Raw genomic sequence first — 49,421 nt, forward strand, 5'->3', positions numbered from 1 at the left:
GTGTGGGGTTTTGTGACAAAATCGCCAAAAAACATGCCACACCGACCCCACCCCCCCCCCCCCCCCCCCCCCCTCCCCCCCCCCCCCAAAAACACCCCCCCCCCCCCCCCCCCCCCCCCCCCCCCCCCCCCGGGGCGGCCGTGCCTGCTGCGCGTCGCGCGTCACTCGGCCGGTTCGACTCCTGCGTGCAGGAGGCCGTACGTGATGGCGTCCTCCAGGGCCTGCCAGGAGGCCGCGATCACGTTCGGGGCGACCCCGACGGTCGACCACTCGCGGGTGCCGTCCGTGGTGGAGATCAGGACGCGGGTCGTGGACTCCGTGCCGTGGGTGCCCTCCAGGATGCGGACCTTGTAGTCGGTCAGCTCGAACTTGGCCAGCTGCGGGTAGAAGCGTTCGAGGGCCACCCGAAGGGCCCGGTCCAGTGCGTTGACCGGGCCGTTCCCCTCCGCCGTGGCGACGATCCGCTCGCCCTTGGCCCACAGCTTGACCGTGGCCTCGTTGGCGTGGGTGCCGTCGGGCCGGTCCTCGACGATCGCCCGCCAGGACTCGGTGCGGAAGTACTTGCGGGCGCGGCCCTCGGCCTCGGCGCGCAGCAGCAGCTCGAAGGAGGCGTCCGCGGCCTCGTACGTGTAGCCCGAGAGCTCCCGCTCCTTGACCCGCTCGACGACCCGGGCGATCAGGGCGCGGTCCCCGCCGAGGTCGACGCCGAGCTCCCGGCCCTTGAGCTCGATCGAGGCGCGGCCGGCCATGTCGGAGACCAGCATCCGCATGGTGTTGCCGACGAGTTCGGGGTCGATGTGCTGGTACAGGTCCGGGTCGACCTTGATGGCCGAGGCGTGCAGGCCCGCCTTGTGCGCGAAGGCGGAGACGCCGACGTAGGGCTGGTGGGTGGACGGGGTCAGGTTCACGACCTCGGCGATGGCGTGCGAGATGCGGGTCATCTCGGCGAGCGCCCCCGCGGGCAGCACCCGGCGGCCGTACTTGATCTCCAGCGCGGCGACGACCGGGAAGAGGTTGGCGTTGCCGACGCGCTCGCCGTAGCCGTTCGCGGTGCACTGCACGTGCGTGGCGCCCGCGTCGACGGCGGCGAGGGTGTTGGCCACGGCGCAGCCGGTGTCGTCCTGGGCGTGGATGCCGAGGCGGGCCCCGGTGTCGGCGAGCACGGTGGAGACGGTGGCGCTGATCTGCGCGGGCAGCATGCCGCCGTTGGTGTCGCAGAGGATGACCACGTCGGCGCCGGCCTCGTGCGCGGTGCGGACGACGGACTTGGCGTACTCGGGGTTGGCCCGGTAGCCGTCGAAGAAGTGCTCGCAGTCGACGAAGACCCGCCGCCCTTGGGCGACCAGGTGGGAGACGGTGTCGCGGACCATCTCCAGGTTCTCGTCGAGGGTGGTGCGCAGGGCGAGCTCGACGTGGCGGTCGTGGGACTTGGCGACCAGGGTGATCACCGGGGCGCCGGACTCCAGCAGGGCCCGCACCTGCGGGTCGGCGGCGGCCGAGCCGCCCGCCCGGCGGGTCGCGCCGAAGGCGACGAGCTTGGCGTTCTTGAAGTCGATCTCGGCGCGGGCGCGGGCGAAGAACTCGGTGTCACGGGGGTTGGCGCCCGGCCAGCCGCCCTCGATGAAGCCCACTCCGAACTCGTCCAGGTGCCGGGCGATCGTCAGCTTGTCCGCGACAGTGAGGTTGATGCCCTCACGCTGGGCGCCGTCGCGCAGGGTCGTGTCGAAGACGTGGAAGTCGTCGTCGGGTCCCCGGGCCGCGTCCGGCGCCGTCGCCTCTGTCGTCGTCATGCTGGTCTGACTCCTGTCGGATGAGTGGTTCCGGATGCCCGGGATCCACTGCCCCCATCATCGCGCGCATCGCCGTCCCGGCAGGATGGGCGCCGGTAAACGAAAAGACCCCTCGCGGGTGCGAGAGGTCTGCGCGCGGGTCTGGGGCACGGTGGCCGCCGCCGCGAAGGTTTTCCACGGTTCAGCGGCCACTGCGGACCGGCGCGCTGCTGCCGATAATCACAAGCTGAGCAAGCACGTTCGCAGTGTGTCACACGGCGCCGCCGGACGACGGGGGCGTCTCACGATACGAGAGACTGGTCCAGGAACTCCGAGACGTGGGTCAGGATGTCCTCCCGCCCGATCCCGGGCAGCCCGACGGCGACCTGGATGCTGAAGCCGTCCAGCAGGGCCCGCAGCCGGGCCCCGAAGCGGTCGGGGTCCACCGCCCGGAACTCGCCGCGCGAGATGCCCTCGGCGAGCAGCGCCACCAGGTCGCGGTGCCAGGCGCCCTCGATGGCGGCCTGCCGGTCGCGTTCGCCGGGGCCGGCGTTCTGCGAGCGGTTCCAGACCTCCAGCCAGAGCGTCCAGTGCGGGTCCCGCGCCTCCTTGGGGACGTACAGGTCCACGTACGCGCGCAGGCGCTCGCCCGCCGGTCCGCGGCGGGCGAGCAGGGCCCGCCGCTCGGCGCCGAGCGCGGCCTCGCTCCACTCCAGGGTCTGCAGCAACAGCTCGTCCTTGCTGCCGAAGTAGTAGAGGAGGTGGCCGCTGCTCATGCCGACCTCGCGGCCCAGGCCCGCCATGGTGAGGCCCTCCAGGCCGCGCGCGGCGATGGTGGCCATGGCGGCGGCGAGGACGGCCTCGCGCGGCGGTGCGTTCTTCCGTGCCGCGCGTGCTCCACCCGTCGCCATGGGCTGCTCCTCGTCGTCGTGCCGTCGGTCCGCCTCCGGTCAGACCTTCGGCTGCTGCTGGGTGATGCAGTGGATACCGCTGGAACACTCCCCCGCACCTCTGTGGCCTGCACGGCCTGGCCTCATTGTGCCCTTGATGGGAGGCGAATGGGAGTTAGCGGCTGGCCTTGGCTCGCCGCTCCTCCGTCTTCTCCCAGCGCGCCTGCAGAACCTTGACGATGTGCCGCTCCATCGCCGGCGACACGTCGGCGTACACGCCCCTGACGCCCTGAACGACGTGGCCTAGCCTCTCCTCGATCGCGATGGCGGCCACGCCGTCTTCCTCCAGCATGGGCGAGTGCGCGTGCCGCACAAGATGGATGCGCCTCTCCTTGAAGGACGGCACAGCCGGCAGCTTGGGCCGCTTGTAGCGCCCTGTCCTGGCATTGGCGCCGTCGCGGATGGGCTTCCAGTAGTAGGTGTTGAAGTCTGTGGTGAGCAACGGACCGCCGCTCATCGCGGGAAACAGCCACTCCGAATCATGCGACTCGAGGAGCTGCTGGTGAAGTGCTGCGAGAAAGGGTGGAATCACCACAGTCCTCTCGCTGCCGTACTTCGGGAGCGCCAGAATCGGCACCCCTTCCTCCTCGGGCCGGAGCGGGTCCTTGCGGTACTTGTGCTGCCACTGAACGCGGATCACCGGCATGGGCTTCTTTCCGCAGTACCTGTAGAGGGCCTTCTCTCGGCGCTTGCGGTCCGGGTCACACTCGGGCCAGGCCGGCCCGACGAACTCGCGCCGGAGCCCATACATCTCCCCAAGCCTCATTCCCGTGTAGGCCTTGGTCAGCATGAAGACGTAGCCCGTGAGCCCCCAGACGTGCCGCGCGTTGTCGGCGAGCTGGTGCAGGTCCTCCGTGGGAACTGATTCCTTCTCTTCCCGCACGGGGCGCACGTACCGCCCGCGCCGCTTGTTCGTCTTCGGGATGGGCGACTCGGAGATCAGCGGGGGGCGATGAGCCACGGCATCATCCATGAGCATGCCGAACAGCGTCCTGAGATCGCGCACGTAGTTGGCGGAGAGCTCACGCTCCAGTCGGCGCATCCACTTCTGATACCCGATGGTCGTGATCTTGTTGACGGGCACTTCCCCCCACTCGGGGAGGATCTGCGCGCGAAGCCGCTTCCGGTAGGAGTGCACGGAAGACGGGTCCAGGTCGGCTGACTTGAGCCACTGATCGGACCACTCGCGTAGGAGGATCCGACCGTCGGCACGGGCCACGCTCCGCCCGTTGCGGACGTCTGACTCGCGGTCGAGGCCGTAATTGTAGGCCTCTTCCTCGGTCCACTCGGTGCTCGACTTGTAGTCGTACACCTTGCGACCGGTCTCGGGGTGGATCTTCCCCGTGTCCCACTTCACGCGGAGGCTGTTGCCTCGCCATTCAGTCCACGGCATGAGGATCCCCTAGGAACAGCATTGCGGGTCCCCCGGCTGGTACCCCTACCACCGGGTTTTCCGCACCCTACTGGTCAGGTGCCGTCCTGCCCCAACAGGCAGCCGCGGCATCCCTCGCAGTCTCCTCCGCTGCGCCTCACGGTCTCGCGCATGGACTGCCGGGCTGCGGCGTCCTGCGTGATCTCGGGAGGCGCCACGCAGACCATCTTCCCATTGGCCGATCCGGACCAGCCTGCGAACTGCGGCCCGTGATCCATGAGTAGCAGGTGTCTGCGCACACCGATTCCCCCCTTCCGGGACTGGGAATCCCCCAAGGTGATGCCTTGACTGTGCCACGCGTGGGGCCGGTTCGAACCTCTGTGGACCAGATTGACTGTCACATTTTCAACGTCCCAGAAGGTTGTACGCCGAAGGGATGAGTTTTAAAGAACCCCGCGCTCGCGGAGCTCCTCCATGACGCGTCGGTTCAGCTCAAGGATCTCCGCCCCAGTCAGGTCCCCCTTGGTGGCGAGAGCCGCGCTCTGCACGGCGTCCCCCACGACCCGCTCAAGCTCGCGCTTCGGGATCTGGGACACCTTGGCACCCCCTCCTACGTCGAGGGGCTCCGTGGGGATTGCGTCACCACCGGCGAGCACAGCCTCGCAACCGCCTGGCGCCCACCGGAGGGCGCGGTCCATCGCGCCGTAGGTGGTGTCGCGGACCTTCTGGGCGGGTGTCCCGTCTCGTGGCTCGACCCGCTTCCAGGTGTCCTTGCTGATGCCTGCAAGCTTCGCGGCCGGCTCGATGCCGAGCCGGAGCTCTGTTCGGCGCTTGCGAACGGCCGTCGCGAGGCGCTCAAGGTCGCGGTCCATAGGCACATAGTGGCAGGACCCGCTAGGACCAGCCAGGACCGGGGGGTAAAGCGGCTAGAACGCGCCGGTCCCCTGCCCCAACGCTCCGCTCGTGCGCCCACACGTCCGGTTACCAACCGGTACCAAGTTCCGCGACATTCCGCTAACTTCCGCTAGACAGATGCCGCTAGATCCCGCTAGTTTTGAGGCATGGAAAGACCCCCCACCTACCAGGTGAACGGGGCAGTAATCCGCACGGTCCGCATGCAAGCGGGGCGCGGCACGAGCGAAGTGGCACAGGCGGCCGGCATAAGCCAGCGCTACCTGAACCACCTCGAAAACGGCTACCGCAAACACATGCGACCGGCGCCTTACGTCCGGCTCCGCACGGCCCTCGGCCTTACGCCAGACGACACGAGCCTCCTCGACGAGGCCCCCGACCAAAGAAGGTGACATGACCACCCGCAGGATCGACACGCAGAAGTTCCAGCAGCTCTACACCGTGGAAGAGGCCGCCAACCTCCTGCTGCACCTCAAGGGCGAAGAGCGCAAGGAACAGAGCATGGCCGGCCAGCGCTGGCTTCGCGACGGCGTGAACCACAAGGGCTTCCCCCACTACCGCGTGGGTCGGCGTCTGATGTTCACCGAGGCGGACCTGGTCGCCATCCTCGAGGACTTCTGCCGCGTCCCCGGCACCTACCGCCGACCGCGCCGCAAGCCGGCAACCTCTGCTGCTTAGCCGGCTCTACGGCCGCGCCGCCGGGCTCTGACCTCCGGCGACGGGCCTACCGCAATCCCATCCCTCACCCGCACCTACATGCGGAGAGAGCGAGATCCCGATGTCCCACATCATCGCACCCAACCCGCCGGACGCCGACTTGCTGTTCGCGGCTCTGCTGGTGGCTCTGAAGCCGCAGCCCGCCCCGGACGTCCCGATCGCCTACGCGGTCCGCACGCCCTTCACCGACTGGGACGGCCCGTCGTGGCTGGACGTGGCCGACAGCGTCTCGGAGTCCCGCGAGCAGGCCGAGCAGTGGCTCCTGGACGGTGACGTCCTCGTGTCCGGCCCGGCCGGCACGGACCTGCACACCTGGACGGAGGTGGCCCGATGAGCGCCACCCCCTCCTCCGAGCTGCTGGTTGCTCTGGAAGACCACGCCCTGTGGGTGATCCTGCACCACGACGAGTGCGAGGCCGACGCGTGCACCGGCTGCATCGACGGGCCGGCGCCCACGGCGGGTGAGTCCCGTGGCTGACACCCTCCCGATCGACACCGGTTCCCCGGCCGTGGCCGCCCTGCCTCCGGTCTCGCAGCTGGACAACTGGAACCTGACCAACCCTGTCGGCTCGTGGGTCGTCGCCTACCCGGGGGCTCGCGGCCACCGGTCGCTGATCACCCAGACCCGTGGCGCGGCGTTCCTCTCCAGCAGCGGAAAGGCCGTCGTCTTCCTCAGGGGCTACGGCAGCTACATCGCTCTCAGCCACGTCGATGTGGTCTCCGCCGAAACGGCTGGCCAGCTCCTGGAGCAGCGGCACCAGTTCCTGGACCTGGACGCCGACAGCAGCTGCCTGATCGGCGGCACCCCGTACCCGTACCTGCCCGCTGGAGGCGCGTCGTGAGCACGACGGTCGGCACGCTGAGCGTGCACCTCACCGACACCCCGGCCGAGATCAAGTCCGAGGAGTTCGGCGTCCACTCGTGGATCCGGCTCGGCCCGGTGACCCTCCACACGGACAGCTCGTCCCCGGAAGCTCTGCGGGCGATGGCGGCGATCCTGCTGGCGCACGCCGACCGGCGGGAGTCCGCGGATCTGGAGCGTGCGGCGTGAACACGATCTGGGATTCGGCTTGGGCCACGACTGCGGGCCTGTCGCCGGCGGAGGAGTCGGACCTGATCTGGGCGCTGGCCGGCATGCGGTCGGCGGCGGCTCGGAAGCACCGCGGGGGCTGCCCGTGTGTGGCGTGCCAGGTACGGCGTACCGAGGTGAGCCTGCGGGCCGTCCGGCGGCTGGCCGGGAAGCAGGTGGCCGCATGACCCTCCGCCGTGCCGCCGTCCTGGATGCCCTCGCGGGCGCCGCATTCACCGGCCTCCTGCTGTGGGGGCGACGCACCTGGAGGACCACGTGACCACGGAGCTGGACCGCTTCAGGCGGACCCTTGAGGACGAGGTCGAGGCCGAGCTCAGTGTCGTCGCCGACCGCGTGGCTGACGGCATCGTCTCCCGCCTCTGGAACGCCTGCGACGACGAGCGGGGACGGCTGCTGGAGGAGAACCGCAGGCTGACCGAGATGCTCGCCAAGCGGGACGAGCAGATCGCCTACCTGATCGCCGCCGAGCCGACCCTGGACGACGACCAGCCGGGGGTACCGCAGTGAGCGACATCCCCGCCATCTACCTCGGCATAGACGTGCCGCCCGAGATCCACGCGGCCTGGCACCGGTGGGAGGGAGCCACCTGGCGCACCTTCCGCCACCTGGCCCAGAACCGGCCGTTCCCGCCGGACATGCGGTTCAGCGTTCGACCGCCTGCCGGTATCTGCCCCACCCACCGGCAGCACTGGATGGACTACCGGAACATGCTCTTCGACTACGAGACAGGGAACCGGTGGCCCGGCTACCACGGCTCCCCGTTCGAGTACGTCGGCACCGACATGGACCGGCTCCGCGAGGAGCGTCGGGTCCAGTGGGACCGGAAGGCGTCGGAGCAGATGCAGCTCATCGAGCGGATCTGCCTCAGCGGGAAGTCACCGCAGTGCACGCCGGCCGTGGAGCTTCCGGCGCCGCGACGGGTCGTGGATGTGCAACTGCCGGAGGTGGCCGCGTGAGCCTCCCCGGCATACCCCGCGGGGAAGGCAGCCGGCAGGCCACCGCCACCCCGCCCGCCCGACCGATCCGCGTCTGGCCGCTCTGGCTGGCGCCGCTCCCCGGCCGTCAGGCCGCCTGATACCCGCCGGGCCGGCGCATCCCACGGACCGCCTGCCCGGCGCCCAAACCACCCGACCGGCCGTCGAGCACCCGCTCCGGCCACGGCCCAGCCCCCACCTCCCCCCGCCAGGGGCTGGGCCGACCCATCCCTGAAACAGGAGACGACATGGCCATCCACATCGGACGACTGAGGGTCGAGGTGTACCAGAACGCCCTCTACCTCCAGCGCGAGCCCAAGCCCAACTGCAAGGACTGCCACGGCGTCGGTCGTACCGACCCCGAGAGCCAGGGCGTCGAAACCGCTGTGGTCCCCAGCATCGAGATCTGCGACTGCTGGAACCCGTGGGGCGGCATCCGCATCCCGCTGATCCGCCGGGCGCCGATCACCGAGAGGTGCCCGTTCTGATGGCCGTCACGACCGAGGCGCGCGTCGTCACGGAGCCGGGCGTCTACCGGATGACCGCCGAGGAGTACCACGCCGACCCGGTCCCCGGCGGGAGCCTCTCCTCCTCCGGCGCCCGCAAGCTCCTCGACCGCAGCCCCGCCGTCTACCGGTACGAGCGCGACCACGGCCAGCCCCCGAAGCGAGTCTTCGACCTCGGCCATGCCGCCCACCGCCTCGTCCTCGGTGAAGGCGCCGACATCCGCGAGATCAAGCACCTCGACTACAAGACCAAGGCCGCCCAGGCCGAGCGTGACGCCGCCCGCTTCGACGGCGAGACTCCGCTCCTCACCAAGGAGTTCGAGCAGGTCAAGGCGATGGCCGCAGCCATCCGCCAGCACCCCATCGCCGGACCGCTCTTCGCCCCCGGCGAGGGCGTCGCCGAGCAGGCCCTGTTCTGGACCGACGGCCCGTCCGGCATCACCCGCCGCGCCCTCCTCGACTGGACCAAGCACCGCCGCGAGGGCAGCCGGCTCATCCTCACCGACTACAAGACCACCACCGACGCCAGCCTCGGCGCGATAGCCCGCACGGTCGCCGCCTACGGCTACCACCAACAAGCCGCCTGGTACATCGACGGCGCCATCGCCCTCGACCTCGGCGACGAGGACACCGAGATGGTCTTCGTCTTCCAGGAGAAGACCCCTCCGTACCTGGTCACCGTCCTGCAGTTGCCCCGCGATGACGTCCGCCGCGGCCGGCAGAAGAACCGCCGGGCCATCGAACGGTACGCCGAGTGCACCGAGTCGGGCGTCTGGCCCGGCCACCACGACGGCGTCGCCATCGTCTCCCTCCCGCCCTGGGAGCAGATCCGCCACGACGAGGAGTACTCGTGAACTACCCCGCCAACCTGCAGTCAGCCCCCATGCCGGAGCGCGTGGGCCAGGGCACTGCGGTCGAGCAGTCCCGGGCCGTCGCCGAGGTCCAGGCCGCTGTCCTCGTGGCCCGCCAGTTCCCCCGCAACGAGGCCCAGGCCATCGCCAAGATGCGCACCGCCTGCTCGCAGAAGGAGCTCGCACAGCGGGCGTTCTACCGGTTCCCCCGCGGCAGCTCGACCGTGTCCGGGGAGACCATCCAGCTCGCCAAGGAACTCGCCCGCTGCTGGGGCAACATCCAGTTCGGTGTCGCCGAGCTCCGTCGCGACGACGAGTACCGGCAGTCGGAGATGCAGGCATGGGCGTGGGACATGGAGTCCAACGAACGCGCATCGACGACGTTCATCGTCCCTCACGCCCGCTGGGCCAACAACCAGGCCCAAAACCTGGCGGACTTCAGGGACGTGTACGAAAACAACGCCAACAACGGTGCCCGCCGACTCCGCGAGATGATTTTCACGGTGCTGCCCGTCTGGTTCATCGAGCAGGCCAAGACGATCTGCAACAGCACGATCAGCGGCGCCGGCGGTGACAAACCCCGCGCTCAACGAGCAGCCGAAGCGATCACCGCGTTCGAAGGCATCGGCATCACAGCCGAACAGATCGAGGCCAAGCTCGGCCGTGTCACGGCCAAGTGGACCGACCACGACCTCGGCCAGCTGCAGGTCATCTTCCAGTCCATTCAGCGCGGCGAGATCACCCGCGACGAGGAGTTCCCGCCGAAGCCGGTCACGCCCGACGAGCTCACTGGGGGCGCATCATGACCGCCCATCGGCCGGCTGACTGGACTGGCCCCTGGGGGCCCGGCGTCACCGCCTACGAGGCAACTACCAGCGTCGTGGCCCTCCACATCGCGCACGCCCTGGTGAACAGCCCGTCCACCGAAGTCCGCACCTGGGCCCGGGAGCTGGCTGCCGAGCTAAAGCGCGAAGGAATCGACCTCCGCGCCGAGATCGGCCACAACCTGCTCCGGATTGCTCTCGACACGCCGAGCGACGAGCCGCCGTTTTAGCCCCGCATCTGGGGGTCGGCCGCGGGCCATGCGGCCGACCCCACCCCAGCAGTACAGCACGCGAGAGGACACCGCCATGGACCAGCCGCTCGAATCCCGCTGCGACCACTGCAAGCAGCAGCGGCCCCTCTTCCTCTACGAACCCGACCACAACTGCCACCTCCTCCCCGTCGCCTGCCGCTGGTGCGACCGCGACAAGCAGCCCCTCCTCTGTACCCGCTGCTGGGACACGGAGAAGCGGCTCGAGGACCGTACCCCGGCCACGCCGGAGGAGCAGTCCATCGGCAGCTTCCTGAACGCGGTCGCCGCCCGCAGCAGGGACCACGACACCCAGGTTGCCGCCGACCGCGCCATCTGCGAGGGCATCGCCGCCGTCAGTGAGGAGTCCGCGTCATGACCTCCATCCAGCCCCACCTCGACGGAACCATCCCCACCCCCACCGTCCCCGCCGCCCGCCGCCGGGCCGAGGACTACGAGACCTGGGTCGAGGAAGTCCGACCCGCCTTCATAGCCGTCGCCGCCACCGGGCGGACCTTCACCACCTACGAGGTCGTCCAGGAACGCAACCTCCCCGACCCGCCGGACCCCGCCCACCACTGGGGCCGGTTCATGACCCTCCTCAAGGACGACGGCTACATCCGCACCGCCGGCTGGGCCTGCTCCCCGCGGCCCACCGCCCACCACTCCGGGGTTCGCACCTGGAAGGGCACCGCGGCCGCACGACGGGAGCAGGCGGCATGAACGCCTCCGAGACCGTCTGGGCGTGCATCGCCGTCGCGGTCGGCGTCCTCGTGATCGCCACCCACGGCTGGGACCGATGGCACAAGCCCCGTACCGACCGCCGCTTCCAGCGCACCGCCCAGGAGGCCGCCCGCACCAGGGCCGACGTCCTCCGCGACATCGCCGCCGCCAAGACCGCCCGTGACCGACTCCAGGCAGCAGCCGACCTCGAGACCTGCCTCGGCATCTGGCACGCCACCCCGCACGACATCCCCCACCCGCGCAGCAAGGAGGACCCGCAGTGAACAGCAACCCCGCCAAGGGACCCATGGTGCCCTCCGAGCCCGTAGGCCAGCACATTCGCACCCTCATGGCAGCCGGGATCTCCATCGACCGAATCGCCCGCCACAGCGGGATCTCCAGCGCAACCATCAGCAGGACGATCTACCGCCAGAACAAGAAGCGCCGAGGCGCCATCCGACAGGCCAACGCGGAAGCGCTGCTCGCAGTCAACGCCGAGGACGTCGTACCCGGCCGCGTCGACTCCACCGGAACGCGGCGCCGAATCCAGGCCCTGTGCTCCAACGGATGGCCCCTGCTGACCATCGGACGCCAGGCCGGCATGCACCCGCAGTACATGCACTTCCTGCTCCACCGCGACGGCGTCTACGGGGCAACCGCCCAGCGCATCGCACAGACCTACAACAGGCTGTGGAACGTCCGCCCCGAAGCCGCCGGCGTCACCCCCCTCGCCGCTGCCCAGACCAGGGCCTGGGCCGCCCGCCACGGTTGGGCGCCCCCGGCCGCCTGGGACGACGACACGATCGACGACCCGTCGGCCAGCGCGGAGCAGCCGGCCGAAATGGACCGACGCGAGCTGGCTGCCTACCGGCGGCAGGAGATCGCGCACCTCGCGTCCTTCGGCATCCCCGAGCACGAGATCGCCGCCCGCCTCGGCATGAGCCCCGACTACGTGACGACGAAGCTCCGCGAACTCCGCACCGCCGCCTAGCCACCCGCACCAGCCAGCCAGAGAGAAGACGTCGGATGACCGAGAAGGACAAGCGCACCTACGTCAGGGTGCACGACGGTCTGCCGGACCACCCGAAGATCATCGAAGCCGGTGGAGAGGCAGCCTGGCTCTACATCTGCGGGCTGGCCTACTCCTCCCGTCAGCTGACCGACGGCGTGATTCCGAAGCGCCTCATCGGCCGCCTCACGGACTCAAGCAAACCCGAAGCACTTGCTTCGGCACTGCTACGCGTTGGCTTGTGGCACGAAGGTGAACACGACTGCCCGAAGTGCCCGCCGGCGGCCGCCGACACCTACGTCGTACACGACTACACATGGCACCAGCGTTCCGCTTCCGAGGTGGCCGAGCTCAGCGCCAAGCGAGCAGCCGCAGGTCGGCGGGGCGGAAGGCGGTCCGGAGAGTCCCGCCGAGCCGCCTCCGCCGCCGAAGCAAACCGCGAAGCAAGTGCTTCAGCAAAACCGAAGCAACCGCGAAGCAAAACCGAAGCAGAGACAGAGACAGAGACAGAAGTAAAAGAAAAGACTTCTCGAACTCCTTCGGAGTCCGCGGAAGCTCCCCCTCGCCACGACGTCGAGCGCGTCTGCAAGCACCTCGCCACCGTGATCGAGAAGGGCGGCGACAAGCGCCCCCGCATCACCGACAAGTGGCGAACCGACATGCGCCGCCTGATCGACCTCGACGAGGTCTCGCCGGACCAGGCCATCGCGGCCATCGACTGGGCCCACGCCAACAGCTTCTGGCAAGCGCACATCCTCAGCCCGGCCAAGCTCCGCGAGAAGTACCCCACCCTCCGCCGGCAGGCCACCGCCGAGCAGCGCGCCGGCGCGCCGACTGGCCCCACCACCGCACCCCGACACATGACCGACGAGGAGATCGAAGATGGTTCACAGTTCGGATAACGACCCCATGGCCTCCTGGAGGAACGAGCGACGCGACAACGCCGTCGCCGCCTTCGCCGCCCGCATTCCGGCCCTGTACCGCGACGAAATCGACCTGGCCCCCCGCATCACCGACTGGGCGGCGTGCGGGTCCGACGCACCCGTCAGCCTCTTCCTGTGGGGCGCCCTCGGAGTCGGCAAGACCCATTCCGCCTGGCAGGCCATCCGCCTCTGGGTAGGCGCCCAGTTCGACGGAACCTACCGCGGCACCCCTGTCGTCCAGACCTGGCGTTCCACCAGCCTGTTCGATGCGCTTCGACCTGACAGCGAGGGCGGAACCCCGAAGCGGCTCATGAAGGAGCTGCAGACCGCAAGCCTGCTCTACATCGACGACCTCGCCGCCGCCCGCGTCTCCCCCAACGGCTGGACCCAGGAGCGCCTCTACGAGATCTTCGACGAGCGGTACATCAACCGGCTTCCCGTAGTGATCACGAGCGACGTCAAGCCCGACCAGATCAGCCACATCGTCGGCGAGCGCGTCACCTCCCGCAGCGCCGAGATCTTCCGCGGCGGAGTCGTCCGTCTGGGCGGCGCCGACCGCCGCAAGGGCGGTGGCCAGTGAGCGCCGATCTGTGGGAGGCCCCCCTCGACGACAGCGCCCCCGTCCTGCCTAATCGCCCCGCCGACCCGGACGCCGAGCGGATCCTCGCCGCCGCCGCCATGGTCCAGACGGACCTCGTCGACGACCTGCCCGCCCAGGGCTTCGACCCCGCCGACTTCACCATCGACCGCTACCGGTGGATCTGGTACGCCGTAGAAGAGATCCGCACCAACCTGGCGCCCGGCAGCATCCGCTGGGAGGCCATCGACCGGCAGCTCAAAGCCTGGCGCGCCGACGGCCGCATGCCCACCGTGCCCGCCACCATCGACGAGCTTGCCCAGCTGTACACCGAGGCCTCGCCCGGCTCTGCCTCCTGGGCCGCTCAGCGCATCACCCGAAAGGCCGTCGCCGCCCGGCTCGTCGCCCACGGGCACGCAGCCGTCGCCCGCGGCAACTCCGAAGCCTTCGACCCCGACGACGACGTGGCCGCAGCCCAGCTCGAACTCGACGGCGTAGTCCGCGTCAGCACCGACAGCGACACCGTCATGGTCGGCAGCCTCATGGCCGGCGTCCTCGAACGCGGCGTCACGCCCCCGACGAACGAGAACCGAATCCCGACCGGCTTCACCGACCTCGACAGCTTGCTCTGCGGCGGCTGGGCACCCGGCCAGCTCGTCGTCATCGGCGCCCGGCCCGCCATGGGCAAGACCACCTGCGCCCTCGGCTTCGCCCGCGCCGCAGCCGTCCGCCACAGCATCCCAACCCTCGTCGAGTCGCTCGAGATGGACCGCGACGACCTCGCCAACGCCATCGGCTGCGCCGAAGCCCGCGTCGCTCTGCACCACGTGAAGCTGGGCATCGTCGACGACGCCGGCGCGGTCCGCATGGCCCAGGCCGCCCAAGCGATCATCCCGGCGCCGCTGCACATCAGCGACGCGCCCAACCTGTCGATGCCCGCCCTCCGCGCCAAGGTCCGGCACCTCGTCCGCACCGCCGGCCTGCGCTTGGTGATCGTCGACTACCTGCAACTGATGCAGGCACCCAAGGCCGAGTCGCGGCAGGTGGCCGTATCCGAGCTGTCCCGCCAGATGAAGCTGCTGGCCAAGGAGTTCGGCATCACCGTGATCATCCTGGCCCAGCTCAACCGCGGACCGGAGCAGCGGCAGGAGAAGAAGCCCATGGTCTCCGACCTGCGTGAGTCCGGCTCGATCGAGCAGGACGCCGACATCGTGATCCTCCTGCACCGCGAAGACGCCTACGAGAAGGAATCCCCCCGGGCCGGTGAGGCCGACTTCATCGTCGGCAAGCACCGCGGCGGCCCCACCGCCACGATCACCACCGCCTTCCAGGGCCACTATGCACGGTTTGTCGACATGGCCCAGACGTGACCGATTTGACCGCCGAAGACATCGCCGCCGCTCGCGCCGAGGGCGACCTGGTCGCCGTGCTCCTCATGGCCGCCGGTATCGCTCCCAAGGCGCCCAAGCAGCGGACTGCCGAGCCGGAGCTCGAGCAGGGCCCCGTGCACATCGCCCGCCCGGGCGCCTGGCCCTGCGGCACCGCGCCGACCGGCCCTAGCCCCGGACCCCGCTGCCCTCAGTGCCAAGGAGGTCACGCATGAACGACTCATGCCCCCACTGCCTCGAGCGCGACGTGCCGCCCGTCAAGGAACGGCGGCACGGCCAGCGAACCCGCTGCGGCTACCAGTGCCCCCGCTGCCACCAGCAGTGGATCACGGAGCGGCTCGACACCGCCTACCCCGCCGACGAGGACGCGGCGTGACCCGCCGTCCACGACGCCCGCTACACCAGCCCATCCCACGACGACCCCGAAAGGCCACCCGATGACCACCAAGCTGATCCGCGACCGGATCCCCGAGATCGCCGCCGCCCGAGGCGAGCAGCTTGCCGTGCATGTCGCCGGCCGGGCCGAGATGGCCGAGCTCCTCGTCGAAAAGCTCGGGGAGGAAGCTGCCGAAGCCGTCGCGGCTGAAAGCCCGGACGAGCTGCTCGCCGAACTCGCCGACATCCTCGAGGTGGTGCGCGCCCTCGCCGCCGTGTGCGGCTGGACCCCCGACGACCTCGAGGCGGCCCGTATCCGCAAGCACGCCGAGCGCGGCGGATTCGATCGGCGACTCGTGCTCACACTGCCCGCCGTCTGACAGCAGTGCACCCCCGCCCAGGCAGCGGGCGGGGGTACCCGACCCACCCTCTCACGAACGGAGTCCGCCGTGGTCCACCTCCCGCCCCGCGAGGCCGCGGTCCTCGAACGCTCAAGCGCCGGCCGCACCTACGCCGACATCGCCCGCGAGTTGGGCATCGCCGAGACCACCGTGCGGGGCGCCGCCCACCGACTGTTCCTGCGGCTCGGCGCCCGCACGATGGCGCAAGCCGTCATCCTCGCCTGCCAAGCCGGCCTCCTCGACGGCCGTCCCCGACGCCACGGTGACCATCCCGGCTACGTGGCGCACGTCCGCCGCGGCGAGAAGCCGCAGGAGTGCCGGCTCGGGTGCCCGGAGGCCGAGAAGGCGTACCGGGAGAAGCTCAAGGCCCGGAAGCTACTCGCCAGTTAAGTCCCTGGCGGGTTCGACCCCCCACCTACGTGGTTGGCGCCAACCCGCCCCCCAAAGCCCGCCAGATCCCGCACCACACAGCGAATCGAGGCAGAAGTGACCCACCCCGAAGGACCCCGCCCCGCCAACGCCATCCCGTGCTCCTGCGGAGCCTGGTGGACCGGACTCACCCGCGCCCACTGCGCCGCCCCCAACTGCCACCGCACTTTCAGCACCGACAACGCCGCCGACCGCCACCGCCAAGGCCGCCTCGGTATAGACCGCCGCTGCGTCGACCCCGCCACCGTCGGCCTCGTCGCCGTCGAGAAGCCCTACGGCGTGCTGTGGCAGAACCCCGCCCCCGAAGCCGGCAGCCACGCCGCCTGGATCACCACCCGCAGCCAGCCCGACACGGCCTGACCGCCCACCAGACCCCGACACCACCCAGGAGCCAGCCATGACCGACCAGCCCGCCCCCGCCACCACCGAGCAGCTGCGTCTACTCGCCGCCTGGAACGCCGGCCGCCTCGCCCAAGCCGCCCTTCAGCGCAGCATCCAGCGCTCCACCGAGCGCCTCCTGCGCCGGCCGCCCACCCGCCCCGCGTCATGACTCCCCACGACGCCCTGCGCCTGGCAGCGGCCGTCATTACCGCCAACGGCTTCCACCGCCACTACCTGTGGGACGCCAACCAAGCCCAGGCCGGCACCCCACCCGAGTTCTGCCGGGTCGACATCGTCGGCGCCCTCGCCATCGCCCTCCACGGACACCCCGCAATGGCCCACACCCCCGAAGTCCGCGAGGCGGAGCAGCTCCTCGCGACCCGGATAGACGCCCCATCACTAGCCGCCTGGTACCACCAGCGGCCCACCCGCCAGCAGGTACTCGACCTGCTGAACAACACCGCTCAAGGAGACCCGCAATGAGCGAGCACATCACCGTCACCGTCGCCGACCTCGAGACCGCCCTCCGCGGCTGGCTCGCCGACTTCGACTACGACCTGCACAAGGCGACCGAGTGCAGCGAGGACGACGGCACCGACTCCTACCCGGACGAAGCCGCCGACCTGTTCGACCGGCTCCGCGCGGCTGCCCAACCGTCCGCCTGACCCGACCCGCAACACACCCAGGAGGCACCCATGAACTTCACCGTCGGCCAGCGAGTCCGTACCGCCGTCAACGCCCCCGCCGCCTGGGCCGGCGCGTACTCCGCCCCGGCCGGGACCCTCGGCACCATCGCCAACTCCGAGGGCGGCGGACGCTACGGCGTCCTTCTCGACGACGACCCGGATCAGATGCCCGCGTCGTACACGGCCGCCGAGCTGCGTCCCGCCTAACCCCCGCCCCCTGCCTGGTCGTCCCGCAGCCCGCGGGACGACCGGCCCACCCCACCCCAGGAGACCACCGTGCCCGTACCCCCACCCGCCACCGACTTCCGCGCCGCCGCCGACGTCCTGCGAGACCTGATCCCCGAGGGCGCCTTCGAGGCCGAAGCCGTCCAGCTCCCGGCGAGCGTCGTGCACGCGTTCGCCAACTGGCTGGACGAAGCCGCCACCGACTCCGAGGAGATCGGAGCCGACCCCGTCGCCCTGATCGCGGCCCTGAAGGTCCTCGCCGCGCGACCCGACCACTCCTGCGGCAACTGCAACGGCGCCCCGGAGACCTGCCTGTTCAACCTCAAGGCCGACGGGAGCCCCCGATGACCGAGCTGCCCCGCATCACCCCGAACCCGGACGGCGACGGCGTGATCCTTCACCTCCCCGACATCACCTACCTCGACACCCAGGCCTGGTCCGTCGACATCGGCCTCACCGACGACGCGCTGGCCGCACTCCGCACGCTCCTCGCCGGACAGCCCGGCGACGTCGAGCACTGCACGCACTACCGGCCCGTCCACGACCAGCACCACACCAGCCCCGTCACCGGCTGCCCCTGGTGCACCCAGCCCGTCACCAGCGCCGAGGAGTAGCCATGCCCGCCCCCTGCACCGCGAGCCTCGACGACCAGCCCGTCACCGGCCGCACCCACCACTGCACCCTCGACGCCGGCCACGACAGCTGGCACCGCGCCGACCACGACGACGACACCGTCTGGTGGACCGACGCCACACCCGAAGCCACACCCCACCGGCCCACCGCGTGACCACCCAGCTGGCCCTGTGGGAGCCGGAGCCCTGCCACTCCGCCCCGGCTCCCACGCCACCGTCCCCCAGGCCAACCGCCCAGCAGCGCCTCCGCGAGCACCGCGTCGAGCCCGAAGCCGGACGCGCGGCGGGCGGTTGGCGGCGGTGGACACCCCACGGCGACCACATCCGGATCACCACCATCCCCGTACCCGAGGAGTACCTCTGATGGCCACCACCGACGCCGACACTCTCCGCGCCGCCATCGCCACCGACTGCCCCCACCGGCTCCCCGACTACGACCGCCAGCTCCACGCCATAGGCCAGCCCACCCCAGCATTCCTGCGCCTATGGCAAATCGAGCACGCCGCCAGCAGCGACCCCGAGCTCGAGGCCCGCCTCCTCGGGCTGGAGCAGCAGGCCGTCGACAGCACCGACGCCGACGAAGCCAGGCGCCTCATCGCCGAGTACAGCCGCATCCGCCACGCCATCACCGACCGGTACGAGGAGATGCAGCAGCGGGCCGAGACGGCCGAGGCCGCACTCGCCCGCGGTCGTGCCCTCGCCGAGGACATCCGAGACGGCGCCGCCTGGACTGCAAATTTCGACAACATCGCAGATCGCATCCTCGGCGCCCTCGACCAGACGGAGCCCCGACCGTGACCAACCCCCAGCACACCGCCTGACCACCCCGCGCCGCCGCAAGGAGCACCGCATGGACCGCTGCATCGCCTGCCACCAGCCGCTCTACGACTACGAGGCCGACCGACTCGCCTGCCTCGCCTGCCAGGACCGGGCCCGCCAGCAGCTCGCCGCCATAGCCGGCCCGGACGGCCTGTACGCCAACCTCGACCGCCTGCTCACCCCCGCCGGCCGGCCCCGCAGCGGCACCATCGGCCGACAGTCCGCCGGATCCGGCGCCCCCTGCAGCCTCGACACCCTCGACCTCATGATCGAAACCGGGCCCGTGCTCGGCATGCTCGAGACCTGGGTGCGCGACTGGGCGGAGCACGGCCGGGGCGCGCGGTCGAAGGGCGGCACCCTGCAGCAGCGCGTCGACCAAGCGGCGGCCACGCTCCGCTTCAACCTCGGCTGGGCCTGCACCGAACATCCCGCGGTCGACGAAATGCTCCGCGAGCTCGAGACGCTCCACCGGCGCCTCGACCGCATGGCCAGCGGCGAACGGGCACCCCGCGGCGTACCCGTCCGCTGCGCCACCGAGGACTGCCCCGGCATCCTCCGCGCCACCGTCAGCGGCCACGGCGGCACCTGTGCATACTGCGCCACCGAATACGCGCACGCCGAGATCCTCCACCTGCAGCCGGCCAGTAGGGCCGCGGCATGACCGACTCGGCCGCCAGCCAGATCCCCATCGCCACCGGCAGCGATGGCCAGCCGTACATCGGATGCGACGCCGCGGTCCTGCTCCTCCGGGCCATCGCCAGCGCTTGCCGGGAGAACGCCGACGATCCCGAGATGACCCTGCATGGATTGGCTGCCGCCATCGACATGGAGGCCGACGCGCTGGACGTCCGAGCCATTGCGCACACTGCATGACGAAGGCCCTCGCTCATCTCGAGCGGGGGCCTTCTCGCACTTCCAGGGCTACTCGCCCTTGGAGATTTGGTGTGCGCGCTGCGCGCTAACACCGCCCATCACCTCCCCAACCTCACGCCAGGGCCGACCCTCGTCGTGGAGCTCGACGGCGGTCTGCTGGCGTACCTCTCTCAGGACGGCCGTGACCATGGCCTCGAGTCCGACCAGCGCTTGGTAGCGGGTGGTCGGGTCGGTGATGGCGGTCAGGGTGTCGCGGACTCTGGTGGCGGCGGCCTCCAAGGACGGATTCATGTAGTGAGAGTAGGGGGCGCCGCATCCTCTTTCAAGAAGGAGCTTGACGCCGACCTGTTCAAGGTCTACCTTGAAATCAGAGCTTGAAAGCGCGGCTCACTCCTACCGGGCCTTGGTCCGCGGGCCGCGCCGCACAACTGAAAAGGGCCGACCTGCAACTCCTACATCGCAGGCCGACCCACCCAGCCCAGGTGTGTCACCACCTGGGCTGGCCATCCGGATCACCTGAAGGAAGCAGGGGACCAGACATGACGCATCGTACTGGCGCTTTGCGTAGTACCGACACCACCGCGCTCGTCTTCGAGCGCTCGGCCACCGTCGCGGACATCATCGACCGGCTGGCCAGCAGCGGCTACGAGTGGACCGCCGTGACCGCCCTCGGCTGGGGCATGGGCCCGGCACAGCTCGGCATCGAAGAGGCCGTCGCCGCCGCCATCGACGCCGGCTTCGTCACCGAGACGGTCCACAGCGGCAAGCAGCTCGTGCAGCTCGCCCGCCGCATCAACCGCGTCATCAAGCTCCACGGGGTGCGGATCTTCGTCTACGACGACCCGACCGCCTACCACCGCAGCGCCGTCGACGCCTACCGGCTGCCGACCAGCGACGAGACCGACCCGGACCAGACCGACCCGCGGAACCCGGTCGACCTCGTCCTCGTCGACGCCCTCGGCGGCGACGACCCGACCCAGGTCCCGGGAATGCTCCGCGACGTCCTCGGCTACCTCCAGGCCGCCGGTCTCACGTCGACCGACCTGGACACGGCGCGGGAAAACCGCTACGACCGGCTCGTCAGCTACACGACGCTCACGCCGAGCGCCGCCTGATGGCCGCCCCCGCCCCCGCCCTGGCGCTCGCCGAGGAGTGGCACGCCGAGGGCCTCGCCGTCCGGGTCGTGGAGATCCTCGCCGACGAGGCGAACCCCTCCCGCCGCAGCCTCCCCGCGTACCAGTTGTCCGCCCGACTCGCCTTCGCGACCGCCGCCAGCAGCACCAGCCAGCCCGGCGACTGCCCGTGCGACTGGTGCGGACAGGGCGACAGCGACCCCATCAACCCGCAGGACGGCGAGTAGCCGAGGAGGCCGCCATGGCCCACCGCAACCACACCCCGGAGTCCCGCCGCCGGCTCGCCGCCCGCTACCGGCAGATCGCCGACGACATCCAGACCTTCAAGCGCAGCAACTGGGAGCAGCGCGCCGCGTATTTCGCCGGCCTCGCCGACGAGCTCGAGGCCTACGCCACCCAGCAGCGCAGCTGAACCCCCGGGCCGGCCACACCAGCCGGCCCATCCCACCCCGGCACCACCGACCGGAGGACAGCCATGTCCCGATACCTGGAAGAGGCCGCCGGCCTGCTGCGGAAGTCGGCCGAGGCCAACGAGCGCGAGTACGCCACGTACCCGGCCGCGCTGATGCAGGGCCACGAGCGGATCGCCCGCGATTTCGCCACCCTCGCCGCGATCGACAAGGGCCTCCTGTCCGTCGAGCTCACCGCCGACATCATCCGCGCCATCGCCGAACGCCACCCCGCCTGACCACCGAGAGAGGACCACCCGTCATGCCCGTTGACCTGCTCATCGAGCTGCACCTCGACCGTCTCGAGGCCGCCGACAAGGCGGGCCTTGACCTCATCGACCGCTACCTCGAGGCCAAGAGCCGCGGCGACGAGCTCGGGATGCGCCGCTACGAGGCCCTCGCCGCCGACTTCGACACCGTCTACCCCGACATGCCGATCAGCGACGAGATCGACGCCCTCCGCACCGTCCAGGCCGCCTGATGCGCCGCGGAGAACCCTCCCCGCCGAGGGCCCGAGACAACGAACGCACCCGACCCCGCTCCCGCCACGACCACCATGTCGCCCCCGAGGACGGCCTCTACGAGCCCGGCCGACCCGCCGGCCAGAACGCCCGCTACGGCGAAGACACCCGCCTCTACCGCAACCGCGACGCCAAGGCCAGCTGAGGAGCCCAGCATGCAGACGCCCGAAGAGATCCAGGAAGCCCTCCGCAAGCAGTTGGAAGAGCAGGAGCGGGCCCACCGCGAGCTGGACGAGACGCTGGCCAAGCTCGCCGAACGCGACAACTGACCCAGCGCCCCGCCGCCCGAGCAAGTCGGGTGGCGGGGCCAACCGCACCGAGAGGAGCAGCCACCATGACCACCCACAACATGCGCCCCGCAGCCGCCCTCGCCTGGACGCTCGGAATCCTTCTCATTCTCACCCGCCCTGCCGTCTCCGGCGGGCTCCTCACCTCCGTCAACTGGGTCCTCGCCGGACCCGGTGGCGGCTGGGCCCTCGGCGCCGCACTCATTGCCACCATCGCTTTCATCACTCGCACTCGCTGGAGGGCGGCATGAAGACGTACTCGCCCCTCATGATCCCCGCGGCCGCCCTGTCTGCGGCATCCCTCGTGTGGACGACCTGGAGCCTCGTCGACCTCCTCGGCGCCGGCCCCGTCGGCTTCACCGTCGCGGCAGGCGCGGACATCATCTGGGCGTCCGTCATCCTTGCCGAGGCCCGCGGCCTTCGCGTCTCGGGGAATCGTTGGATCGTCCCTGGCCTCGGATGGGCTGGCATCTTCGCGGTTGCCGGACTCCTCATCTGGCACGGCATCAGCCAAGGATCTCCCGCAATGGCCGCCGCCGGTCCGCTCCTTCCGCTTGGAGCGAAGGCTGTGTGGATCCTCGCCCTCGCCGACATGCGGGACCCGGCCGCCCTCACCGACGAAGAGCGGCACAAGCTGGCTGCGATCGAGCGGGGCATGACCTTCGAAGAAGCCATGCACGGCGTCGAGATGCGCCGCCGCCGCATGGGTGCCGAGCTCACACTGGGCGAAATCGACACCGACTTCGACATTGAACTGGCCCGCCAGAGCAAGCAGCGCGAGTTGTCCCGCCGGCGCCCCCTCGAACTCCTTCCGGCCCCCTTCCGGCCCACCCGAATTTCGCCCGATGTAGAGGGCGAAATTTTCGCCTCGACTATCGCCGATACTTCGCCTCTCGCGACGGCGAACGATGCAGGTGAGGAGCCGGTAGCGAGCGAAGCGTTCGGGTTCGCAGCCGCCCTCGGTCAGCGCGAAACGCGACGCGAAATTTCGCAGCCCGCCAAAGGGGTCCGCACGCGCACCGCCGAGGCGAAGACTTCGCCCCGCCGCAAGTCCAAGAAGACCATCCGGCGTGACCCCCGCATCGACGCTGCTGCCGCGTATCGCGACAGCGTCGCCAAGGGGCAACCGCTCACCGGAGCCGACCTCGGCCGACTCTACGGGCGCACCGCCCGATGGGGTCAGCAGCTCATCGCGAGCATCGCCACCGACCGACAGGAGAGCACCAAGTGACAACACCTCAGCCTCGATCTGTGAGCCAGCTCCGACCCGGCCAGCCTGGGTCGACTCAGCAGCCGACGCAGCCCACCACCCGGACCAACAAGCTCAGCGTCAACCTGCCCGGCCCGGGAAGTGTCCTGCCGCCGCTGACACTGTCCGTCAACAAGACCATCGTCAACGGCGCAGCCACCCCGCCGGCCGCGGCTGGCGTCAAGCCGGTGCCCGGGTCGGACTTCACCAGCAACGAAGACATCCACGCCTACGCCAACCACGGGCGCCGCGAAGCCCGCGACCGAGCCACCCGCGTGGCCATGGACGCCGAGGCCCTGATGGCGATCCTGCGGCACATCCCCGACACCGCCGGCTCCCACGCCGGGGCCCGGATCCGGGCCATGAAGGTCGCACGCCACCTCAAGAAGATCGCCGCGGCGGAGAAGCTGATCGCCAAGCTGTACGTGACCCTGTACGCCGCCTTCCAGCGCGAGTACGAGGCCGAACTTAACCGGATCGGCAAGGGGCGTGCCCCGCAGGCCCCCCGCCAGCCGTTCGTGTGGCGGTGAAGTGGACCTCGCCGTAGCCGCCGTCGCTGCGCTGGGCTTCGCCGCGGTCCTCCGGGTCCGCTGGTACGTCCCGCTCGGCGACGGCATCACCCTCGCAATCAGCGCCTTCGCGCTCTACGTGATCGCCGCAGCCGTAATCCGCTGACACCCCTCTGACCTGCACTGACACCCGCTGACACCTGAGGTGACACCATGGCTGACACCACCAAGGCCGGCCTGATGAAAGCCGCGCTCTCCCCGCACGGCCGGCCCTGGCTGGCCGTCGCCGCCGAAGTTCCGGCAAGCCTCCTGGGCCATGCCTTCTGGGCCGACAACGCCCCCGCCGCCATCGGCATGACCCTCGCCTCCGGAGCCCTTACCGCCGCCACATGGTGGACCGGCGACACCACCCGCCTGCCCCGCAGGGTCCATGCCACCGCCACTGCGGCCTTCGGTACCGGCTACCTCACCATCGCCACCTTCACCGACCCCCTCGGCGGCGGCCAACTCTCCTGGCTCCTCATGGGCGGCGCAGTCATTGCAGCCTCGTGGAACATTCGCAAGGTCATGCGCGACGACCCCGACGCTGTAAAGCAGCAGGTCAAGGGCTCCGACGATACCGGGCTTCTGGTCAAGGCGGTCGGCGCCGCGAAGGTGATGCTCCGAGGCAAGCCCAAGGTCGAACCCAACAAGGTGACGGTGCCCCTGCAGCTTGCGGGCGGCGAAGTAACCGCCGAAGACCTCGGTAACCGCATCCGCTACATCGCCGGCGAGCTGGGCGTATCCCCGACCTCGGTGAAGATCCTCAGCGACCCCGACCACGCCGACCGAGCCACCCTCGTCATCATCCCGCAGGACATGCTCAAGGAACCCACCCCCTGGCCCGGCCCTTCCGCGCCCGGTGGATCCGTCACCGACCCCATCGTCGTCGGCATCTACGAGGACGGCGAAGTCGCCCAACTGTGGTTCCCGTGGGCCGCCGGCCGCAACGCCACCCACTTCCTCGCCGCAGGCATGAACGGCTCCGGCAAGTCGGCAGGCGTATCCGTCGCCGCCACTGAGGCCCTGACCAGGCGAGACGTCATCGTGTGGGCCATCGACCCGTCCAAGGGGCTACAGACCTTCGCCCCGTTCCTGCCATACCTCGACTGGGTCGAGATGACCATGTCCGGCGGTGAAACGATGATCTCCGCCCTCTCGCACGTCATCACTGCCCGCGCCGACGCCATGGGCCGACACGGCTACAAGAACTGGACGCCGAAGGTCTTCGACCAGCTCGGTATGCCGTACATGATCGTGTGGATCGAGGAGGCCGCAAAGTTCTTCCGCGACGGCACCGAGATGGAAGGCCTCGTCATGGAGGCCCGCTCCGCAGGCATTAGCGTCATCATCAGCCTTCAGCGGCCGTCCGCCTCGTCCATGCCCACTGACGTGCGGGAACAGCTGGGCGGAGCCTTCGTCTTCGGCGTCAAGGGCGGCACCACCGCTGACATGGCCCTCCCTGATGATGTTCGCGACGCCGGCGCCCGCCCTGAAGTCTGGCAGAACCGCAAGCCCGGCTACGCCTACCTCGTCGCCCCCGGCATCGACGAAGAGCGCTACCCCTTCCCCATGCGCACCCACCTCATCGACGACCAGCAGATCACGCAGGCCCTCGCCGCCGCGCCCCGGACCTACGCCGACCCCATCACAGCCAACGCCGCAGGACCCGCCTACGCCAACCGCACCCGCTACGACCAGGAGCAGCCCATGCAGCACCCCACCGTCCCCGCGGATGACGAGGCGCTCCTCGAGGCCCAGCTCGCCCACCAGCTCCTCCTCGACGACGAGGACGACGGCCCGATGGACCTTGACGTCGACATCGACCAGGAGCTCGAGCCCGCCGGCGAAGCATTCCCCCTAGCGGCCCCGCAGAAGGACGGCCAGGACCGCGGCACCGAAGAGGCCATGGCCACCCTGCTGGAGATGCTTGACGAGTTCCGGCAGCAGCAGCGCGACACCATCGGCCCGAAGGACTTCGGCCCCTACGAGGGCGGCAGCCGCAGCCCGCGCGTCGGCCGGTCCCGCGCCTGGATCTCCCCGACCCTCGGCGAACTCGCCGACGAAGGCATCCACCTCGCCGACACCGACCAGCCTGGCGTGTACCGGCTGCTCTACCCGGTCATGGCCGAAGCGGTCTGACACCCCTCTGACCTGCACTGACACCCGCTGACACCCTCAACAGGTGTCAGCGGGGGTGTCAGCGGCTCTGACACCCCCGCCGGCCTTAGACAACGCGTGCGCGCGCACGAGCTGACACCCCCTGACACCCCGCCCTGACACCCCCACGCCTGTCAGTCGGCATAAATCGCACCAAAGGAGACAATCGTGACCACCGATGCCGACCGCGAGCAGGCCGCCCGCATCATCCAGGCCGTCGAGGAGGCGATGGCCGCCCCGACCGCCTACCGCGACCCCAACCCGCTGCCCGTCGTCGGGGACACCCCGCCCGTCCCCCAGCCCGGCCGACCGCCGATGAGCCAACGCGCAACGGACGTCAGTGTGCTCATGCTCGCCGCGGGCGCCGCTTCACTCCCGATCGGAGCAGCCGCCAGCCTCGTGCTGTACACCCTCGGGGGCGTCGACCCGACCACCCTGGCCATCGCCGGCATCACGCCGATCGCCTTCGTCCTCGCCGTCAAAGCAGCAATCAGCGCTCTCGGACGCGGACTGCAGGGCGTGCACACCGAGCACCACCACCACTACAGCGGGCCGGTCCAGCAGACGCACCACACCATCTCGACCGAGACCCGCGGGCTCATCGCAAAGACGATCAACGGGAAGTGAGGAGATGCCATGTTCAAGGCAGGCCAAGAGGTTCTGATCGTCAGCTGCGCGGACGACCCCCGCGCCGTCGGCAAGACCGGGCGCATAGTCGATGAAGTGCCACCCGGCCCGCTCACCCAGGGGCGCTGGACGGTGCACAGGATCAGCCCCTTCATCGCCCCCGTCCTCTGTTCCGCCAGCGAACTCCAGCCCGTCAGCTGACCGATCCCTCGCGGCCCTGGCCTTCACCGGCCGGGGCCGCCGGCATGAGGACCGCACGCGCGATCCAGCCCTCGCCCAGACGGTCCGTCGGCAGCAGCACCGGGCGGGCGCCACGCGCAGCGCAATACCAGTCCAGCTCGCGCTGACACTCGGCGCGTGATGCGGCGCGGATCATGATGGAGGCCCCCACAGCGGCATTCTGCCGGGCGCGGGGGCCTCCGCGTTGCAGGACCGGCAACGGTAATGGACGACTTCAACGAGCCAACTCGGCCTGATAGATGCGATTGTCAGCAAAGGTTGACGGCTGACCTGCGCGAACGTATCGTTCGTCTCACTGCACACGTGTGACTTTGAGGCCCGCCCACTCGGCGGGCCTCAGTCGTTTCCGCGGAGGTGACCGTGCCCGGCATCGCCCTCGTCGACGAAGAAGCCGCCGCCTACTACGCCGGCCGGCCCGGCGTCACCATCCGACGATGGGCACACGAAGGCCGCATCAAGCGGTACGGCTCCGGCCGCGGCCGCGTCCGCTACAACGTCTTCGAGCTGCTGCCAGCCTCGCGCGACGAGTACACCAGCGAGCTCATCGAACCCGGCCCGCCGCCACCCCTGCCTGCAGCCGCCTGACGCGAGGAGGTGCCCGATGCCCTTTCCGTCCGGCACCCCCGTCGTCACGTTCACCGGCACTCTGCCCTCCGCGGTCGCCGGCACCCCCTTCAGTGGCCGCGTCGTCCTGACGCCATCTGCTCGGCTCGTCGACTCCGGGCGGAACGCCGTCTACACCGGCGGCGGCGTCGTCACCCTGGACGCAGCTGGGCACTTCAGCGTGCAGATCCTCCCCTGCGATGCTGCCGGCATCCTGCCGGAAGGCTGGCGCTGGTGGGTGGACGTGCAGCCCGCCCGCGGCACCCGATACGGCTTCTGGGCCAACATCACCGGCACCGGCACCGTGTACCTCGCAGACCTTACGCCCGTCCCAACTCCTGGCGGCGGCACCGCTCCCGGCGGCGGGGCCGTCTCATCCGTCAACGGCAAGGTCGGAGCAGTCGAGCTGACCGCCACAGACGTCGACGCCGACCCCGAGGGCACCGCAGCAGCTGCCGTTGTCTCCCACGCGGCCGCCTTGGACCCGCACGGCGACCGCGCTGCGGCTACCACGGCCCTGGCTGCGCACGCAGCCGACACGACTGACATCCACGGCATTGTTGACACCAGCACCCTCGAGACCCAGGCCGGGGCGCAGGGCAAGGCGGACGCAGCTGAAGCCGCAGCAGTCGTCACCGCAGCAGCCGATGCGACGGCCAAGGTGTCGGCCCACGCCACAGCTTCGGACCCCCACGGGGACCGCGCCGACGCTGCGACGAAGTACCTGGCAAAGTCGGCGAATCTGTCGGATCTGCAGTCTCCGGCGACGGCGCGCACGAATCTGGGCCTTGGCACCTCGGCGACCAAAGACAAGCCGGCTTGGATTTTCGATGTCACCGAGTACGGGGCGGTCGGGAACGGCAAGGTCGCCGCGGATGCCGCCATGACGTCAGGCAGCGCGACTTTGACCAGCGCGAGCGGCCCGTTCGTCTCGGGTGACGTCGGCAAGAACGTCATGGTCCTCGGCGCGGGCGCCTCCGGCGAGACCCTGGTCGGCACCATCGCTGCGTACACCAGTAGCACGCAGGTGACGCTGTCCGCGGCCGCGGGCACCACCGTCTCCGGCGTGCCTGCCATGTGGGCCAACGACGACACCGCAGCCATCCAGGCCGCCATCGACGCCGCAGCCACCTACGCGCATGCCCACGCCGGCGCAGCCACCGTCCTCATCCCACCGGCGACCGCGTCTTTTTACGGGATCGCGGGCCCGCTCAAGACTGGCGGAAGCACCCTGGGCAACGCGCAGCTGACGCTGCCCGTCGTGGCGGCGACTGGCCGCAAGCTCACGCTGACCATCCAGGGAGCCCACACGGGCGCTGGCGTCCAGCACTGGCAGCAGACCGTCCCGAACACGACCGGATCGACACTGGTGAGCTTCGGGCTCTTCGCCAACGCCACCGCCCAGACGAACTCCATCAACGCGGGCGGCAACCCTGCCGTCATCGGTGGGCCGTCACAGCCGGGCGGGTACGGTGTCGCACCTGGCAACTTCTCCAACCTGTACGTCGACATCGCCGACCTGTCGATCCTGACCTGCCACAGCAAGTTCGGGCTGACGTACACGGCGATCGACCTGTCCGGTGTGGCCAACGCGCAGCTCCGCGACGGCCAGACCAGCACCACCGGCACCGTCGCTCCGCCCGCCGGCAGCTACGTCAGCCCCGGCGTCTTTGCGACCGGCCTGTCCATCGGTGTGCTGCTGCCGGCCAACGGCAACAACGACAACACCCTCGTCCGCAACTGGACCATCGGCGGCGGCTACACCTACGGCCTGCTCGCCACCGAGCACACCGACATCTACGGCCTGCGGATCCTGTACTGCTGGGCAGCGCTCTGCCCCGTCGGCACGTACTACAGCAGCGTGGGCGCGGCACACTCGATCAACGGATCGCTGATCAGCATCGAGCAGTGCACCTACCTCGTCTACATCTTCGGCCCCGGCACGGGCGGCATCGGCCCGACCATGTACCTGAAGATCGACACCGAGACCAGCACCCCACGCTTCGGCGACCGCACCAGCGGCACGGGGCTTGCCGCAGCCCGCGGTGAGGTCACGCTGGCCGGCCTCTTCACGGCGTCCGGGCTCACGCTCGACGCACCGACGGGGCTGAAGATCCGCAACAGCCAGCTGACCTACCCGGTCGCCACCAAGACCGCCAACTACACGGTCACGAGCTTCGACCAGGACATCCTCGTCGACGCCACAGCCGGAGCCGTCACCATCACCCTGCCGACCGCAGTCGGTCGCACCGACCCCATCACGGTCAAGAAGATCGACAGCAGCACCAACGCGGTCACGGTCGACGCGGCCAGCTCGGAGACCATCGACGGGCAGCTCATCAAGCGCCTCGACGCGCAGTGGGACTACGCCACCCTCGTGCCATCCGGCAGCGGCTGGTACGTCAAGGCGGTACCCACAGCCGCCGTGTGGCGACGGCGTAATCTGCCCGACCCGGTGCTCGTCGACAGCCTCTACGCCGGAACGGCGCCCAGTATCAGCGTCGTCCAGACCAGCACCCCCACCGCCGGGTACGTGAAGTACGCGCCCGCAGGCGCAGCGCTCAGCGGCAGCGACGTCACCGGCCCGTTCACGTACCTCGGAGCCGGGGGCTTCCAGATCGGGTCCGGCACCCCCGACTCGACCTACGTGCTGCCTACGTCCCGCTACCCCCACACTCGCGGCAGCCTCACCAGCAGCCAGTCGGTGTGGTCGCTGGAGTTCGGATGCGACACGCAGATCTTCCAGCTGCGCTTCAACTACCAGACCGCCGGGATGTACCGCCTGTCCATCGACGGCCGACGGGTCACCGAACTCATGCAGGCCGTCGGTGGTACCACCGCCGGCAGTACCCACCTCATGACCGTCGATCTCGGCAGCGCGGCCCCCCGCGTGATCCGGTTCGACTTCTACACCGTCCCGTTCGGCGGGGTCTACCTGCAGCCCTTTGCCACCATGTGGTCCTCCGTCCCCAACGGCGGCCGCTTCATGGTCTTCGGTGACAGCCTCTCCGACGGCTCCTCCATCAACGCGGGCGGAGGCGCCGGCACCTGGGTCCAGCGGGCCGCCAAGCTTCTCGGCTCCAACGACTTCTGGGATGAAGCCCGAGGCGGTACCGGCTACATCACGGCGGGCTCATACGCCACCCTCGCGAACCGGGTAGCCGCCGACGTCGTCGCCTGGAACCCCGACCGCCTCGTCATCTGGGCTGGCTACAACGACAACGGCGGAGTCCAGGCGGACATCGCCACCGCCGCGGCCGGCCTGTACGCCACCATCAAGGCCGGGCTGCCCAACACGACCGTCTACGTCATCGGCTGCTGGTCACCCACCGGCTCACCCGCAGCCTCCCTCACCAACACCGACGCCACCCTGCGGACCGCAGCGGCAGGCGCCGGCTTCCCCTTCATCAGCCCGATCACAGGTTCGATCTACAACGGAGCCGGGACTCTGGTAGCCACCCACGGCGGATGGATCACCGGCACCGGACGCGTCGGCGCAACCACCGGCAGCGGCAACGCCGACGGCTACATCGGCACCGATGCTGTCCACCCCACGGACGCTGGTCACATCTACCTGGCACGCCGTATTGCCGCGGCGATTCGGGAGCTCATGCCCGCCTAGTCGTCGCCCTGCTTCCGCCACGGCCTGTCGCCTGGGCGCAGCAGCGTCTCCGGCGGCTTGCCGCTCGCACGTCGCTGGCCGGCCGTTGACGCACCAACGAACACGATCATCAGCAGGCCGACGACAGCAACCGGCCAAGGCAGGAACAACCCGCCGATCAACAGCAGCAGGCCAACGGCCAACAGTCCTCGTGCCCAGTCCGGACCCTGATGCTCAGCCATCTCGGCTCCCTCCATCGAGATCGCACACGGTACGCGCAGGGAGGTGGACACGGTGGCCAGACGGACAGGATGGCGGGTGTGCTCGACCCCGGGCTGCCCGGAGTACACCGACGAAGGCGGGCGCTGCCCAGACCACAGACGTCAGGCCGAGGCCAAGCGTGGCAGCGCAAGGCAGCGAGGCTATGGGCGCGAGCACGAGCAGCGGTTCAGGCCCGGCGTCCTGACACGGGACCGGGTGTGCGTGCTGTGTGGTCAGGCGCCCAGTGTCCATGCCGACCACCACCCGCTCAGCCGGCGCAAGCTCGTCGAGCAAGGGCTCGACCCGGACGACCCGAGGCATGGGCGTGGGCTGTGCGGTCCGTGCCACAGCAGGGAGACGGCGCAGCACCAGCCTGGTGGCTGGCATGCCTGACCCTGGAAGGCGATCACCATCGACTTGATCACCGTGAGCCTGATCAACATGGATGTGATCACGACGGTGGTGATCAAGATGAAGCTAGATCAACATCACTCAGGGTGAGATCAAGGCAAGATCACCCAGGGGGGATACCCCAAGATCGAGGATCACCAGGACCGCCGGGGAGGTGCCTGCCCACGTCTACGGGTCTGGCACCCTTCGTGATCTTGTACCGAACTACGCAGCGTGAACCCGCGCCGGCCGCAACGGCGGGCGCCGACGTGCCGCAACGGCGCGAGGAGTTGATCGCAATGGCAGGCATGGGACCTCCTCCCAAGCCGGCTGGGCAGCGACGGCGGACCAACGCCACCATCGCCATGACCCAGCTGCCGGCCGAGGGCCGCAAGGGCCCCGCACCCCGCTACCCCCTTCCGCCGATAGTCGTCCGCGACGAGGAGGGCGGCTCGGAGATGGCCAGGGAACGTGAGGCCGATCTGTGGGAGTCGCTGTGGGCGACGCCGCAGGCGATGATGTGGGAGCGGACGCACGCAGAGCTGACGGTGGCCCGTTTCGTCCGCTTCTCGGTGCTGGCAGAGGCCGGGAACGTGAAGGCGGCCACCGAGGCCCGGCAACTTGAAGACCGCCTCGGGCTGAACCCCCAGGCCATGCTCCGACTGCGCTGGGAGGTGGCTGCCGACGAGGTAGCCGAGCAGCGACAGGAGCGCACGACGAGGGCGCAGGTTCGTACTCCGCGGCAGCGGCTGAGGGTGGTCGACTCGGATGCCGTGGCGGGGACCTGAGCATGCAGGCGAGTTCCCCACCCTGGGCTGGGCGGTCGGCGAGTGGATCGAGGCGCACTGCGTCATCCCGGACGGCGACCAGATCGGCGACCCGTACCTCCTGACCGACGAGATGTGGCGCTTCCTGGCTTGGCACTACCGCCTGCGCGAGGACGCGACCGAGGAGGGCTGGCGTTCCGCCTGGTCGTACCGTCGGTCGCAGCTGGTCCGCCCGCAGAAGTGGGGCAAGGGCCCGCTGACGTGCGCGATGGTGTGCGCGGAGGCGGCCGGCCCGGTCCGGTTCGCGGGCTGGGATGCCGCTGGGGAGCCGGTCGGCCGGGCGTGGGAGACGCCGTGGATCCAGATCGCGGCGACCTCCGAGGATCAGACCGACAACGTCTACCGCGCACTTGTACCGATGATCGACGAGAGCCCGCTGCTGAGCTCTCTGATCCCAGACACCGGCGAGACGCGGATCAACGTGCCGGGCGGCGGCCGGATCGAGCCCGTCACCAGCTCGGGCCGGGCCCGTCTCGGGCAGCGCATCACGTTCGCCGTGCAGGACGAGACGCACTCGTGGCTGGAGGCGAACGGCGGGTGGAAGCTCGCCGAGACCCAACGCCGCAACTTGTCGGGCACCGGAGGCCGCGCGGTGGAGACCACGAACGCATGGGACCCGTCGGAGCAGTCCGTGGCGCAGCGGACCGCGGAGGCGTCAGTGAAGGACGTGTACCGCGATCACCGGGTTCCGGCTCCGGCGTCGCTGGCGAACAAGCGGGAGCGGCACAAGGCGCTGCGGACCGCTTACGGAGACTCCTCCGTGCTCGTCGGCGGCTGGGTTGACCTCGACCGCATCGACGGCGAACTCGTCGAGATCGCCGAGAAGGACCCGGCGCAGGCGGAGCGCTTCTACCTGAACCGCATCGTCGCCGGCACGGGCGCCTACCTAGATGGCGACCGATGGGATCTGCTCCGCGAGGAGCGAGAGGTGGCCGCCGGCACCGCGGTCACGCTCGGCTTCGACGGCTCGGACATCGACGACTGGACCGGCATCCGGCTGGAGACCCTGGACGGGTTCCAGTTCACCCCGACCTACGGCCCCGACCGCCTCCCGACGGTGTGGAATCCGAAGGACTGGGGTGGCCAGGTGCCGCGCCTGGAGGTCATGGCCGCGTTCGATGAGGTGTTCACGACGTACAGCGTCGTTCGCGCCTACTTGGACCCGCCGTATTGGGAGTCCGAGGTCGACACGCTTGCCGAGAAGCACGGCGAGAAGGTCGTCACCCGCTGGTACACGAACCGGGTGGCGCAGATGCACGGCGCCGCCGAGCGGCTCGCTACGGACGTGTCGAAGAAGGACTCACCGTTCCGGCATGACGGCTGCCAGTGGGCTGGCCAGCACCTGCGGAACATGCGAAAGGGCGCCCGGCCGGCTGGTCGGTACGTCCTGAAGAAAGCGTCCGAGGCGCAGAAGATCGACCTCGGCATGTGCTCGATTCTCGCCCACGAGGCGGCTGGTGACGCAGTCGCCGCCGGCCAGGCCAAGACCAAGCGGCGCCGCGCCCGCGGCTTCTGACCGAGAGGGGGCCCGATGCCGCAGCCCCCTGCCGTCCAGTCGCCGGAGTGGTGGCGTGACCGCCTGTACGCAGCTCTGTGCAAGCGGACAGAGGAGACGAACAAGTACGACCACTACTACGAGTGCGAGCACCCGCTGCCCTTCCTGCACGAGAAGGCCCGAGACCCGTTCCGTCGACTGCTGAAGATGTCGCAGGCGAACTACATGGAGCTCGTGGTCGACGCTCTCGTCGGACGCCTAGAGGTCGCCGGCTTCCAGGCCGACACCCTGGATGAGGGCGGCGGCGCTGATGATCGAGCCTGGGGCCTTTGGCAGGACAACAACCTCGACGGCGGGTCGCAGCTCGCCTTCCTGGAGGCTGCGATTCGCGGCACCTCCTACCTGATGGTGTCGCCGCCCGAGCGTGGCCGGGCCGGGTACAGGATTACGCCCGAGCACCCGACGCAGGTGATCACCGAGGCCAGGCCTGGATCGCCTGGCGATCTGGCGGCCGCGTTGAAGCTGTGGCTGGACGACTGGAACGGCCGGCTGTGTTGCACCGTCTACCTGCCCGGCAACATCTACAAGTTCGACGCCCCGGAGCCCCTGGCGGGCGGCAAGCCAGTCTGGGTGCGTCGCGAGGTCAAGGGCGAGGAGTGGGGCGGCAAGAACGTCCTCGGGGACGTGCCGTTCGGAGAGTTGTCGAACCGGCCCCGAATGCTCAAGCCCGGAGCTTCCGAGCTGCGGTCGGTGACTGGGATCCAGGACCGGATCAATAAGACCATCGCCGACCGGATGATGACCCAGGAGTTCGCGGCTTTCCCGCAGAAGTGGGTCACGGGGATGGAGATTCCGCAGGACGAGAACGGCCAGGACATCGAGCCGTTCGACGTGGCCGTCAACAAGATCCTGATCGCGGAGGAGAACGGCGCCAAGTTCGGCCAGTTCGCGGCCGCCGATCTGACTGGCTACCTCAAGGGCAAAGAGGCCGATGTCCACGACATCGCGGCCATCACCTCGACCCCGCCGCACTACCTCCTCGGTTCCATGGTCAACCTCAGCGCCGAGGCACTCAAGGCGGCCGAGGCAGGCTTGATCCACAAGATCTATCAGCGGCGCCGGTTCCTCGAGGAGGGGCTGGAGCGGACGATGCGGCTGGCGGGGATCGCGTCGTCGCAGGCGCGGATCGTCTGGAAGAGCCCCGAGTGGCGGACCGAGGGCGAGCTCGTCGACGCACTGATGAAGATGAGCAGCCTCGGCGTGCCGCGGGAGGTGCTGTGGGAGCGCTGGGGAGCGACGCCGCAGGAGATCGAGCGGTGGCGGCGGATGAACGAGGAGTCGCTTCAGCGGGCCATGGCTGGTGACCTCGCTGCGGAGTACGGGCCGAAGCCGCCGGTTGAGCAGCCTCCTGCACAGGCGGAGGCGTGACCGGGTCTACGGAGGCGCAGCAGATCGCCGCCGCTCAATACGTTCGTCAGCAGCGGATCGTTCGCGCAGCGGCCGACCGAGCGCAGGCGTTCTGGCGCAGGCTCCACCTGGCCGACGTGGAGGGCTCTTGGCAGGCAGTCGTGGCGCCTGGCCTACTTTCGACCGTCACCGCGGCGCAGCAGGAGGCGGCCTCTCATGCCGACGCCTATGTCGCGGCGATCCTGACGGCCGACGGTCTCGACTCCGATCCGTCCGGGAAGCTGGCCGCCTCCCGGTTCGCCGGCAGTGCGGCAGACGGGCGACCGCTGAAGTCGCTGTTCTACGAGTCGGTGCTGGAGACGCGGTGGCTGCTGGAGGAGGCTGACACGTCGGAGCTCGAGGCGATGATCGGCGGGTTGGAGAAGCTTCTGAAAGCCGTGGCGACCGAGGTCGCCGACGCTGGCCGCACCGCGACCGGCGCCTCGATCGCCGGGAATCGGACGATCAATGGCTACATCCGGGTTGTGAACCCCCCGGCATGCTCCCGATGCCTGATTCTGGCGGGCAAGGAGTACGGCTGGAACACCGGCTTCCAGCGGCATCCGAAGTGCTTCCCGGAGGGGGTTGTCGTCTCGGGGCCGGCTTCACAGGCGGCCGCGAGGCGGTGGTTTCAGGGGGAACTCGTCGTCCTCTCGACCGCGAGCGGCCAAGAGCTCCCCCTGACCGGAAATCACCCGGTACTGACACGTCGCGGGTGGCTTCCGGCGAACCTCCTCGAGGAAGGTGACGAGGTAGTCCGCAGCACCCGGCCCGAGGGCGCTACGCCCCTCGTAGTCCCAGACCATTACGAGGTTCCATCCCTCATCGAGGATGTATGGAGTGCGCTCAGCGTGCACGGCCTTGACCGCATGCCAACCGCCGCCCAGGACTTCCACGGCGACGGGCAGCAGGGCGAGGTCGACGTTGCATACGCCGATCGCACGCTGGCGGACGGCTGTCTGGCCGCGCTCGGCGAGCAGTTGATGGAGACGGGCTTCGCCCGGGGACTGCGCCTGGCCGGCAAGTTCGGCGTCCAGCGCACGCCGATGCTTCTGGATCTGCGGGACGCGGCGCATGCGGGCAGCTCGATTGGCGGCAGCGGCTTGGCTCTTGCGCTCGCTGGCGGTCAGCTTCGCTGCTCGGGTGACGCCGGCTTCGCTGCTGGAGCGTCGCTCAACCCCGGCCTCGGCGAGGCGTCGAGCGATGACGTTGCGGGACACGCCGTATTGCTTGCCGAGTGCGTACTCGCTGGCTCCGCCGAGGTAGGCGGAGGCGATGTCGGCTACAGGGAGATCGCGGGTCTTCCGCGATGGGATGCCCCGGGCGACCCGTTCTCGGTGGAAACGCGTGACGGATACGCCCGCCGAGGTCGCGATCTCTTGGACCGGCTTGCCGGACAGGTAGAGCTCGATCGCATAGTCGAGCTTCGCCGGGTCGAGTGGAGCGGCCACGTGTACAGCCTCACTTCGGTAGAAGGATGGCACAGTGCGAACAGTCTCATTGTATCGAATTGCGACTGCATTCATCTGCCTACCAAGCTCATCAAACGCGGCGGCAGCCATCCTGGCGTCACTGACGTCCGCAGCTATTTCAACGGGCTGCCAGCGGCCGAGCAGGACCGCATCTTCACCAAGGCGGGAGCCCAAGCCATCCGGGACGGCGCAAGCGTCGACCGGGTGGTGAACGCCCGCCGCGGCATGTACACAGCCGACGCTTACGGCCGCCGCGTGCAAGCAACCCGCGATTCCGCCACCCGCCGCGGTGCCTGGTTCCGCCAGGAACGCCAGCGCGCCATCCAGCGAGGCCTCGTACCCCGTTCGGGGCAGGGCTTTCGCCTCATGAGCCCCCGGCTCCTGCCGGAGGAGATTTACCGCTTGGCCGGCAGCCGCAGTGAGGCCATCGCCATGCTGCACCGCTTCGGCTACCTGACCTGACCCCGGCGCAAGGCCGTCGGTCATCGATCCCGCAACGGGAGACATCACCATGTCAGAAATCGCAGCAGAACCCTCCGCGTCCGACGGCGGCGCTCAGGTCGACCCGGCCAGCTCGCCCGAGGCTGAAGTCGACGCACCGCTCGGGCCGGCAGGTGAGAAGGCGCTCGACGAGTGGAAGCGTCGAGCGAAGGAAGCCGAGAGGGCGAGCCGGGACCAGGCCAAGCGCCTGCAGGCCATCGAGGATCGAGACAAGACCGAAGTTCAGAAGGCTTCGGAGCGGGCTGAAGCAGCCGAGAAGCGCGCCGCCGCAATGGCCAAGCGCACCGTCCGTGCCGAGGTGCGGGCTCTCGCCGCGGCCACGTTTGCAGACCCGTCCGACGCCGCGGCTTTCCTCGATCCCGAGGCCTTCGTCGACGATGACGGGGACGTCGACACCAAGGCGGTAGAGAAGGCTCTCGCCGATCTCCTCAAGCGCAAGCCGCACCTGGCGAAGGAGGCGGCGCCCCCGTCGTTCGACGGCGGTGCGCGGCGCACCGCGGACAAGCCCCCCTCCATGAATGACCTGATCCGCCAGAAGGCGGGTCTGGGCTGATTAAGCTCCGGCGCGGCACGGTCCGGCCGGCTCACCCAGAGAAGGAGGCCGGACCATGGCCTACAACAACCTGACCTCCCGGACGGACGCCTCGGCGCTCATCCCGGAAGAGGTCTACAACGAGATGCTCGGCAAGGCGACCGAGGAGTCCGCGGTTCTGAACCTGTTCCGGCGGATCCCCGTCGGCCGGGCGCAGGTCCGCATCCCGGTCCTGTCGGCGCTTCCGACGGCCTATTTCGTCACCGGCGACACGGGCCTGAAGCAGACCACCGAGGTCAACTGGACGAACAAGTACCTCAACGTCGAAGAGATCGCGACGATCATGCCGGTCCCGGACAACGTCGTGGCCGATGTCGACCAGGACATCTGGGACACGGCGATGCCGCTGCTGGTGGAGGCGTTCTATCGCACGCTGGACGCGGCCGTCTTCTTCGGCACCAACGCCCCTTCGTCGTGGCCGACCAACATCGCTTCTGCAGCCACCGCCGCAGGCAACGCCGTCACTGCCTCTTCCGCCGCGACCGCTGGCGCCTTCTTCGGCGACCTGGACAACGCCTACGAGAAGGTCGAGCTGGACGGGTACGAGGTCTCGGGCTTCGTCGGCGCCACCTCGGTCAAGTCCCGCCTGCGCCGGTCCCGCGACAGCCAGGGCCGCAAGCTCGACGAGTCGCGCGTCGCCGGCAACCTAACCTCGATCGACGGCCTCCCGATCATCTACCCGATGCGAGGCCTGTTCGGCACCAGCTCCGGATCGCCCACCCTGTTCGCCGGCGACTTCAGCCAGTTCGTCGTAGGCGTCCGCCAGGACATCACCATGAAGGTTCTCGACCAGGCGGTCATCCAGGACAACACAGGTGCGATCGTCTACAACCTCGCCCAGCAGGACATGACGGCCATCCGCCTCACCTTCCGGGTCGGCTGGCAGGTCGCCAACACGATCAACAACGAGCAGCCGACCGAAGCGTCCCGCTACCCGGTCGCCCGCATCGACCTGCCGTAACCAACCCAAGCAAGGAGAGGACACATCATGGCTGACACCGCCCCCTACGTGCGGGTCATCGAAGCGGACGTACCCGCCGTCTCGACGGCCGGCAACGACGACGACAGCGTCGTCGGACAGGCGCCCTTCGACTGCACCGTGACCAGCGTCGTCTACATCCCGGAAAGCGCCATCACCGGTGCTGACACCAACTCCCGCACCGTGTCCCTGGTCAACAAGGGCCAAGCCGGCTCCGGGACGACCACGGTCGCGTCGCTGGCGCTGACCAGTGGGGTGAACGCCGCGGCGAACGACGACAAGGCGATCACCCTGTCCGGTACGGCCGCGAACCTGGTCCTCGCCTCCGGCGACACCCTGCAGTGGCGCAGCATCCACGTCGGCACCGGCATCGCCGACCCCGGCGGGATGATCCGCATCACCGTCTCCCGGAACTGAGGAAGGAGCCGTCATGGCTACCCGAAACGAGAAGCCTTCTGCCCCCGAGGGCGCAGCAGCGGCCGAGGTGCAGAAGGTCATGGACAAGGCCGAGGATCGCGGCTTCCTGGGCGTCGAGGTGGACAGCACCCCGAACGAGAACTACACCGTCGCCGGTGTGCTGGCGGGCAAGCCCACGCCCGAGTCCGACCTGGAGCACGCTCGGAAGATCCGGCAGCAGCTGGACGACGACGCGCGCGCTCGCTGACGGAGGGAGGTCGCCGTGGCCCTTCCCCCGCTCGCGACGGCGGCCGACCTCGCGGCAGCCACTCAGCGCTCCGACATCCCTGACGCGACCGCAGACTTGGCCCTGGCATCCGCTTCCGCGGTCATCCGAAGCTGGACGCGCCAGTCCATCTCCCGAATCGCGGACGACGTCGTGACCCTACGAGTGCTGGATGCCTGCGAGCTGGTGCTGCCGCAGCGACCAGTGGTCAGCGTCTCCCGGGTCCGCGTCAACGGGCTCGTGCTGCAGGACTGGGTGCTGTCAGGGGACCGCCTCCTACGTGCGGGCGGCTGGCGGCGCTTGCCCGGTACCACGACCTACCCGGACCCCGGGCTTGTGGAAGTGACCTACACGCACGGCTGGGAGGAGATTCCAGACGATATCCGGGCGGTGTGCGTGGATCTCGCAGCAATGACCAGCGTCAATCCGTCCATGCTCCGTGAGGTCGCTATCGACGACTACCGCCGTGTTTTCGCTTCGGAAACGCTGGGTTCGGGAAGTCTGTCGGCGGCGCACCGGGAGCTGCTGGCGCCGTACCGGCGCCGCATCGGAACGGTTGGCCTGCGATGAGCGATCTGGAGGCAGCCCTCGCCGCAGGCCGGCAGGCGGCCCTGGAGCTGCAGCGCGAGACGATCACGCTGTACCGCCCTGGTGAGCCTGACTTCGACTGGGACACCGGCACGGAGGTTGGCGCCGCATCGACTGTCCTCTACGCCGGCCCGGCGCGCGTCAAAGCGGCGACGCGGGCCCGAGGCGAAGAAGTGGACGTCGGCGAGGCCAACGTGACCTTGCGCGAGCACGTGGTGTCGCTCCCGTGGGATGCCGCGGTCACCGGCCGGCCGGCAGTCGGCGATCGGATCGACGTCACGGCCTCACCGGACTCTCGCATGGTCGGTCTTCGGCTCTGGGTGACTGGAGTGGAATTCGGCTCGACTACGACGGCCTGGCGGATCGGCGCGGAGGACAGGTCATGACGGCTGAGGTACGCGAGCTCCTCCAGCTCGCCCAGGTGCTGACGGCGAATGCCGTCGCTGCCGAGGCGGACATGGTGGCCGTGGTCACCCGTGGCGCTCTGAACGTCAAGAACGGCTGGCGTGACAACGCGCGCGCATCGTCGGGGCGCCATGCCCGCCACTACCCGAATTCGATCAGCTACGACGTCACCCCGATCCCGGGAGGTGCCACGGCTGAGATCGGGCCCGACAAGGGCCGGCCACAGGGCCCGCTGGGCAATCTGCTCGAGTTCGGCTCGTCAAAGAACCCCCCGCACAACGACGGCGGCCGGGCGCTCCTCTCCGAAGAACCGCAGTTCATCGTGCACGTGGCGGAGATCTCTCAGCGACTGGGGACGCTGTAGTGGCGGCCCCGGACATCAAGCCGCACACGGATGCGATCCTGGCGGCTCTGACCGCGGCCGGCCTCGCGGTGGGGGACGGCGGAGCTCCACCCGCCGTATCCATCCCGGCGACGGGTATCTACGCCGCGGTCTTCTTCGACCCCGGCCGCTCCGTCAGCGAGTCCCTGGCTGACAGCCGTACCGACTTCGACCTGTCCTTCCAAGTGACCGTGGTCGCCCCCACGGCGGAGAAGGTTCGCTGGGCCAGTCAGCGCGTCCGCGCTGCCCTCCATGCGCCCATCGCCGTGTCCAGCCGGACCGCATGGCGGCCCGAGGAGCTGGGCGGCCCGCCGATCCAGCGCGATGACGACGTGTCCCCGCCCCTGTACTACCTGCCGGTGCAGTACCGGCTTCAGTCCACCTCCTAGGAGTGATCATGGCGCTTCTCGCGCAGCAGGTCGTCGCTATGACCGGCCTGACGCCCACCTACTCGGCAGCCGCTGCCAGCACAACCGTCACCTGCGGCGAGCGCAGCTTCCTGCACGTCAAGAACACCAACGGCTCGTCCATGACGGTCACGATCACCGCGACCGGCCGGGTCCGCGGGCAGCTCGCAGCCGACCTCGTCGTCACCGTGCCCGCCACGACCGGCGACAAGATGATCGGGCCCATTCCCGCCGAACTGTTCGCCTCGGCCGCCGACGGCACCAGCGCCGCGATCACCTACTCCAGCACGACCAGCGTCACCGTCGCCAACATCGTCATCTGACGGACCGCCCCCACCACGACGCCCCGCCACCGGGGCCTTTTTCATGCCCTGAGGAGGGCCCGCCATGTCTGACCTGATCAGCGACGGCAAGACCAAGGTGGTCTGGGCGTCGTCCATCTCCAACCTGGCCGCACCGACCACCACCGAGCTGAACGCCGGCAGCGACTTCACCACCCGCATCACCCCGGACGGCCTCAAGCTCGACCCGAGCACCGCGGACGTCGACACGTCGAGCCTGGCCTCGACCTTCGACACCAAGACCGTCGGCCGCGTCGGCTTCGACGTCGAGCTGACCTTCAAGCGCGGCACAACGGTCGGCGAGGACCTGCCGTACACCACGCTCAAGTACAACGTCTCCGGATACCTGATCATCCGCCGAGGAATCGACTACGCCACCGCCTGGGCGGCAGGACAGAAGTGCGAGGTCTACCCGATCACCTGCGGCGAGCCGCAGAACTCGAGCCCGGCCGCCAATGAGGTCATGAAGTTTGCCTCGCCGATGATGGTGACCTCGGCCCCCCAGACGGCGGCGACGGTGGCCTGATGCCCGACATCTCCGACATCCTCAAGCAGGCCAAGCGCCGCCAGAAGAGCGTCTACTTGTGCCTGGCAGGCGACAAGGTGGCCGAGCTGGAGCGCCTCGAGAAGGAGCTGGCCGGCCTCGGCGACGCCTGGGCCCCGGGCAGTCTGGCCGAGACCGACCCGCGGAAGCGGCTCGCTGAGAAGGTTGCCGCCGCCCGCAAGGCCGTCCGCGACTCCGAGACGGAGTTCCGCTTCGAGGCCCTTGGTGACCGGGCCTGGTCGGACCTGATCGCCTCCCACCCGCCGAAGGAAAAGGGTCAGGCATTCGATCCCGAGACCTTCGCGCCTGCCCTCATCGCCACCTGCGCGGTAGACCCTGTGATGACCGCGGAGCAGGTGAAGGAGCTGTTTGACGTCCTCAACCATGCTCAGAGGGATGCCCTCTGGCAGGGCGCTTTCGACGTCAACACGGAGGCAACAGGGGTCCCTTTCTCATTGGCCGCCTCCGGGATCCTGGACTCCCTCACCGGCGGGAAGTAGAGACCGCCCGAGCCTGGGGCGTCCCCCGGAGCGTCTTCATGGGCCGCGCAGTGGCTCCTGGCGAGCCGCTGTGGCTGGATGAGGATCGCGCATGGGCTCTCGCCCTGGCGGAGGTTGAGCGGGACTCCTGCCCGGACTGCGGTCACCCCTGGTCGGAGGCCTCTGCCCCTGAGAACGAGTTCGAGTACGAGGTCGCCCTCTTGCGCTGTCACGCATGCGCGGCAGGAGCCCGCGAGGCAGCGTCGTTCCAGCGGGGCAACGGCGACCCGAAGGGGCTGCACGTCAGCATTACGAGACGGGGGTAGCAGGTGACTGATCGCACCGTGCGGGTCGTACTGACAGGCTCGGCGACCCCTTTCATCAGCGTCACCCAGCAGGCGGCACGGGCATCCCAGGCCGCAGCGCGACAGATCCAGACGTCGATGCAGGCCGCCACGAACAGCTCGTCGGCGGCTCTGCAGGGGATGGCGCGGGCCGCTGCGGCGCATGGGGCGAGTGCCGCGGCGAGCCTGAACCGGGCCGCGGGGGTTACACAGGCCCAGATGCAGCGTCTCGGCTCCCGCGGCGCGGCAGCTATGAACACGGTCGGCACCGGGGCCGAGCAAGCCGCAGCCAGCATGAATGCGGTGAACCGGGCGGCTGGGCTAACCGGTTCGCAGCTGAACCGGCTGGCGACCGGCGGCACGGCCTCGGTAAACCGGGTGGCTGGTGCGCTCGGGGGTCTGTCGGCAAGCATGGGCGCCGTCAACCAGGCGAGCGCCCTCACCGCATCACAGGCCGCTGCCCACATGGGCACTGTCGCCGCCGCCGCTACAGATGCGGCCGCGACCACCGTCCGGCAGTTCACCGGCGCAGGCGGCGCGGTGACCCGCGTATCGGCTGCCGCTCGCGCCGCTGCCGCCGCCGACGCTGGCCGGCTGGCCTCAGCCTGGTCGGCAGCCGCTGCCGCCATCGGTGGGGGCATGCGCTTCGCCGCGGTCACGGTGGGCGAGACGATGCTGCACGTGGCCAACACGTCCGAGAAGAGCCTCAAAGCGGCGCGGGCGGCCTCACTGGGACTGGTCGCAGTATTCGCGGCGGCGGCTGTCGCCGCGGCGCGTTTCGACAAGGCGATGGCGGAAGTCCGCGCTGTCACGGACGGGTCCGCAGACGATATGAAGGCGCTGTCGGCGGCTGCACTGGAGTCGGCACAGGCCACCGTCTACTCGGCTACGCAGGCGGCGAAGGCCGAGGCCGAGCTGGCCCGTGCCGGTATCGCGACCGCGGACATCGTCGGCGGCGCCCTCCGCGGCTCGCTAGACCTGGCCGCATCCGGCCAGCTCGATCTCGGTGAGAGCGCGGTCATTGCTGCGCAGGCGATGAATGCCTTCAAGCTGGCTGGCCGGGATGTGCCCCACATCGCGGACGTCATCTCTGCCGGCGCCGGCAAGTCGGCCACGAATGTCCACGCCATGGGCTTGGCCTTCCGGCAGGCAGCGTTGCTCTCTTCCCAGACGGGGCTCTCCCTCGAGGAGACGGTCGGCACGCTGTCGCTCTTCGCGCAGAACGCCCTCGTCGGCTCGGACGCCGGCACCTCGCTGAAGGTGATGCTGCAGCGGCTGGTCCCTCAGTCCAAAGAAGCTGCCGACACGATGGACGCCTTGGGCTTTTCCGCCTACGACGCCCAGGGAAACTTCATCGGGCTTTCCGCATTGGCAGACATGATGAAGACCAGTTTCTCGAAGCTCACGCCGGAGGCGCGCAACGCTGCAATGGCGACGATCTTCGGTTCGGACGCCGTGCGCGCGGCCACGATCCTGTACGAGGCTGGCAGTAAGGGCGTGAACCAGTGGGTCAAGGCCGTCGACGACAGCGGATACGCCACCCGTGTCGCCTCGACGATGACCGACAACCTTTCCGGTGACCTTGAGCGCCTCAAGGGCGCTCTCGAGGCAGCCCTGATCGGGTCCGGGTCCTCCGCTAACAAGGTGCTTCGTGAGATGGCCCAAGCCCTCCGCGACGCGGTGAACTGGTACAACGGGCTGTCCCCCGCAGTGCAGTCGGGGGTTACCGCGCTCACCGGATTCGTCGGCATTCTGGGCCTCGTGGGCACGAGCCTGCTACTGATGCTGCCGCGAATCATGGCCGTCCGCGCCGAGCTGGTCGCTCTCGGCGTCACGGCGGCCCGCGTGCGAGGCGTCATGCTCGGGCTGGGCGGCCTTGCCGTCATCCTGGGCACGCTCGGCGCCATCTCTGTCGGCATCAGCAAGCTCACTGAGCGATTCCGCGAGGCGCCGCCCGAGATCAACAAGCTGGCTGAGTCCCTGGTCGACTTCGCCCAGCAGGGCAAGGTCTCCGGTGAGCTCGCCCGAGTCTTCGGCAAGGATCTTGACAAGGTGGGCGAAGCGGTCGCCCGTATCGCCCACCCAGGCATGCTCGACCGCGTCGAGGACTTCTTCTCAACTTTCGACCCGAACGCTGACGCAGGCCCGAGCCTCGAGGCGGCGCGCGAGAAGATCAAGGGGCTCGACGAAGCCCTCGCCGGCCTCGTTTCCGGCGGGTCGACGGAGGAGGCCGCCGAGAACTTCAAGAGGTTGGCGGCTGAGGCGGAAAAGCATGGCACATCCGCCGAGAAGCTGATGACTCTACTCCCGCGGTACGACAGCGCGCTGGCAGCGAATTCGACACAGTCGAAGCTGGCTGCCGGCTCGCAGAAGGAGCTGGCTGATGCGACGGGGATGACGGCCGACCAGATCAAGGACACGCGCACCGAAGCCGAGAAGCTCAAAGACGCACTCGGGGCCCTGAACGGAGTCGCGATCAGCGCGGCCGAGAAGGAGATCGCTTTCCGATCAAGCCTCCAGGATCTCTCGGAGACAGTGAAGGAGGCCGGACACTCCCTCGACATCACCTCGGAGAACGGGCGCAAGGTCAAGAGTGCGTTCCTGGATGCGGCGCAGGCTGCTATGGCACACGCGCAGGCAGTAAGCGAGCAGAGCGGCACCGTCGAGGCCGGCAATGCCGTCCTGGAGCAGGACATTGCCGTGCTCAAGCGCCAGATGATCCAAGCCGGTTTCTCCACTACGGCGGTGGAAGAGCTGATCGGTGCTTACGCCCGGGTGCCCACACAGGTCGTCACCGATATCAAGGCCCAGACGGCCCAAGCGGTCGCCGACCTGCAGAACGTGCAGGGCGAGATCCGCAAAACGAACGGCAAAGAGATCACCATTGCTGCTCTCACGGCCCAGGCCGAACAGAACCTGAAAGACCTCGGCTTCTCCGTGAAACGGCTGCCCGACGGTCACGTCACCGTGTACATCCCGACGGGCCCGCCCAGCGCGGCCGTCGAGGCGATCCAAGGCCGGATCAACTCCATCCAGGGCCGCACGATCGGCGTCGGTGTGTACCTGCGGGCCACGGCATCCGACCAGGATGCCAATGGCATACCCGACCTCATCCAGGCCGCCAGGCGCGACGGAGGCTACGTCGGCTTCGCCACCGGCGGGTATGTGCGCGGCTATCCGACCGGTGGCGCCGTCCGAGGCCCGGGGTCGGGCACCTCGGACAGCATCCTCGCGCGGATCAGCAACGGGGAGTACGTCATCAAGGCGTCGTCCGTGCGCCGCTACGGGGTCGCCATGCTGGACCAGCTCAACGCTGGCCGGCTGCGGCCCGCGGCAGGCTACTCGGCCCGCCCGGTTGGGCGGTTCGACTCGGGCTCCGCCGGCGGGAAGCCCGCCCAGGAGGTGCACAAGGAGTTCACGATCACCCTGAATGGGGCGAAGCAGTCCTCGGCCGAGCAGGTCAAGGAGATCCAAAGGCACCTCGACTTCGTGATGTGAGAGGCAGGTGAACGCCCGTGCCGTACATTCCCGGCGCCTCTCTGGGTGGCCGCAGGGTGGATCTAGGCTCCCTCTCCCTGGGAATGGTGGACGCTGCTGGCGTGGCCTGGCATCTCCAGGGCCTGGATGGCTGGGACGGGGCGGACCAGCGATCCGAGTACACGCCCCGTGAGGCGGACCATGGGGCGTGGGCGGCGCCGGCCTACCTCAGCCACCGCCCCATCGCCCTCAAGGGCAAGATCGAGGCGCCCGACCTGCCGTCACTGGACGTCGCAATCGAGCAGCTGATTGCCTCTGTCGCGCTGACGGATACGACGCTCACGGTGTACGAGACGACGCCGAAGCAAGCCATCGTCCGCCGGTCTGGTCCGACCCTGATCCAGCCGGTTACGGACCGGCTGGCCGAGTATTCGCTGCTCGTGACCGCGGCGGACCCGCGGCGGTACAGCGTCACGCTTCAGACCCAGTCGACTGCCCTGCCCAGCGTGACAGGCGGTCTGACTCTGCCGATATCCATGCCGCTGACGATCTCGGCGACGACGGTGGCGGGGTCGATCACCCTCACCAACAGCGGTTCCTTCGATACCCGGCCGACGCTGACGCTGACCGGGCCTGTCGTCACACCGACGATCGTGGCAGCACTACCCGGCGGCTCTACCACCCAGATCACTTACGGGGACACGCTGCAGACCGGCGACACGCTAGTCATCGACAGCGCCGCCCGGACTGTCGTCCTCAATGGCACCGCGAGCAGGCGCCTCTACTTCAGCGGCACATGGCCGGAGATCCCCGCGGGATCCAGCGTCACCTACTCCTGGTCCTCAGCCGTCTACGACCCGTCCGCCCTGCTGACCGGCACGTGCCGCTCGGCCTGGATGTGAGGAGGCCTCATGGTCGCCACCGATCCCCTGTGGCTCCCCTCGATCAACTACGACGAGACCGAGCTCCGCAAAATGGACAGCGCGCTGGTCATGGCCGATGGCACGGCGCTCGGCTCCCGGCCCGGCATCCGGCCCGGCGACCCGGGCCTCGCGGTCACCCTCTCCGGCACGACCGTCAACGTGACCGCCGGGACGGCGACCTGCTACCGCTCCACCCAGGGCGTGTACCGGGCCCAGCTTGCGGCGACGTCGCCCGGGACCCTGTCCGCCGCGAACGCGAGCTTCTCTCGGATCGACCTCGTCTACCTGCGGATTTGGGATACTGCAGTGGACTCCTCGGGACTTCGGAAGGCAGACACGGTCTACCTCGCCGGCACCGCGTCCGCGTCGCCCGTCGCGCCGACTCCGGGCGCTACCGAGATTTACATCCCGCTCGCCACCATCACCGTGCCCTCCACGGGCGGCGGCGGAACAGGTGCGGCCACTGTGTCGAGCGCGGTACGGCAACTGACCGTCGCCCCGGGCGGCATCCTGCCTGTCTCCTCGGCCACGGACATCGCCGCCTCCGGGCTGTACGCCGGCCAGGTCCGCTACAACACCGTCAGCGGCGGCCTCGAGGTCTGGTCGGGTTCGGCCTGGCAGGCGCAGGGGATCTGGAATGCGTACACGCCTACGTGGACGGCCAGCCCCACCAACCCAACGCTGGGCAACGGCACTCTGTACTCGCGTTGGAACCGCGTCGGACGCATGATCACCTGGGTCGGGGCTGTCACCCTCGGCAGCACCAGCAACGGCGGCACGGGCCTCTGGCAGATGTCGGTGCCCGTCACGCCGGCGTCCGGCTCTGGCATCCCGGCGTGGCGTGGCCTGTGCAGCTACTTCAAACCGGGTGATAACGATTACCAAGGACAGTGCATCTTGTCTCCCGGCGGAACCGTGATCGACTTCGTCGTGAAGTCGGGCGCCAGCGGATCGAGCACTCAGAACGTGTCCAACACGGCCCCGGTGGCGGCCACGAATGGGAACCTGCTCGCGTGGTCGCTCACGTATGAGGCTGCCAGCTGATGTCCGCGGTCGAGATCACGTGGCTGGCCTGCGACCTGCGGACCGGCCGGATCGCCGAGGAGCTGCCGGCGCTGCGGGCCACCGGGGCACTGTCGCGTCGGATCGGCTCGGTCACCAACGTCGGGCTGTCGCTGGACCTTTCGGGGGCGCCGGTCGAGTGGGAGGCTGCGACCGAACCGGCCCGGACGCTGCTCGTCGCTGTCGACACCGCCACCGCGGTCCCGCTGTGGTCAGGGATCCCGCTGCCGCGCGTCGGGGGGTCCGCGGACCAGGTGACCTTCACGGCGGCCTCCTCGGAGTGTTACCTCGACCGCCGGTACGCGGCGTATAGCGGCACCGGCGTCGACCGGTCCACGGTCATGGCCGGAGTGGCTGCACCCCTGCTGACGGACGGGCCCCCCTTCGTCATCGACGACGAGCCGGTCGGCAGCACCATGGACTACACGGTCGCCGACGAGGACGACAAGACAGTCCTGTCCGTGCTGCAGGAGCTCGATGGCCAGGACGGCGCCCCCGAATGGACCGTCGACACCGTCTGGGCCGACGTCGCGCAGACCAGCGTCGAGCTCATCCTGCGGATCCACCCGACGATCGGCATCCAACCCGCCATCCCCGCGACCGTCTTCGACCTGCCGGGCTGCGTCGCGGACTACACCCTGACCGAGTCCTACGAGCGCGGTCGCGGCGCCACGCAGGTCATCGCCCGCGGTGACACCCAGGGCGGCGGTCGCACGTCCAGCGCGGTCCACACCGCCGACGATCTGATCGCCG

Annotated in this window: 77 protein-coding genes (1 of these 77 running past the window's edge); 70 read left to right on the top strand and 7 right to left on the bottom strand. The window is 69.4% G+C overall.

All coding sequences use genetic code 11. The annotated features are described in order from the left end of the window. Window positions 1-161: 161 nt before the first annotated feature. The 4 genes from cimA to ACZ4VL_RS23580 all read right to left on the bottom strand — a co-directional run bounded on the left by cimA (window position 162) and on the right by ACZ4VL_RS23580 (window position 4,963). Entirely contained in the window at window positions 162-1,790 is a 1,629-nt protein-coding gene (gene cimA, locus ACZ4VL_RS23565; RefSeq protein WP_468203228.1) for a citramalate synthase, read from the bottom strand. A gap of 281 nt (window positions 1,791-2,071) precedes the next feature. After that, window positions 2,072-2,680: a TetR/AcrR family transcriptional regulator gene (locus ACZ4VL_RS23570; protein ID WP_468203231.1), complete on the bottom strand. Its 609-nt coding sequence runs from the start codon at window positions 2,678-2,680 to the stop codon at window positions 2,072-2,074. A gap of 154 nt (window positions 2,681-2,834) precedes the next feature. Next, window positions 2,835-4,076, bottom strand: a complete 1,242-nt coding sequence (locus ACZ4VL_RS23575; RefSeq protein ID WP_468203234.1) for a tyrosine-type recombinase/integrase — start codon at window positions 4,074-4,076, stop codon at window positions 2,835-2,837. A 458-nt stretch (window positions 4,077-4,534) separates the two neighbouring features. Further along, window positions 4,535-4,963: a helix-turn-helix domain-containing protein gene (locus tag ACZ4VL_RS23580; RefSeq protein ID WP_468203236.1), complete on the bottom strand. Its 429-nt coding sequence runs from the start codon at window positions 4,961-4,963 to the stop codon at window positions 4,535-4,537. A 189-nt stretch (window positions 4,964-5,152) separates the two neighbouring features. Between ACZ4VL_RS23580 and ACZ4VL_RS23585 the strand changes: the two genes are divergently transcribed. From ACZ4VL_RS23585 to ACZ4VL_RS23760, 36 genes are all read left to right on the top strand, one after another. Next, window positions 5,153-5,395, top strand: a complete 243-nt coding sequence (locus ACZ4VL_RS23585; RefSeq protein WP_468203239.1) for a helix-turn-helix domain-containing protein — start codon at window positions 5,153-5,155, stop codon at window positions 5,393-5,395. Window position 5,396: 1 nt separating this feature from the next. Beyond that, complete coding sequence (locus ACZ4VL_RS23590) at window positions 5,397-5,681, top strand: hypothetical protein (RefSeq protein WP_468203242.1); 285 nt, start codon at window positions 5,397-5,399, stop codon at window positions 5,679-5,681. A 100-nt stretch (window positions 5,682-5,781) separates the two neighbouring features. Then, on the top strand, window positions 5,782-6,054 hold the full coding sequence (locus ACZ4VL_RS23595) for a hypothetical protein (protein ID WP_468203245.1): 273 nt from the start codon (window positions 5,782-5,784) through the stop codon (window positions 6,052-6,054). Next, entirely contained in the window at window positions 6,051-6,197 is a 147-nt protein-coding gene (locus tag ACZ4VL_RS23600; protein WP_468203247.1) for a hypothetical protein, read from the top strand. The genes ACZ4VL_RS23595 and ACZ4VL_RS23600 overlap by 4 nt, the downstream gene beginning before the upstream one ends. After that, a complete protein-coding gene (locus ACZ4VL_RS23605) occupies window positions 6,190-6,561 on the top strand; it encodes a hypothetical protein (protein ID WP_468203250.1) in 372 nt (123 codons plus the stop codon). Before ACZ4VL_RS23600 ends, ACZ4VL_RS23605 begins: the two co-directional genes overlap by 8 nt. Further along, on the top strand, window positions 6,558-6,770 hold the full coding sequence (locus tag ACZ4VL_RS23610; RefSeq protein WP_468203252.1) for a hypothetical protein: 213 nt from the start codon (window positions 6,558-6,560) through the stop codon (window positions 6,768-6,770). Before ACZ4VL_RS23605 ends, ACZ4VL_RS23610 begins: the two co-directional genes overlap by 4 nt. Before the next feature lie 294 nt (window positions 6,771-7,064). Then, on the top strand, window positions 7,065-7,316 hold the full coding sequence (locus tag ACZ4VL_RS23615) for a hypothetical protein (protein ID WP_468203255.1): 252 nt from the start codon (window positions 7,065-7,067) through the stop codon (window positions 7,314-7,316). After that, window positions 7,313-7,765, top strand: a complete 453-nt coding sequence (locus ACZ4VL_RS23620) for a hypothetical protein (RefSeq protein ID WP_468203258.1) — start codon at window positions 7,313-7,315, stop codon at window positions 7,763-7,765. The genes ACZ4VL_RS23615 and ACZ4VL_RS23620 overlap by 4 nt, the downstream gene beginning before the upstream one ends. After that, window positions 7,762-7,884: a hypothetical protein gene (locus ACZ4VL_RS23625; protein WP_468203262.1), complete on the top strand. Its 123-nt coding sequence runs from the start codon at window positions 7,762-7,764 to the stop codon at window positions 7,882-7,884. The genes ACZ4VL_RS23620 and ACZ4VL_RS23625 overlap by 4 nt, the downstream gene beginning before the upstream one ends. Window positions 7,885-8,031: 147 nt before the next feature. Continuing rightward, on the top strand, window positions 8,032-8,271 hold the full coding sequence (locus ACZ4VL_RS23630) for a hypothetical protein (protein ID WP_468203264.1): 240 nt from the start codon (window positions 8,032-8,034) through the stop codon (window positions 8,269-8,271). Continuing rightward, window positions 8,271-9,143 (top strand): PD-(D/E)XK nuclease-like domain-containing protein, encoded by an 873-nt coding sequence (locus ACZ4VL_RS23635; RefSeq protein WP_468203267.1) that lies wholly within the window; start codon window positions 8,271-8,273, stop codon window positions 9,141-9,143. Before ACZ4VL_RS23630 ends, ACZ4VL_RS23635 begins: the two co-directional genes overlap by 1 nt. Then, entirely contained in the window at window positions 9,140-9,946 is an 807-nt protein-coding gene (locus tag ACZ4VL_RS23640; protein ID WP_468203270.1) for a hypothetical protein, read from the top strand. The genes ACZ4VL_RS23635 and ACZ4VL_RS23640 overlap by 4 nt, the downstream gene beginning before the upstream one ends. Then, window positions 9,943-10,194, top strand: coding sequence for a hypothetical protein (locus ACZ4VL_RS23645; RefSeq protein ID WP_468203274.1), 252 nt, complete (start codon window positions 9,943-9,945; stop codon window positions 10,192-10,194). The genes ACZ4VL_RS23640 and ACZ4VL_RS23645 overlap by 4 nt, the downstream gene beginning before the upstream one ends. 76 nt (window positions 10,195-10,270) lie before the next feature. Then, on the top strand, window positions 10,271-10,591 hold the full coding sequence (locus ACZ4VL_RS23650; protein ID WP_468203277.1) for a hypothetical protein: 321 nt from the start codon (window positions 10,271-10,273) through the stop codon (window positions 10,589-10,591). Continuing rightward, complete coding sequence (locus ACZ4VL_RS23655; protein WP_468203280.1) at window positions 10,588-10,935, top strand: hypothetical protein; 348 nt, start codon at window positions 10,588-10,590, stop codon at window positions 10,933-10,935. The genes ACZ4VL_RS23650 and ACZ4VL_RS23655 overlap by 4 nt, the downstream gene beginning before the upstream one ends. Next, window positions 10,932-11,219 (top strand): hypothetical protein, encoded by a 288-nt coding sequence (locus ACZ4VL_RS23660; RefSeq protein ID WP_468203283.1) that lies wholly within the window; start codon window positions 10,932-10,934, stop codon window positions 11,217-11,219. Before ACZ4VL_RS23655 ends, ACZ4VL_RS23660 begins: the two co-directional genes overlap by 4 nt. Continuing rightward, a complete protein-coding gene (locus ACZ4VL_RS23665) occupies window positions 11,216-11,926 on the top strand; it encodes a helix-turn-helix domain-containing protein (protein WP_468203287.1) in 711 nt (236 codons plus the stop codon). The genes ACZ4VL_RS23660 and ACZ4VL_RS23665 overlap by 4 nt, the downstream gene beginning before the upstream one ends. A gap of 35 nt (window positions 11,927-11,961) precedes the next feature. After that, a complete protein-coding gene (locus tag ACZ4VL_RS23670) occupies window positions 11,962-12,846 on the top strand; it encodes a hypothetical protein (RefSeq protein ID WP_468203290.1) in 885 nt (294 codons plus the stop codon). A gap of 7 nt (window positions 12,847-12,853) precedes the next feature. Next, entirely contained in the window at window positions 12,854-13,447 is a 594-nt protein-coding gene (locus tag ACZ4VL_RS23675) for a DnaA ATPase domain-containing protein (protein WP_468203294.1), read from the top strand. Next, the gene (locus ACZ4VL_RS23680) at window positions 13,444-14,814 is read left to right on the top strand and encodes a replicative DNA helicase (protein ID WP_468203298.1); all 1,371 of its coding nucleotides are present in this window, start codon (window positions 13,444-13,446) and stop codon (window positions 14,812-14,814) included. The genes ACZ4VL_RS23675 and ACZ4VL_RS23680 overlap by 4 nt, the downstream gene beginning before the upstream one ends. Then, a complete protein-coding gene (locus ACZ4VL_RS23685) occupies window positions 14,811-15,047 on the top strand; it encodes a hypothetical protein (protein WP_468203302.1) in 237 nt (78 codons plus the stop codon). The genes ACZ4VL_RS23680 and ACZ4VL_RS23685 overlap by 4 nt, the downstream gene beginning before the upstream one ends. Then, the gene (locus ACZ4VL_RS23690; RefSeq protein ID WP_468203306.1) at window positions 15,044-15,208 is read left to right on the top strand and encodes a hypothetical protein; all 165 of its coding nucleotides are present in this window, start codon (window positions 15,044-15,046) and stop codon (window positions 15,206-15,208) included. The genes ACZ4VL_RS23685 and ACZ4VL_RS23690 overlap by 4 nt, the downstream gene beginning before the upstream one ends. Window positions 15,209-15,269: 61 nt before the next feature. After that, window positions 15,270-15,587, top strand: a complete 318-nt coding sequence (locus ACZ4VL_RS23695) for a pyrophosphohydrolase domain-containing protein (RefSeq protein ID WP_468203311.1) — start codon at window positions 15,270-15,272, stop codon at window positions 15,585-15,587. A 69-nt stretch (window positions 15,588-15,656) separates the two neighbouring features. After that, complete coding sequence (locus ACZ4VL_RS23700; protein ID WP_468203314.1) at window positions 15,657-15,998, top strand: response regulator transcription factor; 342 nt, start codon at window positions 15,657-15,659, stop codon at window positions 15,996-15,998. Between the two features lie 96 nt (window positions 15,999-16,094). Further along, on the top strand, window positions 16,095-16,397 hold the full coding sequence (locus ACZ4VL_RS23705; RefSeq protein ID WP_468203317.1) for an FDXHR family putative zinc-binding protein: 303 nt from the start codon (window positions 16,095-16,097) through the stop codon (window positions 16,395-16,397). A gap of 37 nt (window positions 16,398-16,434) precedes the next feature. Beyond that, window positions 16,435-16,587: a hypothetical protein gene (locus ACZ4VL_RS23710; protein ID WP_468203320.1), complete on the top strand. Its 153-nt coding sequence runs from the start codon at window positions 16,435-16,437 to the stop codon at window positions 16,585-16,587. Beyond that, a complete protein-coding gene (locus tag ACZ4VL_RS23715; protein WP_468203324.1) occupies window positions 16,584-16,901 on the top strand; it encodes a DUF6197 family protein in 318 nt (105 codons plus the stop codon). The genes ACZ4VL_RS23710 and ACZ4VL_RS23715 overlap by 4 nt, the downstream gene beginning before the upstream one ends. Beyond that, entirely contained in the window at window positions 16,898-17,083 is a 186-nt protein-coding gene (locus ACZ4VL_RS23720; RefSeq protein ID WP_468203327.1) for a hypothetical protein, read from the top strand. Before ACZ4VL_RS23715 ends, ACZ4VL_RS23720 begins: the two co-directional genes overlap by 4 nt. Before the next feature lie 30 nt (window positions 17,084-17,113). After that, a complete protein-coding gene (locus ACZ4VL_RS23725) occupies window positions 17,114-17,311 on the top strand; it encodes a hypothetical protein (RefSeq protein WP_468203329.1) in 198 nt (65 codons plus the stop codon). Window positions 17,312-17,380: 69 nt separating this feature from the next. Then, window positions 17,381-17,677, top strand: a complete 297-nt coding sequence (locus ACZ4VL_RS23730; RefSeq protein ID WP_468203334.1) for a hypothetical protein — start codon at window positions 17,381-17,383, stop codon at window positions 17,675-17,677. Further along, window positions 17,674-17,943 carry a hypothetical protein gene (locus ACZ4VL_RS23735; RefSeq protein ID WP_468203336.1) on the top strand — a complete coding sequence of 90 codons (270 nt, stop codon included), beginning with the start codon at window positions 17,674-17,676 and terminating at the stop codon, window positions 17,941-17,943. Before ACZ4VL_RS23730 ends, ACZ4VL_RS23735 begins: the two co-directional genes overlap by 4 nt. A gap of 2 nt (window positions 17,944-17,945) precedes the next feature. Next, complete coding sequence (locus ACZ4VL_RS23740; RefSeq protein WP_468203341.1) at window positions 17,946-18,116, top strand: hypothetical protein; 171 nt, start codon at window positions 17,946-17,948, stop codon at window positions 18,114-18,116. After that, on the top strand, window positions 18,113-18,325 hold the full coding sequence (locus ACZ4VL_RS23745; protein WP_468203344.1) for a hypothetical protein: 213 nt from the start codon (window positions 18,113-18,115) through the stop codon (window positions 18,323-18,325). The genes ACZ4VL_RS23740 and ACZ4VL_RS23745 overlap by 4 nt, the downstream gene beginning before the upstream one ends. Then, entirely contained in the window at window positions 18,325-18,759 is a 435-nt protein-coding gene (locus ACZ4VL_RS23750) for a hypothetical protein (protein WP_468203347.1), read from the top strand. Before ACZ4VL_RS23745 ends, ACZ4VL_RS23750 begins: the two co-directional genes overlap by 1 nt. 52 nt (window positions 18,760-18,811) lie before the next feature. Then, window positions 18,812-19,441 carry a hypothetical protein gene (locus ACZ4VL_RS23755; RefSeq protein ID WP_468203350.1) on the top strand — a complete coding sequence of 210 codons (630 nt, stop codon included), beginning with the start codon at window positions 18,812-18,814 and terminating at the stop codon, window positions 19,439-19,441. Continuing rightward, window positions 19,438-19,653, top strand: coding sequence for a hypothetical protein (locus tag ACZ4VL_RS23760; protein WP_468203353.1), 216 nt, complete (start codon window positions 19,438-19,440; stop codon window positions 19,651-19,653). The genes ACZ4VL_RS23755 and ACZ4VL_RS23760 overlap by 4 nt, the downstream gene beginning before the upstream one ends. 48 nt (window positions 19,654-19,701) lie before the next feature. On the opposite strand, the gene ACZ4VL_RS23765 is transcribed toward ACZ4VL_RS23760, so the two are convergent. Further along, the gene (locus tag ACZ4VL_RS23765) at window positions 19,702-19,944 is read right to left on the bottom strand and encodes a hypothetical protein (RefSeq protein ID WP_468203355.1); all 243 of its coding nucleotides are present in this window, start codon (window positions 19,942-19,944) and stop codon (window positions 19,702-19,704) included. 248 nt (window positions 19,945-20,192) lie between these two features. On the opposite strand from ACZ4VL_RS23765, the gene ACZ4VL_RS23770 reads away from it, so the two are divergent. The 13 genes from ACZ4VL_RS23770 to ACZ4VL_RS23830 all read left to right on the top strand — a co-directional run bounded on the left by ACZ4VL_RS23770 (window position 20,193) and on the right by ACZ4VL_RS23830 (window position 26,828). Then, the gene (locus ACZ4VL_RS23770; RefSeq protein WP_468203358.1) at window positions 20,193-20,768 is read left to right on the top strand and encodes a hypothetical protein; all 576 of its coding nucleotides are present in this window, start codon (window positions 20,193-20,195) and stop codon (window positions 20,766-20,768) included. After that, window positions 20,768-21,013 carry a hypothetical protein gene (locus ACZ4VL_RS23775; RefSeq protein ID WP_468203360.1) on the top strand — a complete coding sequence of 82 codons (246 nt, stop codon included), beginning with the start codon at window positions 20,768-20,770 and terminating at the stop codon, window positions 21,011-21,013. Before ACZ4VL_RS23770 ends, ACZ4VL_RS23775 begins: the two co-directional genes overlap by 1 nt. A 14-nt stretch (window positions 21,014-21,027) precedes the next feature. Beyond that, window positions 21,028-21,198, top strand: a complete 171-nt coding sequence (locus ACZ4VL_RS23780; RefSeq protein ID WP_468203365.1) for a hypothetical protein — start codon at window positions 21,028-21,030, stop codon at window positions 21,196-21,198. A gap of 63 nt (window positions 21,199-21,261) precedes the next feature. Next, window positions 21,262-21,474 (top strand): hypothetical protein, encoded by a 213-nt coding sequence (locus tag ACZ4VL_RS23785; RefSeq protein WP_468203370.1) that lies wholly within the window; start codon window positions 21,262-21,264, stop codon window positions 21,472-21,474. A gap of 23 nt (window positions 21,475-21,497) precedes the next feature. Beyond that, complete coding sequence (locus tag ACZ4VL_RS23790; protein ID WP_468203372.1) at window positions 21,498-21,716, top strand: hypothetical protein; 219 nt, start codon at window positions 21,498-21,500, stop codon at window positions 21,714-21,716. Then, on the top strand, window positions 21,716-21,901 hold the full coding sequence (locus tag ACZ4VL_RS23795; RefSeq protein WP_468203375.1) for a hypothetical protein: 186 nt from the start codon (window positions 21,716-21,718) through the stop codon (window positions 21,899-21,901). Before ACZ4VL_RS23790 ends, ACZ4VL_RS23795 begins: the two co-directional genes overlap by 1 nt. A gap of 189 nt (window positions 21,902-22,090) precedes the next feature. Next, window positions 22,091-22,294, top strand: a complete 204-nt coding sequence (locus ACZ4VL_RS23800) for a hypothetical protein (protein WP_468203378.1) — start codon at window positions 22,091-22,093, stop codon at window positions 22,292-22,294. Next, window positions 22,291-23,274, top strand: coding sequence for a hypothetical protein (locus ACZ4VL_RS23805; protein ID WP_468203382.1), 984 nt, complete (start codon window positions 22,291-22,293; stop codon window positions 23,272-23,274). Before ACZ4VL_RS23800 ends, ACZ4VL_RS23805 begins: the two co-directional genes overlap by 4 nt. 20 nt (window positions 23,275-23,294) lie before the next feature. Then, window positions 23,295-23,822, top strand: a complete 528-nt coding sequence (gene traA, locus ACZ4VL_RS23810; RefSeq protein ID WP_468203385.1) for a plasmid transfer protein TraA — start codon at window positions 23,295-23,297, stop codon at window positions 23,820-23,822. A gap of 1 nt (window position 23,823) precedes the next feature. Continuing rightward, entirely contained in the window at window positions 23,824-23,967 is a 144-nt protein-coding gene (locus ACZ4VL_RS23815) for a hypothetical protein (protein WP_468203388.1), read from the top strand. A 47-nt stretch (window positions 23,968-24,014) separates the two neighbouring features. Then, the gene (gene traB, locus ACZ4VL_RS23820; RefSeq protein WP_468203392.1) at window positions 24,015-25,982 is read left to right on the top strand and encodes a plasmid transfer protein TraB; all 1,968 of its coding nucleotides are present in this window, start codon (window positions 24,015-24,017) and stop codon (window positions 25,980-25,982) included. A gap of 186 nt (window positions 25,983-26,168) precedes the next feature. Next, entirely contained in the window at window positions 26,169-26,627 is a 459-nt protein-coding gene (locus ACZ4VL_RS23825) for a hypothetical protein (protein ID WP_468203395.1), read from the top strand. A 9-nt stretch (window positions 26,628-26,636) separates the two neighbouring features. Continuing rightward, complete coding sequence (locus tag ACZ4VL_RS23830) at window positions 26,637-26,828, top strand: hypothetical protein (protein WP_468203398.1); 192 nt, start codon at window positions 26,637-26,639, stop codon at window positions 26,826-26,828. Here ACZ4VL_RS23830 and ACZ4VL_RS23835 read toward each other — a convergent pair. After that, window positions 26,821-27,018, bottom strand: coding sequence for a hypothetical protein (locus tag ACZ4VL_RS23835; RefSeq protein ID WP_468203401.1), 198 nt, complete (start codon window positions 27,016-27,018; stop codon window positions 26,821-26,823). The two genes, ACZ4VL_RS23830 and ACZ4VL_RS23835, sit on opposite strands and share 8 nt — an antisense overlap. A gap of 209 nt (window positions 27,019-27,227) precedes the next feature. Here ACZ4VL_RS23835 and ACZ4VL_RS23840 point away from each other — a divergent pair, with 209 nt between their 5' ends. Together ACZ4VL_RS23840 and ACZ4VL_RS23845 are read left to right on the top strand one after the other, a co-directional pair. Continuing rightward, complete coding sequence (locus ACZ4VL_RS23840) at window positions 27,228-27,452, top strand: helix-turn-helix domain-containing protein (protein WP_468203406.1); 225 nt, start codon at window positions 27,228-27,230, stop codon at window positions 27,450-27,452. A gap of 16 nt (window positions 27,453-27,468) precedes the next feature. Beyond that, window positions 27,469-31,092: a GDSL-type esterase/lipase family protein gene (locus tag ACZ4VL_RS23845; protein ID WP_468203410.1), complete on the top strand. Its 3,624-nt coding sequence runs from the start codon at window positions 27,469-27,471 to the stop codon at window positions 31,090-31,092. Here the strand turns inward: ACZ4VL_RS23845 and ACZ4VL_RS23850 are convergent. Next, on the bottom strand, window positions 31,089-31,313 hold the full coding sequence (locus ACZ4VL_RS23850) for a hypothetical protein (RefSeq protein ID WP_468203415.1): 225 nt from the start codon (window positions 31,311-31,313) through the stop codon (window positions 31,089-31,091). The genes ACZ4VL_RS23845 and ACZ4VL_RS23850 overlap by 4 nt on opposite strands. Before the next feature lie 717 nt (window positions 31,314-32,030). On the opposite strand from ACZ4VL_RS23850, the gene ACZ4VL_RS23855 reads away from it, so the two are divergent. The 19 genes from ACZ4VL_RS23855 to ACZ4VL_RS23945 all read left to right on the top strand — a co-directional run. Continuing rightward, the gene (locus ACZ4VL_RS23855; RefSeq protein WP_468203417.1) at window positions 32,031-32,510 is read left to right on the top strand and encodes a phage terminase small subunit; all 480 of its coding nucleotides are present in this window, start codon (window positions 32,031-32,033) and stop codon (window positions 32,508-32,510) included. Next, window positions 32,491-34,065, top strand: a complete 1,575-nt coding sequence (locus ACZ4VL_RS23860) for a hypothetical protein (RefSeq protein WP_468203420.1) — start codon at window positions 32,491-32,493, stop codon at window positions 34,063-34,065. Before ACZ4VL_RS23855 ends, ACZ4VL_RS23860 begins: the two co-directional genes overlap by 20 nt. 15 nt (window positions 34,066-34,080) lie before the next feature. Next, on the top strand, window positions 34,081-35,472 hold the full coding sequence (locus ACZ4VL_RS23865; protein WP_468203422.1) for a phage portal protein: 1,392 nt from the start codon (window positions 34,081-34,083) through the stop codon (window positions 35,470-35,472). Further along, window positions 35,469-37,424: a hypothetical protein gene (locus ACZ4VL_RS23870; RefSeq protein ID WP_468203425.1), complete on the top strand. Its 1,956-nt coding sequence runs from the start codon at window positions 35,469-35,471 to the stop codon at window positions 37,422-37,424. The genes ACZ4VL_RS23865 and ACZ4VL_RS23870 overlap by 4 nt, the downstream gene beginning before the upstream one ends. A gap of 49 nt (window positions 37,425-37,473) precedes the next feature. Next, window positions 37,474-38,016, top strand: a complete 543-nt coding sequence (locus ACZ4VL_RS23875) for a hypothetical protein (RefSeq protein WP_468203428.1) — start codon at window positions 37,474-37,476, stop codon at window positions 38,014-38,016. A gap of 55 nt (window positions 38,017-38,071) precedes the next feature. Beyond that, window positions 38,072-39,016, top strand: a complete 945-nt coding sequence (locus ACZ4VL_RS23880) for a phage major capsid protein (RefSeq protein ID WP_468203430.1) — start codon at window positions 38,072-38,074, stop codon at window positions 39,014-39,016. 27 nt (window positions 39,017-39,043) lie between these two features. After that, window positions 39,044-39,451: a hypothetical protein gene (locus ACZ4VL_RS23885; protein ID WP_468203433.1), complete on the top strand. Its 408-nt coding sequence runs from the start codon at window positions 39,044-39,046 to the stop codon at window positions 39,449-39,451. 13 nt (window positions 39,452-39,464) lie between these two features. Beyond that, window positions 39,465-39,698: a hypothetical protein gene (locus tag ACZ4VL_RS23890; RefSeq protein WP_468203435.1), complete on the top strand. Its 234-nt coding sequence runs from the start codon at window positions 39,465-39,467 to the stop codon at window positions 39,696-39,698. 15 nt (window positions 39,699-39,713) lie between these two features. Beyond that, window positions 39,714-40,286: a hypothetical protein gene (locus ACZ4VL_RS23895; protein WP_468203439.1), complete on the top strand. Its 573-nt coding sequence runs from the start codon at window positions 39,714-39,716 to the stop codon at window positions 40,284-40,286. Beyond that, a complete protein-coding gene (locus tag ACZ4VL_RS23900) occupies window positions 40,283-40,690 on the top strand; it encodes a DUF6093 family protein (RefSeq protein ID WP_468203442.1) in 408 nt (135 codons plus the stop codon). Before ACZ4VL_RS23895 ends, ACZ4VL_RS23900 begins: the two co-directional genes overlap by 4 nt. Beyond that, complete coding sequence (locus ACZ4VL_RS23905; RefSeq protein ID WP_468203447.1) at window positions 40,687-41,073, top strand: hypothetical protein; 387 nt, start codon at window positions 40,687-40,689, stop codon at window positions 41,071-41,073. Before ACZ4VL_RS23900 ends, ACZ4VL_RS23905 begins: the two co-directional genes overlap by 4 nt. Then, window positions 41,073-41,480, top strand: a complete 408-nt coding sequence (locus tag ACZ4VL_RS23910) for a hypothetical protein (RefSeq protein ID WP_468203450.1) — start codon at window positions 41,073-41,075, stop codon at window positions 41,478-41,480. Before ACZ4VL_RS23905 ends, ACZ4VL_RS23910 begins: the two co-directional genes overlap by 1 nt. A gap of 8 nt (window positions 41,481-41,488) precedes the next feature. Next, window positions 41,489-41,821 (top strand): hypothetical protein, encoded by a 333-nt coding sequence (locus ACZ4VL_RS23915; protein WP_468203453.1) that lies wholly within the window; start codon window positions 41,489-41,491, stop codon window positions 41,819-41,821. 64 nt (window positions 41,822-41,885) lie between these two features. Continuing rightward, entirely contained in the window at window positions 41,886-42,365 is a 480-nt protein-coding gene (locus tag ACZ4VL_RS23920) for a phage tail tube protein (protein ID WP_468203455.1), read from the top strand. Then, complete coding sequence (locus tag ACZ4VL_RS23925; protein WP_468203457.1) at window positions 42,365-42,883, top strand: hypothetical protein; 519 nt, start codon at window positions 42,365-42,367, stop codon at window positions 42,881-42,883. The genes ACZ4VL_RS23920 and ACZ4VL_RS23925 overlap by 1 nt, the downstream gene beginning before the upstream one ends. Before the next feature lie 308 nt (window positions 42,884-43,191). Next, the gene (locus ACZ4VL_RS23930) at window positions 43,192-46,704 is read left to right on the top strand and encodes a phage tail tape measure protein (RefSeq protein ID WP_468203461.1); all 3,513 of its coding nucleotides are present in this window, start codon (window positions 43,192-43,194) and stop codon (window positions 46,702-46,704) included. Between the two features lie 101 nt (window positions 46,705-46,805). Then, on the top strand, window positions 46,806-47,585 hold the full coding sequence (locus ACZ4VL_RS23935) for a phage distal tail protein (protein WP_468203465.1): 780 nt from the start codon (window positions 46,806-46,808) through the stop codon (window positions 47,583-47,585). A 9-nt stretch (window positions 47,586-47,594) separates the two neighbouring features. Continuing rightward, a complete protein-coding gene (locus ACZ4VL_RS23940) occupies window positions 47,595-48,650 on the top strand; it encodes a hypothetical protein (protein ID WP_468203468.1) in 1,056 nt (351 codons plus the stop codon). Next, window positions 48,650-49,421, top strand: partial view of a hypothetical protein gene (locus ACZ4VL_RS23945; RefSeq protein WP_468203473.1) — the 5' portion only. Its footprint extends 311 nt past the window's final position; the window shows 772 of its 1,083 coding nt (coding positions 1-772); the start codon lies at window positions 48,650-48,652; the stop codon falls past the right edge of the window. Before ACZ4VL_RS23940 ends, ACZ4VL_RS23945 begins: the two co-directional genes overlap by 1 nt.

This window comes from Streptomyces sp. NPDC029014 (assembly GCF_055564695.1).

Excerpts from the sequence above, each read along its gene's own strand:
- ACZ4VL_RS23780 (WP_468203365.1), top strand. The coding sequence starts at position 21,028 with ATGGCCCACCGCAACCACACCCCGGAGTCCCGCCGCCGGCTCGCCGCC.
- ACZ4VL_RS23660 (WP_468203283.1), top strand. The coding sequence starts at position 10,932 with ATGAACGCCTCCGAGACCGTCTGGGCGTGCATCGCCGTCGCGGTCGGC.
- ACZ4VL_RS23765 (WP_468203355.1), bottom strand. The coding sequence starts at position 19,944 with ATGAATCCGTCCTTGGAGGCCGCCGCCACCAGAGTCCGCGACACCCTG.
- ACZ4VL_RS23675 (WP_468203294.1), top strand. The coding sequence starts at position 12,854 with ATGGCCTCCTGGAGGAACGAGCGACGCGACAACGCCGTCGCCGCCTTC.
- ACZ4VL_RS23585 (WP_468203239.1), top strand. The coding sequence starts at position 5,153 with ATGGAAAGACCCCCCACCTACCAGGTGAACGGGGCAGTAATCCGCACG.
- ACZ4VL_RS23875 (WP_468203428.1), top strand. The coding sequence starts at position 37,474 with ATGTCAGAAATCGCAGCAGAACCCTCCGCGTCCGACGGCGGCGCTCAG.
- ACZ4VL_RS23595 (WP_468203245.1), top strand. The coding sequence starts at position 5,782 with ATGTCCCACATCATCGCACCCAACCCGCCGGACGCCGACTTGCTGTTC.
- ACZ4VL_RS23940 (WP_468203468.1), top strand. The coding sequence starts at position 47,595 with ATGGTCGCCACCGATCCCCTGTGGCTCCCCTCGATCAACTACGACGAG.
- ACZ4VL_RS23845 (WP_468203410.1), top strand. The coding sequence starts at position 27,469 with ATGCCCTTTCCGTCCGGCACCCCCGTCGTCACGTTCACCGGCACTCTG.
- ACZ4VL_RS23650 (WP_468203277.1), top strand. The coding sequence starts at position 10,271 with ATGGACCAGCCGCTCGAATCCCGCTGCGACCACTGCAAGCAGCAGCGG.
- ACZ4VL_RS23905 (WP_468203447.1), top strand. The coding sequence starts at position 40,687 with ATGACGGCTGAGGTACGCGAGCTCCTCCAGCTCGCCCAGGTGCTGACG.
- ACZ4VL_RS23915 (WP_468203453.1), top strand. The coding sequence starts at position 41,489 with ATGGCGCTTCTCGCGCAGCAGGTCGTCGCTATGACCGGCCTGACGCCC.
- cimA (WP_468203228.1), bottom strand. The coding sequence starts at position 1,790 with ATGACGACGACAGAGGCGACGGCGCCGGACGCGGCCCGGGGACCCGAC.
- ACZ4VL_RS23655 (WP_468203280.1), top strand. The coding sequence starts at position 10,588 with ATGACCTCCATCCAGCCCCACCTCGACGGAACCATCCCCACCCCCACC.
- ACZ4VL_RS23770 (WP_468203358.1), top strand. The coding sequence starts at position 20,193 with ATGACGCATCGTACTGGCGCTTTGCGTAGTACCGACACCACCGCGCTC.
- ACZ4VL_RS23760 (WP_468203353.1), top strand. The coding sequence starts at position 19,438 with ATGACCGACTCGGCCGCCAGCCAGATCCCCATCGCCACCGGCAGCGAT.
- traB (WP_468203392.1), top strand. The coding sequence starts at position 24,015 with ATGGCTGACACCACCAAGGCCGGCCTGATGAAAGCCGCGCTCTCCCCG.
- ACZ4VL_RS23600 (WP_468203247.1), top strand. The coding sequence starts at position 6,051 with ATGAGCGCCACCCCCTCCTCCGAGCTGCTGGTTGCTCTGGAAGACCAC.
- ACZ4VL_RS23725 (WP_468203329.1), top strand. The coding sequence starts at position 17,114 with ATGAACTTCACCGTCGGCCAGCGAGTCCGTACCGCCGTCAACGCCCCC.
- ACZ4VL_RS23885 (WP_468203433.1), top strand. The coding sequence starts at position 39,044 with ATGGCTGACACCGCCCCCTACGTGCGGGTCATCGAAGCGGACGTACCC.
- ACZ4VL_RS23925 (WP_468203457.1), top strand. The coding sequence starts at position 42,365 with ATGCCCGACATCTCCGACATCCTCAAGCAGGCCAAGCGCCGCCAGAAG.
- ACZ4VL_RS23900 (WP_468203442.1), top strand. The coding sequence starts at position 40,283 with ATGAGCGATCTGGAGGCAGCCCTCGCCGCAGGCCGGCAGGCGGCCCTG.
- ACZ4VL_RS23755 (WP_468203350.1), top strand. The coding sequence starts at position 18,812 with ATGGACCGCTGCATCGCCTGCCACCAGCCGCTCTACGACTACGAGGCC.
- ACZ4VL_RS23850 (WP_468203415.1), bottom strand. The coding sequence starts at position 31,313 with ATGGCTGAGCATCAGGGTCCGGACTGGGCACGAGGACTGTTGGCCGTT.
- ACZ4VL_RS23690 (WP_468203306.1), top strand. The coding sequence starts at position 15,044 with ATGAACGACTCATGCCCCCACTGCCTCGAGCGCGACGTGCCGCCCGTC.
- ACZ4VL_RS23860 (WP_468203420.1), top strand. The coding sequence starts at position 32,491 with ATGCCGTGGCGGGGACCTGAGCATGCAGGCGAGTTCCCCACCCTGGGC.
- ACZ4VL_RS23890 (WP_468203435.1), top strand. The coding sequence starts at position 39,465 with ATGGCTACCCGAAACGAGAAGCCTTCTGCCCCCGAGGGCGCAGCAGCG.
- ACZ4VL_RS23880 (WP_468203430.1), top strand. The coding sequence starts at position 38,072 with ATGGCCTACAACAACCTGACCTCCCGGACGGACGCCTCGGCGCTCATC.
- ACZ4VL_RS23750 (WP_468203347.1), top strand. The coding sequence starts at position 18,325 with ATGGCCACCACCGACGCCGACACTCTCCGCGCCGCCATCGCCACCGAC.
- ACZ4VL_RS23715 (WP_468203324.1), top strand. The coding sequence starts at position 16,584 with ATGACTCCCCACGACGCCCTGCGCCTGGCAGCGGCCGTCATTACCGCC.
- ACZ4VL_RS23800 (WP_468203378.1), top strand. The coding sequence starts at position 22,091 with ATGACCACCCACAACATGCGCCCCGCAGCCGCCCTCGCCTGGACGCTC.
- ACZ4VL_RS23670 (WP_468203290.1), top strand. The coding sequence starts at position 11,962 with ATGACCGAGAAGGACAAGCGCACCTACGTCAGGGTGCACGACGGTCTG.
- ACZ4VL_RS23790 (WP_468203372.1), top strand. The coding sequence starts at position 21,498 with ATGCCCGTTGACCTGCTCATCGAGCTGCACCTCGACCGTCTCGAGGCC.
- ACZ4VL_RS23645 (WP_468203274.1), top strand. The coding sequence starts at position 9,943 with ATGACCGCCCATCGGCCGGCTGACTGGACTGGCCCCTGGGGGCCCGGC.
- ACZ4VL_RS23795 (WP_468203375.1), top strand. The coding sequence starts at position 21,716 with ATGCGCCGCGGAGAACCCTCCCCGCCGAGGGCCCGAGACAACGAACGC.
- ACZ4VL_RS23830 (WP_468203398.1), top strand. The coding sequence starts at position 26,637 with ATGTTCAAGGCAGGCCAAGAGGTTCTGATCGTCAGCTGCGCGGACGAC.
- ACZ4VL_RS23805 (WP_468203382.1), top strand. The coding sequence starts at position 22,291 with ATGAAGACGTACTCGCCCCTCATGATCCCCGCGGCCGCCCTGTCTGCG.
- ACZ4VL_RS23920 (WP_468203455.1), top strand. The coding sequence starts at position 41,886 with ATGTCTGACCTGATCAGCGACGGCAAGACCAAGGTGGTCTGGGCGTCG.
- ACZ4VL_RS23855 (WP_468203417.1), top strand. The coding sequence starts at position 32,031 with ATGGGACCTCCTCCCAAGCCGGCTGGGCAGCGACGGCGGACCAACGCC.
- ACZ4VL_RS23710 (WP_468203320.1), top strand. The coding sequence starts at position 16,435 with ATGACCGACCAGCCCGCCCCCGCCACCACCGAGCAGCTGCGTCTACTC.
- ACZ4VL_RS23785 (WP_468203370.1), top strand. The coding sequence starts at position 21,262 with ATGTCCCGATACCTGGAAGAGGCCGCCGGCCTGCTGCGGAAGTCGGCC.
- ACZ4VL_RS23590 (WP_468203242.1), top strand. The coding sequence starts at position 5,397 with ATGACCACCCGCAGGATCGACACGCAGAAGTTCCAGCAGCTCTACACC.
- ACZ4VL_RS23775 (WP_468203360.1), top strand. The coding sequence starts at position 20,768 with ATGGCCGCCCCCGCCCCCGCCCTGGCGCTCGCCGAGGAGTGGCACGCC.
- ACZ4VL_RS23635 (WP_468203267.1), top strand. The coding sequence starts at position 8,271 with ATGGCCGTCACGACCGAGGCGCGCGTCGTCACGGAGCCGGGCGTCTAC.
- ACZ4VL_RS23735 (WP_468203336.1), top strand. The coding sequence starts at position 17,674 with ATGACCGAGCTGCCCCGCATCACCCCGAACCCGGACGGCGACGGCGTG.
- ACZ4VL_RS23720 (WP_468203327.1), top strand. The coding sequence starts at position 16,898 with ATGAGCGAGCACATCACCGTCACCGTCGCCGACCTCGAGACCGCCCTC.
- ACZ4VL_RS23740 (WP_468203341.1), top strand. The coding sequence starts at position 17,946 with ATGCCCGCCCCCTGCACCGCGAGCCTCGACGACCAGCCCGTCACCGGC.
- ACZ4VL_RS23865 (WP_468203422.1), top strand. The coding sequence starts at position 34,081 with ATGCCGCAGCCCCCTGCCGTCCAGTCGCCGGAGTGGTGGCGTGACCGC.
- ACZ4VL_RS23630 (WP_468203264.1), top strand. The coding sequence starts at position 8,032 with ATGGCCATCCACATCGGACGACTGAGGGTCGAGGTGTACCAGAACGCC.
- ACZ4VL_RS23580 (WP_468203236.1), bottom strand. The coding sequence starts at position 4,963 with ATGGACCGCGACCTTGAGCGCCTCGCGACGGCCGTTCGCAAGCGCCGA.
- ACZ4VL_RS23570 (WP_468203231.1), bottom strand. The coding sequence starts at position 2,680 with ATGGCGACGGGTGGAGCACGCGCGGCACGGAAGAACGCACCGCCGCGC.
- ACZ4VL_RS23695 (WP_468203311.1), top strand. The coding sequence starts at position 15,270 with ATGACCACCAAGCTGATCCGCGACCGGATCCCCGAGATCGCCGCCGCC.